At 71.3% G+C, this 56,743-nt stretch carries 50 protein-coding genes, 1 tRNA gene and 2 pseudogenes (1 of these 53 cut by a window edge); 35 read left to right on the top strand and 18 right to left on the bottom strand.

The features are described 5' to 3' along the window. The 5 genes from mgtA to ACZ64A_RS30245 all read left to right on the top strand — a co-directional run. Window positions 1-1,533, top strand: the 3' portion of a protein-coding gene (mgtA, locus tag ACZ64A_RS30265; RefSeq protein ID WP_469814896.1) for a magnesium-translocating P-type ATPase. Its footprint begins 1,269 nt before the window's first position; the window shows 1,533 of its 2,802 coding nt (coding positions 1,270-2,802); its start codon lies off the left edge, out of view; its stop codon occupies window positions 1,531-1,533. Window positions 1,534-1,637: 104 nt separating this feature from the next. Next, window positions 1,638-3,410 carry an LCP family protein gene (locus ACZ64A_RS30260; protein ID WP_469814894.1) on the top strand — a complete coding sequence of 591 codons (1,773 nt, stop codon included), beginning with the start codon at window positions 1,638-1,640 and terminating at the stop codon, window positions 3,408-3,410. A 67-nt stretch (window positions 3,411-3,477) separates the two neighbouring features. Beyond that, window positions 3,478-3,672, top strand: coding sequence for a Sec-independent protein translocase subunit TatA (gene tatA / locus ACZ64A_RS30255; RefSeq protein ID WP_469814892.1), 195 nt, complete (start codon window positions 3,478-3,480; stop codon window positions 3,670-3,672). A gap of 653 nt (window positions 3,673-4,325) precedes the next feature. Continuing rightward, on the top strand, window positions 4,326-5,450 hold the full coding sequence (locus tag ACZ64A_RS30250; protein WP_469814891.1) for a hypothetical protein: 1,125 nt from the start codon (window positions 4,326-4,328) through the stop codon (window positions 5,448-5,450). Between the two features lie 94 nt (window positions 5,451-5,544). Continuing rightward, entirely contained in the window at window positions 5,545-5,880 is a 336-nt protein-coding gene (locus tag ACZ64A_RS30245; protein WP_469814888.1) for a hypothetical protein, read from the top strand. Window positions 5,881-5,941: 61 nt separating this feature from the next. Here the strand turns inward: ACZ64A_RS30245 and ACZ64A_RS30240 are convergent, their stop codons facing one another. Further along, on the bottom strand, window positions 5,942-6,538 hold the full coding sequence (locus ACZ64A_RS30240) for a GNAT family N-acetyltransferase (RefSeq protein ID WP_469814886.1): 597 nt from the start codon (window positions 6,536-6,538) through the stop codon (window positions 5,942-5,944). Next, the gene (locus ACZ64A_RS30235) at window positions 6,535-7,308 is read right to left on the bottom strand and encodes a GntR family transcriptional regulator (protein WP_469814885.1); all 774 of its coding nucleotides are present in this window, start codon (window positions 7,306-7,308) and stop codon (window positions 6,535-6,537) included. The genes ACZ64A_RS30240 and ACZ64A_RS30235 overlap by 4 nt, the downstream gene beginning before the upstream one ends. Window positions 7,309-8,098: 790 nt before the next feature. Here ACZ64A_RS30235 and ACZ64A_RS30230 point away from each other — a divergent pair. From ACZ64A_RS30230 to ACZ64A_RS30175, 12 genes and pseudogenes are all read left to right on the top strand, one after another. After that, entirely contained in the window at window positions 8,099-8,281 is a 183-nt protein-coding gene (locus tag ACZ64A_RS30230) for a hypothetical protein (protein ID WP_469814883.1), read from the top strand. A gap of 96 nt (window positions 8,282-8,377) precedes the next feature. Next, a complete protein-coding gene (locus ACZ64A_RS30225) occupies window positions 8,378-8,638 on the top strand; it encodes a DUF6284 family protein (RefSeq protein WP_469814882.1) in 261 nt (86 codons plus the stop codon). Continuing rightward, window positions 8,635-8,928 (top strand): DUF6303 family protein, encoded by a 294-nt coding sequence (locus ACZ64A_RS30220; RefSeq protein WP_469814881.1) that lies wholly within the window; start codon window positions 8,635-8,637, stop codon window positions 8,926-8,928. The genes ACZ64A_RS30225 and ACZ64A_RS30220 overlap by 4 nt, the downstream gene beginning before the upstream one ends. Next, window positions 8,925-9,932 carry a DUF2637 domain-containing protein gene (locus ACZ64A_RS30215; protein ID WP_469814880.1) on the top strand — a complete coding sequence of 336 codons (1,008 nt, stop codon included), beginning with the start codon at window positions 8,925-8,927 and terminating at the stop codon, window positions 9,930-9,932. The genes ACZ64A_RS30220 and ACZ64A_RS30215 overlap by 4 nt, the downstream gene beginning before the upstream one ends. Next, a complete protein-coding gene (locus ACZ64A_RS30210) occupies window positions 9,932-10,270 on the top strand; it encodes an RRQRL motif-containing zinc-binding protein (protein ID WP_469814879.1) in 339 nt (112 codons plus the stop codon). Before ACZ64A_RS30215 ends, ACZ64A_RS30210 begins: the two co-directional genes overlap by 1 nt. Window positions 10,271-10,345: 75 nt before the next feature. After that, entirely contained in the window at window positions 10,346-11,971 is a 1,626-nt protein-coding gene (locus ACZ64A_RS30205) for a hypothetical protein (protein ID WP_469814878.1), read from the top strand. A gap of 2 nt (window positions 11,972-11,973) precedes the next feature. Further along, window positions 11,974-14,089 (top strand): annotated as a pseudogene (locus ACZ64A_RS30200) (hypothetical protein). A 209-nt stretch (window positions 14,090-14,298) separates the two neighbouring features. Then, window positions 14,299-14,787, top strand: a complete 489-nt coding sequence (locus tag ACZ64A_RS30195; RefSeq protein WP_469814876.1) for a hypothetical protein — start codon at window positions 14,299-14,301, stop codon at window positions 14,785-14,787. An 88-nt stretch (window positions 14,788-14,875) separates the two neighbouring features. After that, the gene (locus ACZ64A_RS30190; RefSeq protein ID WP_469814875.1) at window positions 14,876-15,802 is read left to right on the top strand and encodes a bifunctional DNA primase/polymerase; all 927 of its coding nucleotides are present in this window, start codon (window positions 14,876-14,878) and stop codon (window positions 15,800-15,802) included. A 349-nt stretch (window positions 15,803-16,151) separates the two neighbouring features. Then, the gene (locus ACZ64A_RS30185) at window positions 16,152-17,297 is read left to right on the top strand and encodes a DUF3631 domain-containing protein (protein ID WP_469814874.1); all 1,146 of its coding nucleotides are present in this window, start codon (window positions 16,152-16,154) and stop codon (window positions 17,295-17,297) included. Window positions 17,298-17,475: 178 nt separating this feature from the next. Next, the gene (locus ACZ64A_RS30180; protein WP_469814872.1) at window positions 17,476-17,688 is read left to right on the top strand and encodes a helix-turn-helix domain-containing protein; all 213 of its coding nucleotides are present in this window, start codon (window positions 17,476-17,478) and stop codon (window positions 17,686-17,688) included. Between the two features lie 71 nt (window positions 17,689-17,759). After that, window positions 17,760-18,941 (top strand): site-specific integrase, encoded by a 1,182-nt coding sequence (locus tag ACZ64A_RS30175; protein ID WP_469814870.1) that lies wholly within the window; start codon window positions 17,760-17,762, stop codon window positions 18,939-18,941. Between the two features lie 83 nt (window positions 18,942-19,024). On the opposite strand, the gene ACZ64A_RS30170 is transcribed toward ACZ64A_RS30175, so the two are convergent. The 3 genes from ACZ64A_RS30170 to ACZ64A_RS30160 form a co-directional block, all read right to left on the bottom strand. After that, window positions 19,025-19,098: transfer RNA gene (locus ACZ64A_RS30170), tRNA-Pro, on the bottom strand. A 33-nt stretch (window positions 19,099-19,131) separates the two neighbouring features. Continuing rightward, a complete protein-coding gene (locus ACZ64A_RS30165) occupies window positions 19,132-19,929 on the bottom strand; it encodes a Pr6Pr family membrane protein (protein WP_469814868.1) in 798 nt (265 codons plus the stop codon). Between the two features lie 198 nt (window positions 19,930-20,127). Next, on the bottom strand, window positions 20,128-21,054 hold the full coding sequence (locus tag ACZ64A_RS30160) for a metallophosphoesterase (protein ID WP_469814867.1): 927 nt from the start codon (window positions 21,052-21,054) through the stop codon (window positions 20,128-20,130). A 266-nt stretch (window positions 21,055-21,320) separates the two neighbouring features. Between ACZ64A_RS30160 and ACZ64A_RS30155 the strand changes: the two genes are divergently transcribed. Further along, window positions 21,321-21,785 carry a GatB/YqeY domain-containing protein gene (locus ACZ64A_RS30155; RefSeq protein WP_469814865.1) on the top strand — a complete coding sequence of 155 codons (465 nt, stop codon included), beginning with the start codon at window positions 21,321-21,323 and terminating at the stop codon, window positions 21,783-21,785. Between the two features lie 128 nt (window positions 21,786-21,913). Here the strand turns inward: ACZ64A_RS30155 and ACZ64A_RS30150 are convergent, their stop codons facing one another. Further along, complete coding sequence (locus ACZ64A_RS30150) at window positions 21,914-24,151, bottom strand: transglycosylase domain-containing protein (RefSeq protein WP_469814863.1); 2,238 nt, start codon at window positions 24,149-24,151, stop codon at window positions 21,914-21,916. Window positions 24,152-24,569: 418 nt separating this feature from the next. Here ACZ64A_RS30150 and wblA point away from each other — a divergent pair, with 418 nt between their 5' ends. Beyond that, window positions 24,570-24,899 (top strand): transcriptional regulator WblA, encoded by a 330-nt coding sequence (wblA, locus tag ACZ64A_RS30145; protein WP_361634194.1) that lies wholly within the window; start codon window positions 24,570-24,572, stop codon window positions 24,897-24,899. A gap of 319 nt (window positions 24,900-25,218) precedes the next feature. Here wblA and bagB read toward each other — a convergent pair whose 3' ends face one another. Beyond that, window positions 25,219-26,664, bottom strand: a complete 1,446-nt coding sequence (gene bagB / locus ACZ64A_RS30140) for an ATPase BagB (protein ID WP_469814862.1) — start codon at window positions 26,662-26,664, stop codon at window positions 25,219-25,221. Next, window positions 26,661-27,638, bottom strand: a complete 978-nt coding sequence (gene bagA, locus ACZ64A_RS30135; RefSeq protein ID WP_469814860.1) for an ATPase BagA — start codon at window positions 27,636-27,638, stop codon at window positions 26,661-26,663. The genes bagB and bagA overlap by 4 nt, the downstream gene beginning before the upstream one ends. 153 nt (window positions 27,639-27,791) lie before the next feature. On the opposite strand from bagA, the gene ACZ64A_RS30130 reads away from it, so the two are divergent. The 4 genes from ACZ64A_RS30130 to ACZ64A_RS30115 are packed head-to-tail and all read left to right on the top strand — an operon-like array spanning window position 27,792 to window position 30,182. Next, a complete protein-coding gene (locus ACZ64A_RS30130) occupies window positions 27,792-27,956 on the top strand; it encodes a DUF4177 domain-containing protein (protein WP_136744038.1) in 165 nt (54 codons plus the stop codon). Continuing rightward, window positions 27,953-28,417 carry a RidA family protein gene (locus ACZ64A_RS30125; RefSeq protein WP_469814859.1) on the top strand — a complete coding sequence of 155 codons (465 nt, stop codon included), beginning with the start codon at window positions 27,953-27,955 and terminating at the stop codon, window positions 28,415-28,417. Before ACZ64A_RS30130 ends, ACZ64A_RS30125 begins: the two co-directional genes overlap by 4 nt. A 56-nt stretch (window positions 28,418-28,473) precedes the next feature. Next, window positions 28,474-29,349, top strand: a complete 876-nt coding sequence (locus tag ACZ64A_RS30120; RefSeq protein WP_469814857.1) for an NUDIX hydrolase — start codon at window positions 28,474-28,476, stop codon at window positions 29,347-29,349. Between the two features lie 2 nt (window positions 29,350-29,351). After that, complete coding sequence (locus tag ACZ64A_RS30115; protein ID WP_469814856.1) at window positions 29,352-30,182, top strand: MBL fold metallo-hydrolase; 831 nt, start codon at window positions 29,352-29,354, stop codon at window positions 30,180-30,182. Between the two features lie 97 nt (window positions 30,183-30,279). Here ACZ64A_RS30115 and ACZ64A_RS30110 read toward each other — a convergent pair whose 3' ends face one another. Then, window positions 30,280-30,954, bottom strand: coding sequence for a Crp/Fnr family transcriptional regulator (locus tag ACZ64A_RS30110; protein WP_103781265.1), 675 nt, complete (start codon window positions 30,952-30,954; stop codon window positions 30,280-30,282). Between the two features lie 360 nt (window positions 30,955-31,314). Between ACZ64A_RS30110 and nth the strand changes: the two genes are divergently transcribed. The 3 genes from nth (at window position 31,315) to ACZ64A_RS30095 (ending at window position 34,653) form a co-directional block, all read left to right on the top strand. Further along, entirely contained in the window at window positions 31,315-32,511 is a 1,197-nt protein-coding gene (gene nth, locus ACZ64A_RS30105) for an endonuclease III (RefSeq protein ID WP_469814855.1), read from the top strand. A gap of 151 nt (window positions 32,512-32,662) precedes the next feature. Next, window positions 32,663-33,358 carry an NUDIX hydrolase gene (locus ACZ64A_RS30100; RefSeq protein ID WP_469814854.1) on the top strand — a complete coding sequence of 232 codons (696 nt, stop codon included), beginning with the start codon at window positions 32,663-32,665 and terminating at the stop codon, window positions 33,356-33,358. 95 nt (window positions 33,359-33,453) lie between these two features. Next, a complete protein-coding gene (locus ACZ64A_RS30095; protein ID WP_469814852.1) occupies window positions 33,454-34,653 on the top strand; it encodes a MarP family serine protease in 1,200 nt (399 codons plus the stop codon). 46 nt (window positions 34,654-34,699) lie between these two features. Here the strand turns inward: ACZ64A_RS30095 and ACZ64A_RS30090 are convergent, their stop codons facing one another. From ACZ64A_RS30090 to ACZ64A_RS30065, 6 genes are all read right to left on the bottom strand, one after another. Next, the gene (locus tag ACZ64A_RS30090; protein WP_469814851.1) at window positions 34,700-34,882 is read right to left on the bottom strand and encodes a hypothetical protein; all 183 of its coding nucleotides are present in this window, start codon (window positions 34,880-34,882) and stop codon (window positions 34,700-34,702) included. A 126-nt stretch (window positions 34,883-35,008) separates the two neighbouring features. Next, window positions 35,009-35,968, bottom strand: a complete 960-nt coding sequence (locus ACZ64A_RS30085; RefSeq protein WP_469814849.1) for an alpha/beta fold hydrolase — start codon at window positions 35,966-35,968, stop codon at window positions 35,009-35,011. Then, entirely contained in the window at window positions 35,965-36,480 is a 516-nt protein-coding gene (locus ACZ64A_RS30080; protein WP_469814848.1) for a phage holin family protein, read from the bottom strand. Before ACZ64A_RS30080 ends, ACZ64A_RS30085 begins: the two co-directional genes overlap by 4 nt. Before the next feature lie 235 nt (window positions 36,481-36,715). Then, window positions 36,716-38,188, bottom strand: coding sequence for a Na+/H+ antiporter NhaA (gene nhaA, locus ACZ64A_RS30075; protein ID WP_469814846.1), 1,473 nt, complete (start codon window positions 38,186-38,188; stop codon window positions 36,716-36,718). Between the two features lie 319 nt (window positions 38,189-38,507). Beyond that, complete coding sequence (gene acs, locus ACZ64A_RS30070; RefSeq protein ID WP_469814844.1) at window positions 38,508-40,472, bottom strand: acetate--CoA ligase; 1,965 nt, start codon at window positions 40,470-40,472, stop codon at window positions 38,508-38,510. A gap of 496 nt (window positions 40,473-40,968) precedes the next feature. Continuing rightward, window positions 40,969-43,422, bottom strand: coding sequence for a bifunctional SulP family inorganic anion transporter/carbonic anhydrase (locus ACZ64A_RS30065; protein ID WP_469814842.1), 2,454 nt, complete (start codon window positions 43,420-43,422; stop codon window positions 40,969-40,971). A 342-nt stretch (window positions 43,423-43,764) separates the two neighbouring features. On the opposite strand from ACZ64A_RS30065, the gene ACZ64A_RS30060 reads away from it, so the two are divergent. Continuing rightward, complete coding sequence (locus ACZ64A_RS30060; RefSeq protein ID WP_469814840.1) at window positions 43,765-45,045, top strand: polysaccharide deacetylase family protein; 1,281 nt, start codon at window positions 43,765-43,767, stop codon at window positions 45,043-45,045. 50 nt (window positions 45,046-45,095) lie between these two features. On the opposite strand, the gene ACZ64A_RS30055 is transcribed toward ACZ64A_RS30060, so the two are convergent. Further along, entirely contained in the window at window positions 45,096-46,076 is a 981-nt protein-coding gene (locus tag ACZ64A_RS30055; RefSeq protein WP_469814839.1) for an ATP-binding protein, read from the bottom strand. 101 nt (window positions 46,077-46,177) lie between these two features. On the opposite strand from ACZ64A_RS30055, the gene ACZ64A_RS30050 reads away from it, so the two are divergent. After that, on the top strand, window positions 46,178-47,002 hold the full coding sequence (locus ACZ64A_RS30050; RefSeq protein WP_469814838.1) for a Fic family protein: 825 nt from the start codon (window positions 46,178-46,180) through the stop codon (window positions 47,000-47,002). 382 nt (window positions 47,003-47,384) lie between these two features. Here the strand turns inward: ACZ64A_RS30050 and ACZ64A_RS30045 are convergent, their stop codons facing one another. After that, window positions 47,385-48,218 (bottom strand): HAD family hydrolase, encoded by an 834-nt coding sequence (locus ACZ64A_RS30045; RefSeq protein WP_469814836.1) that lies wholly within the window; start codon window positions 48,216-48,218, stop codon window positions 47,385-47,387. Window positions 48,219-48,789: 571 nt separating this feature from the next. Here ACZ64A_RS30045 and ssd point away from each other — a divergent pair. From ssd to ACZ64A_RS30010, 7 genes and pseudogenes are all read left to right on the top strand, one after another. Further along, window positions 48,790-49,902: a septum site-determining protein Ssd gene (ssd, locus tag ACZ64A_RS30040; RefSeq protein WP_469814834.1), complete on the top strand. Its 1,113-nt coding sequence runs from the start codon at window positions 48,790-48,792 to the stop codon at window positions 49,900-49,902. Beyond that, a complete protein-coding gene (locus ACZ64A_RS30035) occupies window positions 49,899-51,125 on the top strand; it encodes a TadA family conjugal transfer-associated ATPase (RefSeq protein WP_469814833.1) in 1,227 nt (408 codons plus the stop codon). The genes ssd and ACZ64A_RS30035 overlap by 4 nt, the downstream gene beginning before the upstream one ends. Next, complete coding sequence (locus ACZ64A_RS30030) at window positions 51,118-52,053, top strand: type II secretion system F family protein (protein ID WP_469814832.1); 936 nt, start codon at window positions 51,118-51,120, stop codon at window positions 52,051-52,053. The genes ACZ64A_RS30035 and ACZ64A_RS30030 overlap by 8 nt, the downstream gene beginning before the upstream one ends. 63 nt (window positions 52,054-52,116) lie before the next feature. Beyond that, window positions 52,117-52,908 carry a type II secretion system F family protein gene (locus ACZ64A_RS30025; RefSeq protein WP_469814830.1) on the top strand — a complete coding sequence of 264 codons (792 nt, stop codon included), beginning with the start codon at window positions 52,117-52,119 and terminating at the stop codon, window positions 52,906-52,908. A gap of 73 nt (window positions 52,909-52,981) precedes the next feature. After that, window positions 52,982-53,194: a DUF4244 domain-containing protein gene (locus tag ACZ64A_RS30020; RefSeq protein ID WP_469814829.1), complete on the top strand. Its 213-nt coding sequence runs from the start codon at window positions 52,982-52,984 to the stop codon at window positions 53,192-53,194. Between the two features lie 34 nt (window positions 53,195-53,228). After that, window positions 53,229-53,558, top strand: coding sequence for a TadE family type IV pilus minor pilin (locus ACZ64A_RS30015; protein WP_469814828.1), 330 nt, complete (start codon window positions 53,229-53,231; stop codon window positions 53,556-53,558). Further along, window positions 53,555-53,845 (top strand): annotated as a pseudogene (locus ACZ64A_RS30010) (Rv3654c family TadE-like protein); the annotation flags it as partial. The gene ACZ64A_RS30015 and the pseudogene ACZ64A_RS30010, both read left to right, overlap by 4 nt. A gap of 40 nt (window positions 53,846-53,885) precedes the next feature. Here the strand turns inward: ACZ64A_RS30010 and ACZ64A_RS30005 are convergent. Then, window positions 53,886-56,657 (bottom strand): DEAD/DEAH box helicase, encoded by a 2,772-nt coding sequence (locus ACZ64A_RS30005; protein WP_469814826.1) that lies wholly within the window; start codon window positions 56,655-56,657, stop codon window positions 53,886-53,888. Between the last annotated feature and the right edge of the window lie 86 nt (window positions 56,658-56,743).

Genomic DNA, 56,743 nt, shown 5'->3' with positions numbered 1-56,743 from the left:
GCTGCCGACGGCCCGGCGGCGCACGACACCGCACCGGGCACCATGACCAGCGCGGACGACAACGCCCCCGCCCTCACGGCGTACGACGGTGTCGCCGCGCTCCCCTTCGACCCGGTCCGGCGCCTCTCGACAGCCGTCGTGCGCACGCCCGGCCGTCTCGGCACGCACACCCTGGTCGTCAAGGGAGACGTCGTGTCCGTCCTGGAGCGGTGCGCGCTCACCGACGCCGAGCGCGCCCGCGCCCTCGACCTCGCCGCCCGTCACGCCGGTGACGGGCTGCGCGTCCTGGCGGTCGCGACCGCCGAGCGGTCCGCCCGTACCCGCCCCTACACCCCGGCCGACGAACGCGGCCTCGGCTTCCGCGGCCTGGTCACCCTGCGCGACGCGCTCACCCCGAGCGCCGCCGACGCGCTGCGTGACCTGGCCGGCAGCGGCGTCACGGTCAAGATCCTCACCGGCGACCACCCGGCCACCGCCGCCCGCGCCTGCCGCGACCTCGGCGTCCTGGTCACCGAGGACGCCGTCGTCACAGCCGACCGCGTGGACTCCCTCAGCGACGCGAACCTCGCCGGCCTGGCCGGCCGTACGACCGTCTTCGCGCGCTGCACACCCGAGCACAAGGCGCGGATCGCCGGAGCCCTGCGCACCGCCGGGCACACCGTCGGATTCCTCGGCGACGGCGTCAACGACCTGCCCGCGCTGCGCGCCGCCGACGTCGGTATCGCACCGCGCGACGCGGCCGACGTGGCCCGCGAGGCCGCCGACGTCGTCCTCGCCGAGAAGGACCTCACCGCGATCGCGCACGCCATCGCGGCGGGCCGGCGGGCGGGCGGCAACATCGCCACGTATCTGCGGGTCACGCTGTCCTCCAATCTCGGCAACGTGATCGCGATGCTCTCGGCGGGACTGCTGCTGCCCTTCCTGCCGATGCTCCCGGCCCAGGTCCTCGTGCAGAACCTGTTCTTCGACGCCGCCCAGCTCGCCTTCGCCCACGACCGCCCGCACCCGGCCGTGCTGCGCCGGCCGACGGTGCTGCGGCCGCGCGACATGCTGCGCTTCCTCACCGCGTTCGGCGCCCTCAACGCGGTCGCCGACCTCGCCACCTTCGCGGTCCTCGCGCTCACCCTGGACGGGCCGGGCACCGGGGACGACCAGGCCGTGTTCCACTCGGGCTGGTTCACGGAGAACCTCCTCACCCAGGCCCTGGTCATGCTGCTGCTGCGGGGCGGCCGCCGGGCGGCCGGGGCGTACGGCAGCCGGGGCCGGATCCGGCGGCGGCCGGGGCCGGTCGCCTGGGCCGCGTTCGCCCTGGTCGTCGTGGGCCTGGGGCTCCCGCCGTCCCCGCTCGGCCCGGCCCTCGGCCTGCCCGTCCTTCCGGTCGTGTACTACGCCCTGCTCGTCGCCGGCCTGGCCGGGTACGCGGTGTGCCTGCTGGCGGTGAGGGCACGTTACGAAACGGCGCCGCGGCCTGCGGGAGGACGTGGTGTGACGGACGTCGCGGAACCGTGCGCCGCGCAGGTGCCTCCCCAGTAAAGGGTTGGTGGTACCGGGCAGGTGCCGTCCTGCCACGGCTCCATGTTTGTTAGATTGCGCAATCACGCAAGCAACACGCCCGACCGTTTCAGGGAGAGTGGCAGATGAGCGAGCCGTGGAACGGTCCGGGCGGCCAGACCACGCGCCACCGCGGCACCCAGGTGCCCGGCGCGCGCGGGCCCGGGGCGGACGGCGGCCGCACAGCGGGCCCGGACGGCAGGCGCCGTACGGCGGACCGGCCGGCGTCCCGGGGACCGGAGCGCCGGGGTGACGGCACCGGCCCGCACGGACGCTCCCGCCCGCACGGCAGCCCACGGCGGCGGTCCCGGCAGCCGAGCCGGGGCAGGCGGCTGCTGAGGGCCGCCGGCATCTGCCTGTCGTTCCTCGTCCTCGTCACGGCCGGCGTCGGCTGGTGGTTCTACGAGCACCTGAACGGCAACATCAACAGCGTCTCGCTGGACGGCAAGGGCGGCACGGAGACGGCGGACGCCTTCGGCCGCACCCCGATCAACATCCTGGTCATGGGCTCGGACGGCCGGACCAGCGAGGAGGACTGCAAGCTCGGCGGCGGCTGCGCGAAGACCGGGGTGCAGACCGGCAGCAACGCGGATGTGCAGATGGTGGTGCACATATCCGCGGACCGCTCCAACGCAACCGTGATGAGCATCCCGCGCGACACGATGACCCAGGTCCCGGCGTGCAGGAACGCCGAGACCGGCCGCTCGACGCCCGGCTACTACGGCCAGATCAACAGCGCGCTGGAATACGGCCCCGCGTGCCAGGTGGCCACCGTCCACCAGCTCACCGGCATCCCCATCGACCACTTCGTGAAGCTGGACTTCTCCGGCGTGGTGAAGATGTCCGACGCGGTCGGCGGCGTCTCGGTCTGCGTCAGCGACAACGTCTACGACACCTACTCGCATCTGAAGCTGTCGCGGGGCTCCCACACGCTCAAGGGCGTGGCGGCCCTGCAGTTCGTCCGCTCGCGGCACGGCTTCGGCGACGGCAGCGACCTGGGCCGTACCGTCTCCCAGCACATCTTCCTCAGCGCGATGCTGCGGAAGTTCAAGAGCGCGGGCACGCTCACCGACCCCACGGCGGTCTACGGCCTCGCCGACGCCGCGACCAAGGCGCTGACCGTGGACGACGGCCTCGGCAGCGTGCGCAAGCTGGTCGCCCTGGCGACGGACGTGGACAAGGTCCCGACCAAGGCCATGACGTTCACGACGATGCAGACGGCCCCCGACCCGCGCAACCGCGACCGTGTGGTGGTGGGCCCGGGCGCGAGGACCCTGTTCGCGACCATGGCGAACGACCAGTCGCTGTCGGCGCCCCAGGGCGCGAAGCCCTCGACGGCGGCCTCGCCCGCCGGTGACGCGTCCTCCGAGCAGTCCACGCCGCCCGTCCCGGCGTCGCAGATCGCGGTGACGGTGGAGAACGGCACGCCGATCAGCGGCCGGGCCTCCGCGGTGGCGTCGGCGCTGACGGAGCAGGGCTTCAGCCGCAGCGCGGGCACGGCGAACGCCCCGAGCCGCGCCGCGGCGACGACCCTGACCTACGGCTCGGGGCAGAAGGCGCAGGCCGAGACGGTGGCAAAGGCGCTGAACCTGCCCACCTCGCACCTGAAGGAAGGCTCGGGCACGGCCCTGACCCTGGTGATCGGCAGCGACTGGCCGTCCGGCACGAGCTACCCGGCCACCGCGTCCGCCCCTGCGGACACCAAGGCGGCCACGGCCGACGCACACGCCCAGACGGCCGACCAGGCCAAGACGTGCGCCAAGGTCAGCCCCTACAAGACGGTGGAGCTGAACGGCGTACCGATGACTCCGGCGCAGGCGTACGCGGCGGCCCGGTCGAAACCGGACTCGGACGCGTGAACCACCTCACCTACTCGCTTGCGCAACAAGGCAAGTAAGATGGGCCACCCAACTCACGGAGGACCGCATGCTCCGCAACGGCCTTGAGCCCTGGCACCTGCTGATCGTGGCGATCGTCATCATCGTGCTGTTCGGCTCCAAGAAACTGCCGGAAGCCGCCCGCGGCCTGGGCAAGTCCCTGCGCATCCTCAAGAGCGAGGCCAGGGCGATGAAAACGGACGCAGACACCCCGACCCCCCTCACCGAAGCGACCGAACGGTGAGCATCGGCTGAGCGTGGCCGACGGGCCCGTGGATGTCGTGCAGGACGGTACTGGTCACCCCCTGACCGTGGGACCGAACACGACGGGCGGCGCCGGCGCGTGACCACGGCCCGGCCCCGACCGGCGCCGTGGTCATGGGCGGCATCTTTAGCGGGCCTCGGAGCGGTAGTCACGCAGATAGACACGCAAAACGAATCGGACCCACCTAGGAACGTTCCTAGGTGGGTCCGACCTTGTACTTCACTGTCGGGGTGGCGGGATTTGAACCCACGACCTCTTCGTCCCGAACGCGATCAGCGCCGCCGTGACCTTGTATGGGATCTCGCCCGCCTGGTCACTGGCTTGTGGCAGCAGTCCACTAGCGTCCGTATCGATCCGGGAGTGGATGCAGCGGTTGGCCCCCCGTTTGGCCCCCGGTGCCAGCCACCCGCTCGCAGATGAGACGAGAGACGCGGCCACTGACATCGCGCAGCGGGCAGCTATGGGGAAGACCTGGGCTCGCTGGACGAGGGACCTCCTTCAGCATGGGCAGCCGTCGCCGAAGGGGTGCGCCCATCTGAGGGAGTTGTTCGATTGCTTCTGAGGGGGCATCAGGGGAAAATGTTGGACTGAGACACCGGGGGTGCTAGCGCAGTCTCAGTAGGGTGGGGGGTATGGGCGAGAACAGTCGGGCATTTGGATCATGGCGCTTGCGGGGTGGCCGCTACGAGCAGCCTGGCCTGCCTGTCGAGGTCTTGGCCGAGTTCGCCAGATATGAGCGCTTGGTGGTGGATGTCGCCCGGGGGCTCTACAAGCAGCGTCACGCATCACGGCAGCGTGTCCCCAGGGGGTTTGCCTCTTCCTTCTCGCTTCGTCTAGCCGACATTCAGCGAGGTAGTGTGGTCCCGGTCTTGGAGCGGACCGACGTTGAGGCTGACGTGCTATTCGATGATCGCGAAGCGGGGATTTTTGAAGAGGCGCGGATTGTAATTCAGGATGCATTGCGGTCCATTCAGCACGGGTCCGGTATCCCGCGCAACTTTCCGCCGCACGCACTGCGTGAATTCTCCCGCTTCGGGAGGAGTCTGCAGGAGGATGAGGTCATCGAGTTCGATGGCGGCTCGTCGAATACTGTTGTTTACTCGCAATCTGTCCGTCGCCAAATCCATGAGCTAGCGCGTCTCGAAAGGTTCGAGATTGAGACACTAGTCTCAGGGCAAGTAGTCAGTGTTAGCCCGGACAAGGGAGTCTTCGAGTTTCGTCTGACTCGTGGCGATAAGGTTACAGGCCGCTTTTCCTCGGACGATATCGTCCCAGATCTCAAGCAATACCTTGACTTGTCAACAATGGCACCGACTGTTGCCCTCAACGCTGTGGCTATTCAGTCGATTGATGGGCACGTCATCGAAATTCAGGATGTCCTGTCGATTGAGCCGGTTCTTCCGGCGGAGTGGTCGGATCGCCTTTCCGAGTTGCATGATCTTGAAGCTGGCTGGCTGGATGGTGTCGGGCAGCAGGTGAGCCGCAAGGTTCTGCGAGAGGTGGAGTCACTCCTGCTCGAGTTCCTGGACGAGCAAGTGCAGCGTCCCTTTATCTACCCGACGGAGCATGGGGGCGTACAGCTTGAGTGGCCCTACTCGGCCGGCGAGGTGACGCTAACGGTTACGGCAGATGAGAAGGTCGAGGCGTACGCCTTCTCCAAGGAAGACGATCGCGAGAGTGACCGCACTTTCCACTGGCGACAGTTGAGTGAGATTACAGAGTTCGTGATCGGGGGGATCACTGAATATGCCGACTGACGGCCCGAACCTTCGTCCTGGTGAGTCCGAAATAACGGATCAGGAAGAGAGGCTGTGGCGCCAAGTCCATCCGGTCTGGGTCCATGATGGGCGAGTGACCAGCCAACTCTTCAGTCCAACACCTAAGGACTCGGGCGAGCTGTCCGTGACGCGGGCTTCGATCGTTACCGCGGAAGCCGCTCATCAGCATCACACCGAGGTGATGGGCCTTAAGTCAGTTGGCGTTTATTGCGTTGACGTTGCCGAGGTGCAGGACGTCGGTCTCAGCGCCGTTGACGACTCTCAGGTTGACGACGGCGAGCAGCGTCCTCCGGGGCATGCTTTTGTGGACTACAAGGGCGTTCCTAGCCCGAAGCAGCAGAAGCGACGTGCCAGTGTCTTGCGCGATAAGGCCGAGAAGCGCGGTTGGCAGTTCGGGCCGACGGACTGAGAGCCGGGCTAAGCTCGTGGTGCCGCGCTGATCAGCACCACGTGCCTGTTGCTGCCGCTCATCAGGGGCACTGACGATCGACCGGGTGGGCGGTCGCGTCGGGCATTGGCTGTGGTGCCGGAGTTTCATCGGTAAATCCGTGTTCCGCGGGCCGCGCGGCTCGCTGGGCGAGCCATCCGGAGACGCGTGGGCCGCCATTTACCGCAACGCCCTTGAGTACGGTCCGGATGTGCCTGAACCCCTGGCGCAGGTAATACTCCTGAAGCCTCTCGTTCGTCGTCCACGCGTCCAGACGCAGCCACTCGGCGCCGGCGCGATAACCCCGGTCTGCCGCCCAGTCGAGCAGGCGGCCACCCAAATTTCGTCCCGCATGGGTGCGAGCCACAGTGAGCTTGTTGATGAAGAGGGATGGTTGGCCCAACTCTTCCTCAGTCCACAGTCCCGCCTCTGCGTCGGGAGTCAAGGTGATGGTGGCCGCCGTAATGTCTCCGTCCCTCACCATGAAGACGGTGCCCGCCTTGATGGACTCGAGAAGCTTGTCGGCCGGGTACGGTCGCTGCCACTGATCGGTTCCGAGGCGGGACAGCCAAGCTGCTGCCTCTTCCCGAAAGGCCAGCAGCTTGGACAGGTCCTCAGGTTGCGCAGAAGTGATTTTCACTGGGGCTCATTCTCTTGCCGGGCGGACAGGTCGCCGATCTCGTAGTTCATCCGGTTCAGGTCGCCGCGGAAGGTCGTGATGGTGCAGCGGATGGGCCGCTCCGCCGAGTAGCCGGTACGCGTCCAGAGCAGTACCGGAACGCCAGGTCCTGTCTCCAACAGTCGCGCTTCTTCAGGCGTTGGCATGCGGGTTGCGATCTCATCGAAGTAGCCGACTTGTTCAATGCCCCGGCTCGCCAGGTACCTGGTGGTGCCCTCTTCGATGTCGCCGGGCTCTGCCAAGCGGGGCGACTCATCAGCCAACCAGGCTGGGTAGTACGTCGCCTGCGTCGACCACGGCACGTCATCCACGTACCGGTGGCAGAAGCGCAGGACAGTTTTCGAGCCGACTTCTACCCTCAACCGCTGCGCGATGCCGTCAGAGGCAGGAGACACCTCAACGCGAAACGTTTGGTGCGGGCGGCGACCGGCAGCCGTCACGTCGGTGCTGTACGCGTCGCCATTCTGCGGGAACTGCAGGTTCTCGAACTTGGACGCGTTGAGTTCGAAGACCTCGTGAGCCCGGACGTCATAGCCAAGCCCCTGGCTAGACGTGATCAGACCCTCGCTGACCAGCAGGCTAAGGCCGTTCCGCACGGTGTTGCGGGAGGCATCGAAGCGTTGCTGTAGCTCGTTCTCGGACGGCAGCCGCGACCCCGGCGGGAACGTGCCGTTGTCGATTTCTCGTCGCAGGGCGTCAGCGACCTGGCGGTACTTCGGCTGCTTGTTCATGCCCCCATCATGACGCACTCGCGCAACTCGTTGGTACATGTAGCTCCGAATCGCTTGACGACTCACTGTCCGTGGGTGCAGCATCACTGCATCAGCTCGTACCTACAAGCTGAGCAGGAGGTGCAAGACCTCTAAGTCTGCCCTGCTGTGCTGAGAAGCGCCCGAGGAAAAGCCCCGCGGTGGGCGAGTACCGAGGAAGCGCCTGTGGACTTGAAAACTGAACAGTGATCGTGCGGAGCCGACGCGAGAGCGGCGGTCGCGGTAGGTGCCTAGGGCGAGGGCCCGGGGGCAAACCGCTGTGATGGACGCGGCTCTCCCTCTACGCGCTTGGCAGGCGCCACCCGGTGTCGGGTGTGGGGCAGTACAGCGGGGCTCCAATGCACGTGGCGGCAAGAGTGAGACCGCCCCCGTGACGGCCGGGTGAAGCCGTTGGCGGTACGCCAACCTGCACCGACTCGTGCAGACCGCCCTGCTGGTGTCAGAGCAGTGACGATGACGCGCCCGACTCTTCCGGCTCGGGACCGGTCCTGCCGTTGCCACGGCGGACCGGTGAAGCCGTGACCCTGCGATCTGCGGGAGGTCGGTGTGAACCGACGACATACCAAGGCGCCGCCGGCGGGACCGGCCGGCGGCGCCCATTACGCACTTCGGTCCGTCCCTGGCTTCGCAGCGCTGCGCTGCGGCCGGCTGCCTCTCCTGCCCGACCGGGGCCGCGCTTGCCGCGGCAGTCCGTTCGGGCGGGGGTGCGGGGAGCCGCGAGGGGCTTCACAACAAGTCGAGAGGACTGTCGATGGACCGCTTGAAGAAGGCCGCCGCCGACAACCGCGAGGCCGCCGCCGTGCAGCGCGCTCACGGCCGTGAGGACGCGGCCAAGCGTTACGAGGCTCGGGCGGAGGAGCTGGAGTCCGGGAAGGTCACCGACTGCACCGACCAGGTCAGCGGCCTCATCACCTGGGCCTTCCGCCGCCGCTGACCTGCGACCGCAATCCCAAACGGCGCGCGCCCCCCGGAGCGGCAACTCCGGAGGGCGCTGTCGGGCCGTTCAACCTGTCGAGAGGAACCACGACCCATGAGGCACATCGTTGCTGTTCAGGCGCCTGTTACCGCCGCTGATGAGTACGACCGCGAGCCGACGGCCGCGGAGCTGGACGCCGTCGAGGGCGAGATGCCGCTGATCCTCGCGGAGGTCGAGCTGCTGGACGTGCGCATCGCGCTGATGGACCGCACGCCGAGCGAGCTGGACAAGCGGCGCCTGCGCACGGCACTGCACCGGGTACTGAGCGAGCGGGCGGTGCTGGCCAACCGCGCGAGTGCCGGGGAGGCAGCGTGAAGGCGGGGAAGTTCACGGCTCAGATGTCCACGCGCTCGGGCCGCTGGCGCCTGTACGTGGCCCTGCTGAACACGAGTGCACCGTGGCCTGAGCACAACTTCGGCCGTGTCGCTCCCGTGCCAACGCTCACGGAGCGCGCGGAGGCGCTCGGCGCGCTCGGCTTCGAGGTGGCGCAGGGCGCGGGCTGGGAATGGATCGAGGACAGCGAGATGTTCGCCGACCCTTCCTCGCCGGTGCTCCTGATCGCCAGGACGACCGTTCAGCCGACCGGCGATAGGGGCGCGGCGTGAACAGTGTTCAGATCCGTTCAGCGGAGAAGGCGTTGTCGGTGGGCACGTGGCTGATCGTGTGCGGCGCGATGCTGTACTCGATCCTCACCGTCACCCCACTGATGGCCGCACACACCCCTGAGAAGTGGGACTGGACAGCCCCCATCCTGCCCCTAGTGGTGGACGCCGCGGTGGTGATCGTGGTCCGGCTGGACTCGGTGCTCGCCCGCCTGGGCGGGCACGGCGGCGCCTGGCCCATCGCCCTGCGGTGGATGACCGGTGTGATGACCCTGGCCCTCAACACCGCCGACTCCGCGCTGAAGAAAGACCTGGTCGGCGTGGCCGTGCACGCGGTCGCGCCGCTGCTGCTGATCGTCACCGCGGAGACCGGGCTCGCCTACCGCCGCGCCATCACCACCGCCGTCATGGCGCTGGAGGAGCGGCAGCGGGCCGAGCGTGAGCGGGCCGAGCAGGCCGCCCGTGAGCGTGAGGAAGCGGCCCGCCGGCAGGCCCGGGAGGAGCGCGAGCACGCCGCCGCGCTGGCGCGTGAACAGCGTGAACACGAGGCCGCCCTGGCCCGCGAACAGGCCGAGCGGGAGGAACGTGCCCGCCGCGAGGAGATGGAGCGGGAGGCGGCCCGCGAGAAGGCCGAGCGCGAGGAGCGTGAACGCCGTGAACGCGAGCGTGAACAGCGCGAGCGGGAGCGTGAACGCGCTGAACGGGAAGCCGCCCAGCGCCGCGAGCGGGAGGCTGCGGAGCGGGCCGAGCGTGAACGCCGTGAACAGCGCGAGCGCGAGGAGCGGGCGGAGCGTGAACGCGCCGCACTGCTGGAGCGCGGGCCGGCCACCGAGAAGCTCGCCGAGGACGAGGCACGCTCGATCGTGGCCGCCGCGTTCGGTGCGGGGCTGTCGGTGCGCTCGGCTGCGGAGCTGTGCGGCTGGTCGGTCGGCTGGGTCTCCTCCCGCTACGCCGAGCACCGCGACCCGAGCACGGGCGGGGCTGAACTGGCCATCGCGAGCCGCTGATGGCCACCATCCCCGTCTACCTGTGGCGCCTCGCCCCTGACGGACTGGCCACCCGCCGCCAGCTGCGCGCCCACGGCTTGCGGCCCGGCGGGCAGGACGTCGCCGCCCAGCTCGAACGGCCGCGGCGACGGCGCGGCCCGCTGGTCGCCTACCTGTACTCGATCGAGCAGGCCAAGCCCGTACGTCCGATGACGCCCGCGAAGTGGACGGCACTGGAGCGGGCGAACGCCGCCCGCCGCACCTGCCCCGAGTGTCGCCGGGATGCCGGATACGTCATCCCCGCCCAGCTCGGCATGTGCACCACCTGCGCCTTCCCCGAGGAACAGCGCGCCGCCTGAAGCTCATTCGGCAGGCCCGGCCGGCACTTCTCACGGCCCCGGCCGGGCCCTACTCCGCGAAGGAGTGCACTCAGCATGACGGAACTCAGCACCGAGCCGGTAGCCATCGAGGCACCGGCCACACCGCCCCCGCCACCGCCCGAACCGGCACCCGCCCCCACGGCCCCGGCCGTGGAGGACGTTGAGCACACGCCGGGCGGCTGGCCGGTCGTTCCGCTTGCCCTGTCCGGGGCGAACACGACCGTGGGCATGGTCGCCACTGCGTCCCTGGCCGGCGGCCCCATCGCCGCGATGGTCGCCGCCACCGGGGCGGTCGTGCTCGGCACGGTCGCAGCCACCCGCTCCCGCAAGCCCAATAACCGTCGCGACGCCATGCGTGCGGCAGCCCGCGCCGCCGGCCGCGCGGCTGCCCGCACCACCGGCCAGACCCGCAAGAGCGGGAGCGCGGCGGGAGGCGGCAGCCGCGGCGCCACCGGCCGCAGCAACGGCGGCCGGGCCGGTCGCGGTCACGGTGGCCGGTCGGCGGGGCGGCTCGGTGGTGTGCCGGGCCAGCACCGCCGCAACTCGGCACCGGCCGGCCGCAACGGCAGCGTCTCCATCGGCAAGCCCGGCACGAAGCCCAGCCAGGGCGTCGCCAAGCAGGCAGCCGGCGCGGCGGGGAAGGCCGCGGGGCGCCTGGGGCAGGTGAAGGCGCTGCGGTCGGCTCAGCAGGCCGCGGCGGGTTCGCGGGCCGGGCAGCGGGCGCAGACCACTGCGGCTCGCCGCGCGGTCGCCGACGCCCGTCGCCAGGCCAAAGCCGCGGCAGGCGCAAGCCGTCTGAGCAAGCGCAACGGCGGTTCCGGGGGCGGTTCCGGTCGTCTGCTCGGGGGCACTGCTCGCAAGGGCCGCGCCCTACGCGATGCAGCGATCAACAAGCAGCGTGCCAAGCGGGATGCGGTGACCGGTGGCAAGGTCGCCGCGCAGCGCGCCCAGGTGCGCAAGGCACCCGCGCGGAAGGCGGCCCGCAAGGCGCTGCGCCGTTCCGCGGCCCGCTTCCACGGCCGGCGCCTGCTCGCCGCCCTGCTCGCCCTCCCCCTCGGGCTGCTGGGCTGTCTGACCACGCCGCTCGGCCGCAAGCTCAACATCCCCTGGCTGATGCACCCCGGTCGCCGCCTGTACCGGCGGCTCACACAGACGGCTGCCGAGCAGCGCGCCGAGCGGGATGAAGAGATCCGCCAGGAGCAGGCCGAGCAGGAAGCCGCCGCCGACGCACAGGCGGAGCAGGACGGCACGGACGGCATCGCGGACGGCGTCGAGCGGCCCGCGGCCACGGTTCCCACCAGCAGCACACCTGATGAAGGAGAGCAGATGCCCCTCGTTTCCGGGTTCCAGTTCGAAGACCACGCCGTCGACATGCTGGCCGCAGCCAACACCTACGAGCCGGACGGCTGCATGGAGATCCTGCGCATGGTCGAAGGACTGCCGGCCGCACTCGAATGCATCGCGAGCGTGATGAAGATCCTCGCCGAGCGCTCCGACAGCGAGTTCCCGCTGGAGAAGCAGGTCGCCGACGGCTTCAACGACATCTACGGCGCCCTGAAGGCCGCCGTCGCGGTCGCCGAGGACATGGGCCCGATGTTCCGGCAGGTCCACGAGAAGGACATCGCCCGCCACGAAGACCCCCGCAACGGCCACGAAGCCGAGAAGGGCTGGAACGTCTGATCATGGCCACCACCGCCACCGCCAACCAGAACGGCAGTGGTCCGGTGCTGGACTGGGCTGCCGGTCATGGACCCGTGACCGGCGCCCTGTCCGCCACCACCGGAGCCTTCGCCGTCGCCACCACCGGCGCCGCCACCGCCATGCCCCCCGGCTGGGCGCTCGCCGTCGGCGCGGCCGGCGCCCTCGGACACACCGTCGCCGGACTGCGGTGGCGCAACGCCGGCCGCACCCTGGCCACCCGCGCCGCGTCCTGGCTCGTCGGCGCCGGATGGACCACCTGGGCCATCACCCACGGCCCCCTCACCTGGGCCGCCCTCGGCTCCCTGGCCACCATCGGCGTCGGCATCGGCGCCGCCGCCCGCTCCACCGCCCTGTACGAGGAAGCTCGCGAGGAGGAGGCCATCGCGGCGGAGCAACGGCAGATTGCCCGGGAGCTGTCCGCCGAACGTCGGGAGATCGCCGCGGAGTGGATCGACCGCATCCAGCGGGTCTGCTCCATCACCGTGCGCGTGGTCGGCGTGGAGAAGTGGCCGACCGGCACCGGCTACTCCCTGGATGCCGAACTCCCGCCCGGCGGCGCGACCTGGTCCAAGATTGCGGCGGAGTCGGCGCGGCTGTCGGCGGATGCGCGGCTCCCGCACGGTTGCACCGCCACCGCTTCCCCCGGCGTCCACCAGGGCCGCGTCATCATCGACGTCACCACCGCCAACGTTCTGCAGGAAGAGCGGACCTACCCCACCGAGTACGGGCCGCTGTCCGTGCACACCGGCATCCCCTGGGGCTACCGCACTAACGCCGAGGAGATCCGGGCGTACCTGCGCGAGCAGTGCGCGCTGGTCGTCGGTCCCACGGGCTCGGGTAAGACGAACCTCGTCCATCTGATCCTGGCCGGGTTCGCCCGCGCCGAGGACATGCTGACCTGGGTCATCGACCTCAACGCCGGTTCGGCTGGCCTGCCCTGGGTCCTGCCCGCCCTGAACGGCGAGGTCACGACCGAGGACGGCAAGGCGGTGCGGCCGGGTATCGACTGGCTCGCCGGGACCTACGACGAGGCCATGCTGATGCTGGACACGGCGGTGCGGGTGGCCAAGCAGCGAAAGATGGCCTATCAGGACCTGCTCGCCAAGGCCAACACGGACCTGCTCCCGATCAGCGCCCGGATTCCGCAAATCATGCTGGTCATCGATGAGGGTGCCGAGATCCTGGCCAGCCCGGACCGGCAGATCCGCAAGCTGGGCGAGAAGATCCTGGAGGTCATCCGGATCGCCCGTGCCATGGGCGTGCGCACGGTGCTGACCGCGCTCGGGGCGACCGGCACCGTGCTGGGCAACCTGATGATCCGCCGTGAGGCCAAGGTGCGCGTCGCGCTGACCGGCGGTGAGACCGAGGGCATGGACCTGTCCAAGATGTTCCCCGGCTCGCGCGGCCTGCGCGTCGACCAGGCCCCCTACAAGGGCTCTGGATTCATGAGCACCCCGGAGTCATCGGCCGCGCTGTTCAAGGCGTGGCGGATCCTGCCGAACCAGATTCGGGACATCATCGCCGCCACATCCGACCGACACCCGCGCCTGGACGAGATCTCCGCGAAGGCGGCCGGCCCCGGCTACGCCCGACGCTGGGACACCGACCGCACCAACTGGATGCGCGACCACACCCCCAGCCCAACAGCCGTGGACATGGCCCCGGGGGCAGGGGCGGCCGGGGCTGAACATGTCCGCGCTGCGCGGCGAGTCGTCCGGAGAGGGTTCGGCGGAGGACGAGATGCTGCGCCGCTTCCGCGAGCAGATCGACGCCCAGTTCGCCACCACCACCGACCCCCACACCCCCGACCGCCGCGAGCCTCCGGTGGCCGGGCTGAACCTGTCCGCGCTGCGGGGCAAGCCCGACAACCCCGCGCAGGACGCCGCGCTCGCCCTGCTGCTCGCCGCCGGCCCCGACGGGACCGGTGCCTCTGCCATCGCGCGAGCGCTCGCCGACGAGTACGGCACCACCCGTCAGACGGTCGTCGGCTGGCTCAAGGACTGGGCCGAGGACGGCACCGCCGTCCGCGTCGGGGAGGGCACCAAGACCCGGTACGTCCACCGCCGGCACGCCCCCGAACAGCCCTCCGATGGCTGATCGCTTGTCGCTTGTCGGCTCGCCCCGGACAAGGTCCGTCAGCGGCTCTCAAGGGGCCGGAAACGGCTTGTGACCTGCAAGGCGACAAGCGACAAGACAAGACAAGCGACAAGCCAGACGACAAGCCGCACGACAAGCGACACGACAAGCAAGGCACGGGCAGCCACCACCGCCGAGGGGGCTGCCCGCCGCGTTGAAGGGACCACGTTGTGCACCCCTACACCCCGTACGAGATCACCACCGCTACCCCCCTGGCGGCCCGGCCAGTCACCTACGGGCCCGGTTGGCAGGGACTGGTGATGCTGCCCGAGGAGATGCCGCCCGGCGTTCAGATGGTCACCCTGCCCGGCGGCATCCGCACCCTCGCCTACACCCAGCCGCCCACCGCCCCGGCACCGCCCGCGGCGGCGCCGGCCGGGCAGCCGATCCCGGCATGGGCGAAGACCACCGCGCTGCTCGCACCCACCGTCGGGCTCGGCGTGGGCGCCGCGTCCGTCGGACTCTCCTACGCCGCACCGGGATTGATCGCCATGACCCACGCCCTGTGGTCCGCCGCCGCGCTCATCGTCGCCGCGGTCGTCGCCGTCCCCGTCCTGCTGCGCTCGGGGCGGCGCGCGACGGCACCGACGCAGATCACGCAGAACATCACCGCCACCGGCCTGTTCGGCCGGGCCAACGGAACCATCAACCACCACTGACAACGCCAAAGGCGGCCCCCTCGTCTCGCCAAAGTCGCGGGGCCGCCCCTGTCAGCCAGAACCCATCAAGGAACTGGAGACCTCCAGCATGCCCGAACCTGCCGGCATCGTCACGGCCGAACTGACCTGCCTGCCCTTACTCGCCTCCGCCCTCGCCGCCGCCGAGCGCGGCTGGCCCGTGATCCCCCTGCATCCGCGCGCCAAGCGGCCCGCCGGCCACCCCGAACGCGCCTGCCCCGGCACCGGACGCTGCGCCAACGGCCACCGCACCCCGGAACAGCGCGCAACCACCAACCCCGAGCTGATCCATGCCACCTGGGCACAGCGGCCCTACAACGTCGGCATCGCCACCGGCCCGGCCGGGCTGCTCGTCATCGACCTGGACCCGGTCAAGGCAGACGAGCCGAAAGGAGCGCCTGACGGCGCCACTTCCTTGCAGGCGCTCTGCGAGCGCGCCGGGCAGGCGCTCCCCGACACCTACCGGGTGCGGACCGCGCGCGGTGAGCACCTCTACTTCACCGCCCCCGCCGGGCTACGGCTGAAGTGCAGCGTCGACCGCCTCGGGCCGCACATCGACACCCGCGCCTGGGGCGGCTACGTCGTCGCCCCCGGCAGCACCACCCCCGACGGCACCTACGAGGTCGCCCACGACGGCCCTGTTGCCGAACTGCCCGCCTGGCTCACGACGTTGCTCACGGAGCCCGAGCGGCCCGCTGCGGTGCCGGTACGGGTGCACGACGGCACCCGCGCCGCTCGGGTGGCGCTGGAGCGCGAGTGCGCCGTCATCGCCGCGGCGACCGAGGGCGGGCCGATGGGCCGCAACGCAACGCTGTACCGCAGCGCCTGCAAGGTGGGGCGCTTCGTGGCGTGGGGCGACATCCCCCGGCACGTGGTGGAGGAGGCAATCCAGGGGGCGGGGGAGTCCACCGGTCTGCCGCCGGCCGAGTGCCGCGCCACCATCCGCAGCGCCCTGGACTGGATCACCGCCCACGCCACCCCACGGGAGGCAGCGTGACGGCCCCGACTCCCCCCGCCCTGGATTGCCCCACAACAGCCCCCACCGGCCCGGCCGCCGCCCCACAGGCTGTGGACGCGGCTGCCGTGGGCGAGCCGAAAGGCGCCGCCCGTCAGGGCGTCCGAACTGCTTGTGGTCCTGACCCGCGGCGTGGTGACGGCCGATACCCCGTCGCGTGGCTGCACATCGCCGCACCACGCGGAGCCACCCCCACCGCCACCTCCCGCTGTGCGTGCGGACGCGACCGCAGCGCCATCGGCCACCGCCGGGTGCTCGCCCTGATCAACGACCACACCGCCCACCGCGACACCTGCCCCCTGCGCAACCCCCAGGAAGGAAGGGCCGCCGCATGACCGACCCCATCGACGGCGCCGCACTGCTGAACGAGGTGGAAGCCTTCCACCGCCGCTTCAACGTCTTCCCCACCGAGGCCGCCTACGTCGCCGTCGCACTGTGGGATGCGCACGCCCACCTGCTCGACTGCTTCGACTCCACCCCCCGCATCGCCTTCCTGTCCCCCGAGCCGGGATCGGGCAAGACGCGGGCGCTGGAGATCGTAGAGACGCTGGTCCCGCAGCCGATGACGGCGGTGAACGCCTCCGCGGCCGCGCTGTTCCGGTCCGTGTCCAGCGGCAACGGCAAGCCGACGATCCTGTTTGACGAGATCGACACCGTCTTCGGGCCGAAGGCGGGGGACAACGAGGAGCTGCGCGGGTTCCTCAACGCCGGTCACCGCCGGACCGGGGTGACCTACCGGTGCATCGGTGACGGCGGGCAGCAGACCGTGCAAGCCTTCCCGTCGTACTGCGCGGTCGCTATGGGTGGTCTCGGCTCGTTGCCGGACACGATCCTGTCCCGCTCGGTCATCATCCGCATGCGTCGGCGGGCCAGGAACGAGAAGGTGGAGCCCTTCCGGGCCCGCGTCCACGAGGCCGAGGGCCACAAGCTCCGTGACCGGCTCGCCGTGTGGGCCGAGCAGGCCCGCGAACGCGTGCTGGGAGCGTGGCCGGAGATGCCGGACGGGGTGACCGACCGGCCGGCGGACGTGTGGGAACCCCTGCTCGCCATCGCCGACGCGGCCGGCGGCCATTGGCCCGAGCGGGCCCGCGCCGCCTGCGTGACGCTCGTGACCGCGTCCAAGGCCAACGACAAAGGCAGCCTCGGGGTCCGGCTGCTGACCGACCTGCGGGACCACGTCCTCGTGGGCATCGACCGCCTGCCCACCATCGCCATCCTGGACCGGCTCAACGCCCTGGACGACGCCCCGTGGGCCGACCTGAACGGCAAGCCGCTCGACAACCGCCGCCTGTCCCGGATGCTCGCCGAGTACATGACCGCGGAAAACGAGCCGATCACCTCCCGCAACATCAAGACCGCCGGGAGCGTCCTGAAGGGCTACTACGCCGCCGATCTACACGACGCGTGGGCCCGCTACTGCCCCCCACCCGCGGAAAGTCCGCTACGTCCGCTACCCGACCTGGCAAACGCCGTCTGACCAGCAACAACGGGGTAGCGGCAAGCACCACCGCGAGCCGCTACCCCGCCGCTACCTATCCGCTACCGCTACCCCTTCCCGCTACCTCGAACAGGCCCCTGACCTGCGAGGTAGCGGCGGTAGCGGAAGTAGCGGACTTTCAGAGGGGTCCCGGACACCAGTCGAGGAGTAAGCCCGGATGAGCATCACCCTTGCCCCTCCCGCTGAGCGGGTTCTTTACCGACCGGAGGAGGCCGCAGCGGCTTTGGGAATCGGCCGCTCGCTGGTCTACGAAGAGATCCGCCTTGGCCGTCTTCAGACCGTGCGGATCGGCCGTCGGCGTCTCATCCCGCCTGAGTACATCGCGCAGTACGTCGAACTGCTCAAGCGCGAGGCAGAGACGGCCGCCTGATTCACCGTCGTTCGTCCGTATCGACCGGGCCGCGCCATCGGGCGCGGCCCGCTCTCTTGGAGCACACAAACATGACCGAAGCCCCGAAGCGGGTCCGCAGGGCTGGCCACGGCGAAGACACGATCTACTGGGATGCTGCGAAGAACCGCTTCGTAGGAGCCGTGTCCCTCGGGTACGCCCCGAACGGCAAGCGCCGCCGGCCGAAGGTGTACGGCAAGACCAAGACCGAGGTCCGCCAGAAGATCCGGGACCTGAAGAAGGAAGTGCAGTCGGGCGTGAAGACGCCGGCCAACTACACCGTTTCCGACGCGGTGAACGACTGGCTTGAGCGCGGCCTGAAGGGGCGCGACGAGAAGGGGACCATCGGAAAGAACCGTTCGATGGCGAACAAGCATCTGCTCCCGTACATCGGTAAAGCCAAGCTGAAAGACCTCAGCGCGGATGACGTCGACGATTGGCTGGACGGCCGGGCCGAATTCTTGGCGACGCGCAGTCTCCGCGACCTGCTCGCCATCCTGCGCCGCTCCATCGAGCACGCTCAGCGCAGGGACAAGGCCGCGCGGAACGTCGCCCTGCTCGTCTCCGCTCCGGAAGGACGGCCGGGGCGTCCAAGTAAGGCCTTGAATCTGAAGCAGGCGGAGGCTGTGCTCGCCGCGGCGCGCCCCTCGCGGTTGTATGCCTATCTCGTGCTCTCACTCCTGAGCGGTGTACGCACGGAGGAAGCGCGGCCCCTCACCTGGGATCACGTCTTCCTGGAGACCGAGGACGGCACCCCGCCTCACGTCGCTGTGTGGCGGTCTGTGCGCAAGCACGGCGAGACCAAGACTAGGAAGAGCCGACGGACCATCGCGCTGCCGCAGCAGGTGGTCGACGTACTCAAAGAACACAAGCGGTGGCAGAAGCAGGAGAGGGCATCGCGAGGGATGGAGTGGAGCCCGGCCGGCCGTGTCTTCACGACGCGGTCCGGCGAACCGTTGGACGCTGCCAACGTGCGGCGGGACTTCAAGGCCATCGTGAAGAAGGCGGGGCTAGCGCCTGAGTGGACGCCGCGCGAGCTGCGGCACAGCTTCGTCTCGCTGCTCTCGGATCATGGCATCCCGCTGGAGCGCATCGCGCAGCTTGTCGGGCACAGCAGTCAGGCGACAACGGAGGCCGTCTACCGGAAGCAGCTCCGGCCGGTCATCACCGAGGGTGCGGAAGCCATGGACGTGATCTTTGCTCAGCGCAGTCCGGTGACCGCCTACGGGGCTTGATCAAAACCCTTTGGCCCCCTGTTTGGCCCCCCAAGCACGACAGAGAGCACATACGGAGATCCGTATGTGCTCTCTGACCAGCGTCGGGGTGGCGGGATTTGAACCCACGACCTCTTCGTCCCGAACGAAGCGCGCTGCCAAGCTGCGCTACACCCCGATGTCGCTGCTTCTCGCGGCGACGTCGTTTACTTTAGCCCACCGGCGGCTGGAGACGAAATCCGGTTCCGGAGCGTGGGCGCGGGTGGCGTCGCAGCGGGTTGGGGCGGAGGTGGTCCAGGACCACGAGGGCGATCCCCAGGGCGTAGAAGGACAGGCCCAGCAGCAGTGCGTTCGCCAGGACGCTCTTGTAGCCGTGCTGCTCCACGTCGAGGAACGGGTAGAGGTAGCGGGCCGGCGTCCCGGGCAGCAGGAACTCCGCGCGGACCAGGGAGAAGACCAGGTAGGCCAGGGGGTAGACGAGCCACGTCGCCGCCTGGCGCAGGTGCAGGTGGCCCGGGGTGGTGAGCAGCAGCCAGTCGAGGACCGCGGCTGCCGGGGCCACCGTGTGCAGGAGCTGGTTCGCCACCGCCTGCCAGCCGGTCGGGGCGCCGGCGCCGGCCATGGAGAACGGGCTCGCCGTGTTCGCCAGGAGCAGGTGGTAGACGAGGGCCGTGATCACGACGTACAGCAACGTGGCGCCGGTCAGGGTCGCGGGCAGGGGGCGGCGGGCCGTCCAGGCGCGGCGGGCCGAGAAGAGGCAGACGACGGCGAGCAGGACGCTGCTCTGGATCGTGAAGTAGGACAGGACCCGTGCGGGGCTGCCGAGGAGGAGGTAGAGCGTCACTCCCGCCGTGGCGAGCAGGGCGATCAGTACGCGGTACGCCGCCGTGAGCGGGCGGCGGATCGGGGGGACCACCGCCGCGGCGGGGACCGGTGAGGGCAGTACGGCGGGGTGGGTTCCCGGGATCGCTGGCAGGTCCGGGATGTCCCTGGGTATGGGGGCGGTCATGCTCCCCAAGCTAGGCGGAAAGGGGCAAGGTGGGCCTTTCGGGCTAGGCCGTTCGGGGTGGTCCGCCCACTGGTGGTGCGCCCGGGCCCCGGGGTATTCCGTGTCGCTTCGGCGGACCGCCGGTGCCCTGGCCCGCCAGGGCAGCCAGGCCCGCCAAGGCCAGCCTGGTCCCCAGCCCGTCTCAGTCGGACCCCTCCGTCAGTCCTTCCCCACCAGCGTCAGCAGCGTCGCCTCCGGGGGGCAGGCGAAGCGGACCGGGGTGTAGCGGTTCGTGCCGCAGCCAGCGGAGACGTGGAGATAGGCGGTGCGGCCCTCCGCGGTGTGCGTGGACAGGCCCTTCACGCGGTCCGTGTCCAGGTCGCAGTTGGTGACCAGGGCGCCGTAGAACGGGATGCACAGCTGGCCGCCGTGCGTGTGGCCGGCCAGGATCAGCGGGTAGTCGTCCGCCGTGAAGGAGTCCAGCACCCGCAGGTAGGGCGCGTGGACCACGCCCATCGAGAAGTCGGCCGAGCCCGAGGGGCCGCCGGCGACCCGGGCGTAGCGGTCCCGCTTGATGTGCGGGTCGTCCAGACCCGTCATCTCCACGGACACCCCGTCGATCTTCAGCATCCCGCGTGTGTTCGTCAGGTTCAGCCAGCCGGCCGCGTCGAAGGCGTCACGGAGGTCCTCCCACGGGTTGTGGACCACGCCGACGGCGGGCGGGTTGCCGTTCAGACCGTGCTTGCCGTGGACCTTCTCGACCAGGTAGCGGGCGGGGTTGCGCAGGCGGGGGCCGTAGTAGTCGTTGGAGCCGAAGACGTACGCCCCCGGGAAGTCCATCAGCGGGCCGAGCGCGTCCAGCGCCTCGGGCACGCCCTCCGGGTCGGAGAGGTTGTCGCCCGTGTTGATCACGAAGTCGGGGCGCAGGCCGGCCAGGGAGCGCAGCCAGCGCTGCTTCTTGCGCTGGCCGGAGACCATGTGGATGTCCGAGACCTGCAGCACGCGCAGGGGGCGCATCCCGGACGGCAGGACCGGGATCGTCACCCGTCGCAGACGGAAGGAGCGGGCCTCGAAGCCCGCCGCGTACACCAGACCGGCGGCGCCAGCCGCCGCGATTCCCAGGGGGACCTTGTATCGCGCGCGCATACGGACATCGTGTCAGATGCGCTCACCCGGCCGCGCAGGCCTGTGGACGACCGACCGCCTGTGGACGACCGACCGTCTGTGGACGACCGACCGTCTGTGGACGACCGACCGTCTGTGGACAGACCGACCCCCCCGTGGACAGTCCCCCGTGGACAGTCCCCCGTGGGCGGACCGCCTCCCTGTGGACGGACCAGGCTCCGCACCCCGGCGACCTCCTCGATTAATCAGCAGGCGTCGCGCCGGTCGCACCTGCGACAATCACCCCCATGACCACGCTCAAGTCGAAGCTGCAGGAAGACCTCAACGCCGCGATCAAGGAGCGCGACGAGCTCCGCTCCTCGACGCTCCGGCTGACGCTCACCGCGATCACCAAGGAGGAGGTCGCGGGCAAGGAGAAGCGCGAGCTCTCCGACGACGAGGTGCAGAAGGTGATCACCCGCGAGGCGAAGAAGCGGCGGGAGGCCGCCGAGGCCTTCGCCCAGGGCGGCCGCGCTGAGCAGGCCGAGCGGGAGAAGGCGGAGGGCGAGGTCCTCGCCGCCTACCTGCCCAAGCAGCTGTCCGACGACGAGCTGGACGCGATCGTCTCCCAGGCCGTGACGGAGGCCCGGGCCGCCGGTGCCGAGGGCCCGCGCGCCATGGGTGCCGTCATGAAGATCGTGAACCCGAAGGTGGCCGGCCAGGCCGAGGGCGGCCGCGTCGCCGCCGCGGTCAAGAAGCACCTCGCCGGCTGAAGCAGCACCTCGCCGGCTGACACCGGCTACCGGCTACCGGCTGCCGGCCGTCCGGCCGATACGACGGCGGGGCGCCCCTTGCGCAAGGGGCGCCCCGCCGTCGTATCACCGCCTCCGGCGGGAGGGTGTCACCCGTGTCCGCCGTGGCCGCGGCCGTTGTTGCCGCCGTTGCCCTGGCCCTGGAACAAGCCGTCCGGGAGGGTGAAGGACGGCAGCGGGAAGGGGAGGCCGCCGTTGCCCTGGCCGCCGCCGTTGTTGCCGTCGTCACGGCCGTTGCCGTCGCCCTTGTCCGCGGGCTTGTCGCCGCCCGGGATGTTGACCAGCGTGAAGTCGGGGGCGGGCCTGCCCTGCAGCGCCCCGGACATCATGTCCTTCCAGATCGGGCCCGGGACCTCGCCGCCGTAGACCTTGTCGTGCCAGACGCCGCCGATGGAGATCTGCTGCATCTTGCGCTTGTGCGCCGGGTCGCCGACCCACACCGCGCCCGCCATGTTCGGCGTGTAGCCCACGAACCAGGCCGCGAACCGCTCGTCCGTCGTACCCGTCTTGCCCGCGCTGGGGCGGTTGTCCAGGCCCGCCTGCTTGCCGGTGCCGTCCTCGACGACGCCGCGCAGCAGCGTGTTGACGGTGTCGGCGGTCTTCTCGGACATCGCCCGCGAGCAGGTCGACTTCGGCACCGGGAGCGACTTCGTCTGGTCGCCGACCCGCTGGGTGATCGACTCGATGGCGACCGGGGTGCAGTACATGCCGCGCGAGGCGAAGGTCGCGTAGGCGTTCGCCATGGTCAGCGGGGACACCTCCTGGGTGCCCAGCGCGATGGAGGGGCGCTCCTCCAGCTTCTTGCCGTCGGCCCGCTGGACGCCCATCTTCTGCGCCATCTCGGTGACCGGGCAGATGCCGATCTCACTGATCATCTGCACGAAGTAGGTGTTGACGGACTTCGCCGTCGCCTCCTTCATCGCGTACGGGCCGGACTCCGACTTGTTCTCGTTGGTGAGCGGCACGCCGCTCTCGTCCCACTTCCTGCCGTCGCAGGCCGCGACCGGGTGCGGGTAGTCCATCGAGTACGGCGCGGAGTACGACTTCGTGGCGGGCATGCCGCCCTCCAGGGCCGCGGCCGCCACGATCGGCTTGAACGTCGAACCGGACTGGTAGCCCGCGCCGCCGCCCATCTTCTGGTTGACCGAGAGGTTGATCTGCGTCTCGTTCTTTCCGAAGCCGTACGGCCGTGACTGGCCCATCGCGAGGATCTTGCCGGTGCCGGGCTGGACGACGGTCGCGGCGGTGGCCACGTCGTCGCTCTTGTTCACGTGCCGGCGCACCGAGTCCTGCAGCGACTCCTGGGCCTGCGGGTCGAGCGTGGTGCGGATGGTCAGGCCGCCCTGGTTCCAGACCTTCGCCCGCTCCGTGCGCGTCTTGCCGAAGGCCGGGTCGGTCAGGAAGACCTCGCGGACGTAGTCGCAGAAGAAGCCGGCGCCCTTGACCGCCGTGATGCAGCCGTTCTTGGGCTGGCTGACCTTCAGGCCGAGCGGGGCCGCCTTGGCGCGGTCCGCCTCGGCCCGGGAGACGTCGCCGACCTCGGCCATGCGCTGCAGCACGATGTTGCGCCGCTTGGTGGCCTCCGCCTCGTCGTTCACCGGGTCGTAGCGGCTCGGCGACTGGACGATGCCGGCCAGCAGGGCGGACTCCTGGAGGTTCAGGTCCTTGGCGGGCTTGGAGAAGTAACGCTGGGAGGCGGCCTCGACGCCATAGGCCTGCTCCCCGAAGAACGTGATGTTCAGGTAGTTCTCGAGGATCTTCTTCTTGCCCAGCTCCTCCTCGACCTGGATCGCGAACTTCAGTTCCTTGATCTTGCGGCCGAGGGTCTGCTGGGTGGCCTCCGCGACCTTCGTCGGGTCGTCGCCGGCCTCCTCCACGAAGACGTTCTTCACGTACTGCTGGGTGAGCGTGGACGCGCCCTGGGCGACGCCGCCGCTCTGCGCGTTCTTGTTCAGCGCGCGCAGCACGCCCTTCAGGTCGATCGCGCCGTGCTGGTAGAAGCGCGAGTCCTCGATCGCGACGATCGCCTTCTGCATGTACGGCGAGATGTCCTTCAGGGCCACCACCGTGCGGTCACGGGAGTAGACCTGGGCGATCTGGCCGCCGTCGGCGTCGAGGATGGCGGTGCGCTGGCTCAGCGGCGGGGTCTTCAGGCTGACGGGGAGGTCGTCGAAACTCTCCACCGAGCCCTTGGCGGCCAGGCCCAGCACGCCGACGGCGGGCAGCGCGATACCGGCCAGCACCGCTCCCGCGAGCACACTGACCCCGACGAACTTGGCGGCCTGCTGCGTGGGCGACAGACCACCGCCCGAGCGCTTCTTTGGCATGAGGGCAGCCTACGTTCTCATTCGCCGGACACGCGTATATGCCTTGGCCTAAGCTGCTCTCAACTGTCACAGCAGTGCGGCCATGTATCAATACGTCCGGCGACCCCGCATCGTTCCGGAGGCCTGCTGCCCGCAGATGTTGACTGCGGTGGCGGCGTGTCCGAATCCGCCTTGTGTGTCATACGGCGTCCGTTGTGGCGCGCCGGAACTGTCCCGCCTTGCCGGGAGAGTCGCGTATGTCGCCAGCTCACTCGCCCGGGTGATCTGCCGCTTCCCCATAGTCCGTTCGGGCCATTCAAGATTGGGCCCGCTGGGGGTGTTGCGCTGTGCCCACCTTCCGTAACGTCCTCAACTGGCGGCGGTGAATATGCCGCTGCCGCCGTGGGGGAGCCTCGATTCGGGAGAGGACGGCGCCGGTATGGGCTGGGTAACCGACTGGAGTGCGCAGGCGGCCTGCCGCACTACCGATCCGGATGAACTGTTCGTTCAGGGAGCAGCGCAGAACAGGGCCAAGGCGGTGTGCACCGGATGCCCGGTACGCACCGAATGCCTGGCCGACGCGCTCGACAACCGCGTCGAGTTCGGCGTGTGGGGAGGCATGACGGAGCGGGAACGCCGCGCTCTGCTGCGCCGGCGACCGACCGTCACCTCTTGGCGCCGGCTGCTGGAAACCGCGCGCACGGAGTACGAACGCGGCGCGGGCATCCTCCCGCTCGACGACGAGCAGGTGTACGCGGCGGTGAGCTGACGGGTCCGCGCGCGGCAGGGTACGGCGTCCTCGGCCGGCGGTGAGCATGCTCTCGCCGTCCGCGCTGACGCCGCGCCGGTACGCCGACGTGCGGCCGGTCGGTCGCCCCGTGGCGAGGTCGCCCCGTGGCGATCCCGGCCGGTCGCAGCGTCACGCCGGCTCCGGACCGTCGGCGCACACGCCGACTCCGGTTGTCGTCGCGCTACGGCAGCTACGCAGCTATGGCCGCTCCCACCGTCAGAGCCGCTCGGCCGCTCCCGCTGCCAGAGCCGCTCGGCCGCCACGGCAGCTACAGCCGCCCGGTGGCCAGAGCCGCCGCTTACGGCAGCTCCGGCCGGTTGGCCGCGAGCTTTGTGCCGATGTCCCGTAGCCCCGCGAGGTCGTGCACGTCGCCGGGCAGCGCGGCCACTTCGGTCACCGCCACCTCGGGGTGGCGCGCGGTGAAACGGTCGCGTGTGCGCTGCTCGCGGGAGAGCAGCTGCATCCGTTCCGCGTGCAGTCGCAGCAGGCCCGCGGCGAGCTGGTCGACATTCCGGGCGCCGTCCTCGGCGGGCGGGGGAGCCTCGTCCTCGGTGCCGTCAGGGTTCTCGGTGGCCTCGGCGTGCGCGGTGCCGTCGGAGTTCTCGGTGTCTTCGGAGTTCTCGGGGCTTTCGGCGCTTCTCGATGCAGAACTTCCGTACGTGTCGGGAGAGTTACGAAGTCCAGCTTTCCCGCCCCCCTGATCCACAATGCGGGCTTCCTCAAGATTTTCCGCGGCGGCAAGCGCCCGCTCGGCCGAGAGCTGGGCGGCGCCGCTGCCGTGGACGCGGTTGAGCACCAGCCCGGCGAGCGGCATCTTCTCCGCCGCCAGCCGCTGCACGAAGTACGCCGCCTCACGCAACGCGTCCCGCTCCGGGGCCGCGACCACCAGGAACGCCGTCCCGGGCGCCTGCAGCAGCTTGTACGTCGCGTCCGCGCGCGTGCGGAAGCCGCCGAACGTCGTGTCCATGGCCGCCACGAACGTCTGGACGTCCTTGAGCAGCTGACCGCCGAGCAGCTTGCCGAGCGTGCCGGTCATCATCGACATGCCGACGTTGAGGAACTTCATCCCGGCCCGGCCGCCCAGCTTCGCCGGCGCCGTCAGCAGCCGGATCAGCCGGCCGTCCAGGAACGAGCCCAGCCGCTTGGGCGCGTCCAGGAAGTCCAGCGCGGAGCGGGACGGAGGGGTGTCGACCACGATCAGGTCCCACTCGTTCCGCGCCCGCAGCTGGCCCAGCTTCTCCATCGCCATGTACTCCTGCGTGCCGGCGAAGCCCGCGGAGAGCGACTGGTAGAAGGGGTTGCCCAGGATCACGGCCGCCCGCTCGCCGTCCGCGTGCGCCTCGACGATCTCGTCGAAGGTGCGCTTCATGTCGAGCATCATCGCGTGCAGCTCGCCACCGGCGGAGTCCTCGATGCCCTTGACCCGGCGTGGGACGTTGTCGAGCGAGTCGATGCCCATCGACTGCGCCAGCCGCTTGGCGGGGTCGATGGTGAGCACGACCACCTTGCGTCCGCGCTCGGCGGCGCGCAGACCGAGGGCCGCCGCGGTCGTCGTCTTCCCGACGCCGCCCGAGCCGCAGCACACCACGATGCGCGTCTTCGGATCGTCGAGGATCGGGTCGATGTCGAGCACACGCGCCGGTGAGAGCCCACGGGCCCCGTCCGCCGCGCGGGCGCCGTCCGAGGCGCGGGCCGCCTCCGCCGCGCGGGCCTCCTCAGAGGCGTGGGCCGGGTCCGGGCTCATGCGATCCCCTGCTTCCGCAGTTCGGTGGCGAGTTCGTACAGGCCCGCCAGGTCCATGCCCTCGGCGAGCAGCGGCAGTTCGTGCAGCGGCAGGCCCAGCTCGGCCAGCACGGCCCGCTGCTCCTGCTCCAGCGCGTGCCGTTCGGCGTACTCCTCGGCCTGCTCCAGCAGCGGGTCCACCAGCCGCTCGGCGTGCCCGCCGCGGCGCGCCCCGCCGAGGCCGGCCGCGGACAGCGACTGCGCGAGGGCCGCGCGCGGCGTGGTCCGCACGAGGTCCAGTTCGTCCCCGTCCAGCAGCCCGGGCCGCACCATGTTCACGATGATCCGGCCCACCGGCAGCCGCGCCGACCGCAACTCGGCGATGCCGTCCGCGGTCTCCTGGACCGGCATCTCCTCCAGCAGCGTGACCAGGTGCACGGCGGTCTCCGCCGACTTCAGCACCCGCATCACGGCCTGTGCCTGATTGTGTATCGGGCCGATCTTCGCGAGCCCGGCGACCTCGTCGTTGACGTTCAGGAACCGGGTGATGCGGCCGGTGGGCGGCGCGTCCATCACGACGTAGTCGTAGACGAACCGTCCGGACCGGTCCTTGCGGCGCACCGCCTCGCACGCCTTGCCGGTCAGGAGCACGTCCCTGAGACCGGGCGCGATGGTGGTCGCGAAGTCGATCGCGCCGAGCTTTTTCAGGGCGCGGCCGGCGCTGCCCAGCTTGTAGAACATCTGGAGGTAGTCCAGCAGCGCCAGTTCGGGGTCGATGGCGAGGGCGAACACCTCCCCGCCCCCGGGGGCTACGGCGATCTTGCGTTCCTCATACGGCAACGCCTCCGTCTCGAAGAGCTGCGCGATGCCCTGCCGGCCCTCGACCTCGACGAGAAGCGTCCGCTTCCCCTCCGTCGCGAGGGCCAGCGCGAGGGCGGCGGCGACCGTCGTCTTTCCGGTCCCGCCCTTGCCGCTGACGACCTGGAGCCTGCTCACGTCTTCGAGCGTAACCAGTCCGCGTCCGGGTCAACCCGCAGGCTGTGGACAACGGGGTGGCGGAGGGCGGTCCGGCCTGTGGAAAACCGGGGCCGTGAGGCGTCCTGGGGGCAGGTCAAAGGGGCCGCACGGTGCAGCGGCTACAGTCCCCCCATGACCAAGAAGTGGGAATACGCCACCGTGCCGCTGCTCGTCCACGCCACGAAGCAGATCCTGGACACCTGGGGCGAGGACGGCTGGGAGCTCGTGCAGGTCGTACCCGGCCCGAACAACCCCGAGCAGCTGGTGGCCTACCTGAAGCGGGAGAAGCAGGCATGAGCGCCGTCGAGGAGAAGCTCGCCGAGCTGGGGCTGACGCTGCCGGAGGTCGCGGCGCCGCTCGCGGCCTACCAGCCGGCCGTGCAGTCCGGGCCGTACGTGTACACCGCGGGTCAGCTGCCCCTGGTCGAGGGCAAGCTGCCCGTCACCGGCAAGGTCGGCGCCGAGGTCACCCCGGAGGAGGCCAAGGACCTGGCGCGCACGTGCGCCCTCAACGCCCTGGCCGCCGTGAAGTCGGTCGCGGGCGACCTGGACCGCATCGCGCGCGTGGTGAAGGTCGTCGGCTTCGTCGCCTCGGCGTCCGACTTCACCGGTCAGCCCGGTGTGGTCAACGGCGCGAGCGAACTGCTCGGCGAGGTCCTCGGCGAGAAGGGCGTGCACGCGCGCAGCGCGGTCGGCGTCGCGGTGCTGCCGCTGGATGCGCCGGTCGAGGTCGAGATCCAGGTCGAGCTGGCCCCCTGAGCCACCGCTCCGGATCACCTCTCGAACATTCGCTCACCACGGGATAGCCTCCGGCCATGGCGAATGGGCAGTGGTTTCCCCCGGACTGGCCGGACCGCATCCGCGCGCTCGCGGACGGCACCCTCACTCCGGTCGCGCCCAAGCGCGCGGCGACCGTCATGCTGCTGAGGGACGCCGACGGCGGCCCGGCCGTCCACATGCTGCGCAGACGCGCCTCCATGGCCTTCGCCGGGGGCGCGTACGCCTATCCCGGCGGCGGCGTCGACCCGCGTGACGACGATGCCCTGGTCCGCTGGGCGGGCCCCACGCGCGCGTGGTGGGCCGAGCGGCTCGGGGTGGACGACGAACGTGCGGCCCAGGCGATCGTCTGCGCCGCCGTGCGCGAGACGTACGAGGAGGCCGGCGTCCTGCTGGCGGGACCCACGCCCGAGTCGGTCGTCGGTGACACCACGGGCGAGGACTGGGAGGCCGACCGGGCCGCCCTGGTCGCCCGTGAGCTGTCCTTCGCCGAGTTCCTGGACCGCCGCGATCTGGTGTTGCGCTCCGATCTGCTGGGCGCCTGGACCCGCTGGATCACCCCCGCGTTCGAACCCCGCCGCTACGACACGTTCTTCTTCGTCGCCGCCCTGCCCGAGGGGCAGCGCACCCGCAACGCCTCCACGGAGGCCGACCGAACGGTGTGGATCCGCCCGGCCGACGCGGCGGCGGCGTACGACAAGGGCGAGCTGCTGATGATGCCGCCCACCATCGCGACCCTGCGTCAGCTGGCGCCGTACGCGAGTGCCGCCGAGGCGCTGGCCGCCGCTCCCGGCCGTGATCTGACGCCCGTGCTGGCCGAGGCCCGGCTGGAGGACGGCGAGGTCGTGCTGACCTGGCCGGGCCACGACGAGTTCACCAAGCACGTCCCGACGCTTCCGACCGGTGGAGCCTGAGCATGACCGACGCCAGCACCCTTCCCGGCCAGCCGCGTGACGTGGTCCGCACCGGCCCGGCGACACCGCGCGCGGTCAACGTCCTCGCGCCCAACGCCTCCGCGATGACCCTGGACGGCACCAACACCTGGATCGTCTCCGAGCCCGACTCCGAGCTGGCCGTCGTCATCGACCCCGGCCCGCTGCACGAGGGCCACCTGAGGGCGGTCGTCGACACCGCCGAGCAGGCCGGCAAGCGCGTCGCCCTCACCCTGCTCACCCACGGCCACCCGGACCACGCCGAGGGCGCCGCCCGCTTCGCCGAGATCACCGGCACGCGCGTGCGGGCCCTCGACCCGGCGCTGCGGCTCGGCGACGAGGGCCTGGCCGCCGGGAACGTGATCAGCGTCGGCGGGCTGGAGCTGCGTGTCGTCCCCACGCCCGGGCACACCGCGGACTCCCTGTGCTTCCACCTGCCGGCCGACCGGGCGGTCCTCACCGGCGATACGATCCTCGGCCGCGGTACGACGATGGTCGCGCACCCCGACGGGCGCCTCGGCGACTACCTGGACTCGCTGCGCCGGCTGCGCTCACTGACCGTCGACGACGGCGTGCACACCGTCCTGCCCGGCCACGGGCCGGTCCTGGAGGACGCCCAGGGCGCCGTCGAGTTCTACCTCGCCCACCGCGCCCACCGACTCGCCCAGGTCGAGACGGCCGTCGAGGACGGCTACCGGACGCCCGAGCAGGTCGTCGCCCACGTGTACGCCGATGTCGACCGCTCGCTGTGGCCCGCGGCGGAACTGTCGGTCCGGGCCCAGCTGGACTACCTCAGCGAGCACGGGCTGATCTAGGACGGGCTGAGCCGGCCCACGCGCGCGTGTCCCTGCGGGCAGGGCGCGCGAGAGCCGTTCCCTTACCGTGCCCGGGGTGGGCCGACCCGGCTCGGCGTCAGCGCGAACGCTTCGCGAGGCGCTCCACGTCCAGCAGGATCACGGCGCGCGCCTCCAGGCGCAGCCAGCCGCGCTGGGCGAAGTCGGCGAGCGCCTTGTTCACCGTCTCGCGGGACGCGCCGACGAGCTGGGCCAGCTCCTCCTGCGTGAGGTCGTGGACGACGTGGATGCCCTCCTCCGACTGCACGCCGAAGCGGCGGGACAGGTCCAGCAGGGCACGCGCGACACGGCCGGGCACGTCGGAGAAGACCAGGTCGGACATGGCGTCGTTGGTCTTGCGCAGGCGCCGGGCGACGGCACGCAGCAGCGCGGAGGCGACCTCGGGGCGGGCGTTCAGCCAGGGCTGGAGGTCGCCGTGGCCCAGGCCCAGCAGCTTGACCTCGGTCAGCGCCGTCGCCGTCGCCGTACGGGGGCCCGGGTCGAACAGGGACAGCTCACCGATCAGCTCGCCGGGGCCGACCACCGCGAGCATGTTCTCGCGCCCGTCGGGGGACGTGCGGTGCAGCTTCACCTTGCCCTCGGTGACGACGTACAGCCGGTCACCGGGGTCACCCTCGTGGAACAGGGAGTCGCCGCGTGCGAGGGTCACCTCCGTCATGGAGGCGCGGAGCTCCGCGGCCTGCTCGTCGTCGAGCGCCGCGAAGAGCGGGTTGCGCCGCAGAACGTCGTCCACGAGTTCTCTCCTATTCGACCTGCTCAGGGGATCTTGTTCCCCCGGTGTACCAGGGGTCCGTGGTGCCCATTTTGCCGGACGGTCCAAACAGTGTGATCTGTCACAAGGATGCCGTACACCTGTCCCGGGGTACGCGGCAGGGGGCCAATTGGACGCCGATCTTCGCGGTCCGGGACGGATGTCGGTACCGGGCTCTAGGCTGGCCGAGTGTCCAAATCGCCGGTGAGAGCACAGGCCAAGGGGGCTGAGCGGGTGGTTGTACGTCGTGATTCCGCTGTGGGCGAACAAGGCTCCGGCGGTGCTGAAAATGCGACAAACGCCACACCCGGCGCGGCGGGGGAGAAGACCGACAGGAAGGACGTGAGGAAGACGGCAGCGGGAGAGAAGGCGGCGAAGCAGCCCGCGGCGGCGAAGGGACCCTCGGCGGCGGACGCACCCGCGGCGGCCGAGGGGCCGGCCAAGAAGGCGGCGCCCGCCAAGAAGACGGCTGCCGCCAAGAAGACGGCTGCCGCCAAGGGGACGGCTGCCACCACGAAGGCCGCCGTGAAGAAGACAGCGCCCGCGAAGAAGGCAGCGCCTGCGAAGGCGCCCGCGAAGAAGGTGCCCGCCGCGAAGAAGACCTCCGGCGCGGAGAAGCCCGCCGCAAAGAAGGCCGCTGCCACGAAGGCCGCCGTCAAGAAGGCCCCCGCGCTGAAGAAGGCGATCGTCGCCCCCAAGAAGGCCACCGCGGCCGTCAAGGGCGTCCCTCCGGCGCAGACGATCACGGAGAGCACGCCGTCGGGCGAGTCCCGTACCGCCCTCGTCCGTCGCGCTCGCCGGATCAACCGCGAGCTCGCCGAGGTCTTCCCCTACGCCCACCCCGAACTGGACTTCACCAACCCCTTCCAGCTGCTGGTCGCGACCGTGCTGTCCGCCCAGACCACCGACCTGAGGGTCAATCAGACGACCCCGGCGCTCTTCGCCAAGTACCCGACCCCCGAGGACCTCGCCGCGGCCAACCCCGAGGAGGTCGAGGAGATCCTGCGCCCCTGCGGGTTCTTCCGGGCCAAGACCAAGTCGGTGATAGGGCTGTCGAAGGCGCTGACGGAGGACTTCGGCGGCGAGGTGCCCGGCAGGCTCGAGGACCTCGTCAAGCTGCCCGGCGTCGGCCGCAAGACCGCGTTCGTCGTGCTGGGGAACGCGTTCGGCCGGCCCGGCATCACCGTGGACACGCACTTCCAGCGGCTCGTGCGGCGCTGGAAGTGGACGGAGGAGACAGACCCGGACAAGATCGAGGCCGCGATCGGCGCGCTCTTCCCCAAGAGCGAGTGGACGGACCTGTCGCACCACGTGATCTGGCACGGCCGGCGTATCTGCCACGCCCGCAAGCCCGCCTGCGGCGCCTGCCCCATCGCCCCGCTCTGCCCGGCGTACGGCGAGGGCGAGACGGACCCGGAGAAGGCGAAGAAGCTGCTGAAGTACGAGAAGGGCGGCTTCCCCGGCCAGCGGCTCAACCCGCCGCAGGCCTACCTCGACGCGGGCGGCAGGCCGGCCCCGCCGCTGGGGGCCGGGAGCTGAGTATCCCGATGACGCAACAGTCCCAGTACCGGACGGAACAGTCCCGGTACCGGACGGAACAGTCCCGGTACCGGACGGAACAGACTCCGCACCCGACGGAACGATCTCGGTGTCGCCGGACGTTGGACTGGGCAGGACGACGGGGGTGGCGATGACGCGTGCGAGCAACACACAGGGCGGCCCGGTGACGCTGAGCAAGGACGGGCTGCCGGACTGGCTGGACCCGGTGGTGCGCGCCGCCGAGACGGTCGAACCGCTGCAGCTCAGCCGCTTCCTGCCGCCCGAGGACGGCGCGGGGCGCCAGTCGGCCGTGCTGATCCTGTTCGGCGAGGGTGAGCGGGGCCCCGAGCTGCTGCTGATGGAGCGCGCCGGGTCGCTGAGGTCGCATGCCGGTCAGCCGTCCTTCCCGGGCGGCGCCCTCGATCCCGAGGACGGCGACCCCGCCGGGGACGGGCCGCTGCGGGCCGCGCTGCGCGAGGCCGAGGAGGAGACCGGCCTCGACCCGCGCGGGGTGCAGCTCTTCGGCGTGCTGCCGAAGCTGTACATCCCGGTCAGCTCTTTCGTGGTCACGCCGGTCCTGGGCTGGTGGCGCGAGCCCAGCCCGGTCGGCGTGGTCGACCCCGCGGAGACCGCCCGGGTCTTCACCGTGCCCGTGGCGGATCTCACGGACCCCACCCACCGCGCGACCACCGTCCACCCCAGCGGCCACAGAGGTCCCGCGTTCCTGGTCGAATCGGCGCTGGTGTGGGGCTTCACGGCCGGCGTCATCGACCGTCTGCTGCATTACTCCGGCTGGGAGATCCCCTGGGACCGCGACCGCCTGGTCCCGCTCGACTGGCGCGCATGACAGGGTGTCCGACGTGGCTGCGTTTCCCGGGGCCGACCCCCGGGCCCCCGGCCGACCTGTGGTGAGCGCGAAAAGATGAGGCGAGGCGCGAAGCGGTGAACGTGCTGGACATCCTGTTGCTGGTCGCGGCCGTCTGGTTCGCGGTCGTCGGCTACCGCCAGGGCTTCGTCGTCGGCATCCTGTCGGTGATCGGCTTCCTGGGCGGCGGTCTCGTCGCCGTGTACACGCTGCCGGTCATCTGGGCCGCGCTGACCGACCACGCCGAGGTCAGCACCACGGCAGCCGTCGTCGCGATCGTCGTGGTCATCGTCTGCGCCTCCGTCGGACAGGCCCTGACCACCCACCTGGGCAACAAGCTGCGCCGGTACATCACCTGGTCCCCGGCCCGCGCCCTGGACGCCACCGGCGGCGCGCTCGTCAACGTCGTGGCGATGCTGCTGGTGGCGTGGCTGATCGGCTCGGCGCTCGCGCAGACCACCCTGCCCACGCTGGGCCGGGAGGTGCGGGGCTCCAAGGTGCTGCTGGGTGTGTCGGAGGCGATGCCCGCGCAGGCCGACACCTGGTTCAAGGACTTCACCTCGGTCCTCGCGCAAAACGGCTTCCCGCAGGTCTTCAGCCCGTTCTCCAACGAGCCGATCAAGGAGGTCCAGCCGCCCGACCCCGCGCTCGCGAGGAGTCCCGTCGCGGTACGCGCCCGCAAGTCCATCGTGAAGGTGATGGGCACCGCGCAGGGCTGCGGCAAAGTCCTGGAGGGCACCGGCTTCGTCTTCGGCCAGCGCCGCGTGATGACCAACGCGCACGTGGTCGGCGGCGTGGACGAGCCCACCGTGCAGATAGGCGGCGAGGGCCGCAAGTACGACGCCACGGTCGTCCTCTACGACTGGCGGCGCGACATCGCCGTACTCGATGTGCCGGATCTGGACGCGCCCGCGCTGCGGTTCTCCTCGCAGGACGCCGCCAGCGGGGACGGCGCGATCGTCGCAGGCTTCCCGGAGAACGGCTCCTACGACGTGCGCGCCGCCCGGGTCCGCGGGCGGATCACGGCCAACGGCCCGGACATCTACCACCGCGGCACCGTCAGCCGTGACGTGTACTCGCTGTACGCGACCGTCCGCCAGGGCAACTCCGGAGGCCCGCTGCTCACGCCCGAGGGACGGGTCTACGGCGTGGTCTTCGCGAAGTCCCTGGACGACGCCCAGACCGGTTACGCGCTCAGCCTGGACGAGATCAAGGACGACATCGCCAAGGGGCGTCAGGCGAACCAGCAGGTCGACAGCGACAGTTGCGCGCTCTGAGGGGTCCGTGCGCGGTGTGACGCCGTAGCCCCGGCGGGCGGCCGGATCAGTCGCGCGTGGGACGCAGTCGCATGGTCACCCAGCGGGCGCGGCGGCGCAGGATGCGCGGAATGCCCACGCGGGGGTCGTTCCCCGTCAGCTGCGGAGTGCCGCCCCTTTGGTGGGAGCTCAGAGTGCTTCCCGAGCGGCGGTTGCGTGCTACGTCACTGTAGTCGTGCGTCCAGCCCATACCCGGACGTGTGCCCCCTCCCAAGGTCGATAACCGCCTCACGGCCCCTCAATTGGCCTATGCGGGCGGCAAGTGGCCGTTCGAAGTACAGGAGTTCGCCACCGGATACCGGGCGCGATCATTGCGTCACCGATCGGGTTCGGGATCCTTCAGCCAGTTGACCAGTTCGGTGGAGAATGCGACCGGATCCTCCTCATGCGGGAAGTGTCCGAGTCCGTCGAACAGACGCCAGCGGTACGGCGCTTCGACATACTCGCCGGAGCCGGCGGCGCTGCGGGTGCGCATCACCGGGTCGAGCGAGCCGTGCAGGTGCAGCGTCGGCACGCGCACGGGCCGCTTCATCCGCCGGTAGAACTGGACGCCGTCCGGACGGCCCAGCGAGCGCACGAGCCAGCGGTAGGGCTCCACCGAGCAGTGCGCCGTGGAGGGGATGCACATCGCGCGCTGGTACGTCTCCACCGCCTCGTCCTCCGGCAGGCGCGGCCCGGACCAGTCCCGGATCAGCCGTCCGACCAGAGCGCCGTCGTCGGCGGTGAGCTGCCGTTCGGGGATCCACGGCCGCTGGAAGCCCCAGATGTGCGAGCCGGCCCGGGACTGCCGGACGTCGGCGAGCATGGCCGAGCGCCAGCGCCGTGGATGCGGCATGGACGCGACCACGAGCCGTCGGACCAGCTTCGGGCGCATCACGGCCGCCGTCCAGGCGAGGTAGCCGCCCAGGTCGTGGCCGACCAGCGCGGCGTCCGGCTCGCCCAGGGAGCGGATCACGCCGGTGATGTCGAGTGCGAGGTTGGCCGGGTCGTAGCCACGGGGCGTGCGGTCGCTGCCGCCGACGCCGCGCAGGTCCATGGCGACGGCCCGGTACCCGGCGTCGGCCAGCGCGGTCAGCTGGTGCCGCCAGGTCCACCAGAACTGCGGGAAGCCGTGCACCAGCATGACCAGCGGGCCGTCGCCGAGTTCCGCGATGTGGAAACGCGCGCCGTTGGCGGCGACGTCCCGGTGCTTCACTCGTCTGCCGCCGGGGATGCCGATGCGTACGTCCGAGGCGGCCGGCTGCGGCTGGGCCGAGGGGGTGGCGGGGTCCGTCATGAGGACGAGCGTGCCACAGCCTCGATGGCCTCGGGCTTGCGGTCCTCCAGCGCCGGCACCTCGGGGCGCGGGTGCGGCTTGGCGTTCTGCAGGACGCCCGCCGTCTCCTTCATGGACGCGGCGACCTTCTGCGGGCCCTTGCTCTTCTTCGCCTTCTTGGCGAAGACGACGCCGATCAGCGCGAGCAGCCCCGCGATCAGGACGTTGGCGGCGAAGGACAGCAGGAAGCACCAGCCGAGGTTCCAGCCGTCCTGACCGTTGTGGCCGCCGGTCCAGGCGTGGATGCCGTAGGCGAGGGCGAAGTTCAGCATCGGCAGTGAGAACACGAGCACCGCGCCGGCCACGCTGAACGCGCCGCCGCTCACCGCGCCCTTCTTGACGTCCTGCTTGAGCTGCGCCTTCGCCAGCGCGATCTCGTCGTGCACCAGCGCCGACATCTCGGTCGTCGCGGAGGCGAACAGCTGGCCGATGCTGCGTTCGGCACCGACCGGGCTGCCGTCGGGTGCGCTCATCGCGGTCTCCCTCTCTCGCGTTCGGGTCCGTATCCGCCTGACGTGTCCGCGGACTGCGTCGGTTCCCGTCTTTTGTACCGTCCCGTCAGATCATGCCGGACGGTCGTCCTCCTCGCCTTCCCCGCCCGCCACTTCGCCTACCGCGCGCCGCGCGACACGCTCCCCACCGGCGGTACGGCGGTCCCGCGCGGGGGGCTGGTTCACGGGGGTACGGCGGTCCCTTGGCCGGGCCGCTTCACCGCGTACGGCGGTCCCGGGCGGGCCCTCCCCCGGCCGTACGGGGATCCTCCGTGTGCTCCTCGCCGGGCCGGCCCCCGGCGGTGCCGCTCCGCTCCGCGGCCTTCTCCTCGGCGGTCCGGCGGTGTTCCGCGGCCTTGCGCTCGTAGAGGGCGGCCATGCGCAGGTGGTACTCCGGGTCGTCCTCCTCGTAGATGTCCGGGATGCCGTCGAGGTCCTCGTCGCGCTCCTCGACCTCGACCAGCCGCCGGTACCTGGCGTTGCGGATCTTCAACAGCACCGTCGCCGCGGCCGCCGCGATCACCGAACCGGTCAGTACGGCGGCCTTCACCTCGTCCGTGAGAAGCGCGTCGCTTGCGAAGGCCAGCTCCCCGATCAGCAGCGAGACCGTGAAGCCGATCCCGGCGAGCGACGCCACCGCGAAGACGTCCGCCCAGGCCAGGTCGTCGCTGAGGGAGGCCCGGGTGAACCGGGCGGTCAGCCAGGTGCCGCCGAAGATGCCGATCGTCTTGCCGACGACCAGCCCGAGGACGACGCCGAGGGTCTCCGGCTTGGTGAAGACGTCACCGAGCGCCTGCGGGGTGATCGACACTCCGGCGCTGAACAGGGCGAAGAGCGGCACCGCGAGGGCCGCCGACAGCGGCCGCACCCGGTGCTCGATCTGCTCGCCGGGCGAGTGCCGCTCGCCGTCACGGGTGGTGCAGCGCAGCATCAGGCCCATCGCGACGCCGGCGATGGTGGCGTGGATGCCGCTGTTGTACATCAGCCCCCAGATCACCACCGCGAGCGGCACGTACACGTACCAGCCGCGCACGCCCCGGCGCAGCAGCAGCCAGAAGACGGCGAGACCGACGACCGCGCCGCCGAGCGCGGCGAAGTCGATCCGGTCGGTGAAGAAGACCGCGATGATCAGGATCGCGAAGAGGTCGTCGACGACGGCGAGGGTGAGCAGGAAGGCGCGCAGCGCACTCGGCAGCGAGGTGCCGATGACGGCGAGCACGGCGAGGGCGAACGCGATGTCGGTGGCGGTCGGCACCGCCCAGCCGCCGAACGAGCCGCCACCGGTGAGGTTGCTGATCACGTAGACGAGCGCGGGCACGGCCATGCCGCACAGGGCAGCGGCGACGGGCAGTGCGGCTGCTTTCGGGTCGCGCAGATCGCCGGCGACCAGCTCGCGCTTGAGCTCGATCCCGGCGACGAAGAAGAAGACCGCCAGCAGCCCGTCGGCGGCCCAGTGCGCCACGGACAGGTCCAGCCCGAGCGCCGACGGGCCGAAGCGGAAGTGACTGACGCTGTGGTAGCTGTCCTGCAGAGCCGGGATGTTCGCCCAGACCAACGCGGTGATCGCGGCGAGGAGGAGCAGGACTCCGCCGACGGTCTCGGTGCGCAGCGCGTCCGCGACGAAGGTCCGCTCCGGCAGCGACATCCGGCCGAGGACCTTGCGGGCGGTGGCGGGGCGGGGCGCGGTCACGGGGGGACCTCCGGTCGGTGGGCAGGGCTGAACGCATGCCGACCAGACTTCCCGGCGCACCTTGGTGATCCTGATGCGGATCGTGGCGTCAGTGACACTTGTCCGTGACGCTTTGTTTAGTTTACCTAAGCGGCGATCCGAAGGCATCCGGAACCGAAGCACCCCCCGGGTACGGGGGCGGGTGGGTACGGCACGGGCACCCAGCGCGCTGCTCTCCGGGTGCCCGTGTCCTCGGCCGGTCAGTCCTGCGGCCGGTCAGTCCTCCGACCGGTCAGTCCTGCGACCGGTCCCGCATTCCGTCCCGCGTATCGTCCCGCGGTCAGTCCTCGCTCGGGGCCTGCGGCAGCTTCGCCTGGATCAGGTCCATGACCGTGGAGTCCGTGAGGGTGGTGACGTCACCGAGCTGCCGGTTCTCCGCCACGTCCCGCAGCAGCCGGCGCATGATCTTCCCGGAGCGGGTCTTGGGCAGCTCCGCCACCGGAAGGATGCGCTGGGGCTTGGCGATCGGGCCGAGCGTGGCGCCGACGTGGGCCCGCAGCTCGTCGACCAGGCTGTCGTTCTCGGACGCCGTCCCGCGCAGGATCACGAAGGCGACGATCGCCTGCCCGGTCGTCTCGTCGGCGGCGCCGACGACGGCCGCCTCGGCCACCGCCGGGTGAGAGACCAGCGCGGACTCCACCTCGGTGGTGGAGATGTTGTGGCCGGAGACCAGCATGACGTCGTCCACCCGGCCCAGCAGCCAGATGTCGCCGTCGTCGTCCTTCTTCGCGCCGTCACCGGCGAAGTACTTGCCCTCGAAGCGCGACCAGTAGGTGTCGATGAACCGCTGGTCGTCGCCCCAGATCGTGCGCAGCATCGACGGCCACGGCTCGGTGAGCACCAGATAGCCGCCGCCGCCGTTCGGCACCTCGTTCGCCTCGTCGTCGACGACGGTCGCGCTGATGCCGGGCAGCGGGGTCTGCGCGGAACCGGGCTTGGCGGCGGTGACGCCGGGCAGCGGCGAGATCATCATCGCGCCGGTCTCGGTCTGCCACCAGGTGTCCACGACCGGGGTGGCGTCCGCGCCGATGTTCTTGCGGTACCAGATCCACGCCTCGGGGTTGATCGGCTCGCCCACCGAGCCCAGCACGCGCAGGCTGGACAGGTCGAACTTCGCGGGGATGTCGTCGCCCCACTTCATGAACGTACGGATCGCCGTCGGGGCGGTGTACAGGATCGTGACCTTGTACTTCTGCACGATCTCCCAGAACCGGCCCTGATGCGGGGTGTCCGGCGTGCCCTCGTACATCACCTGCGTCGCGCCGTTGGCCAGAGGGCCGTAGACGATGTACGAGTGGCCGGTGACCCAGCCGACGTCGGCGGTGCACCAGTAGACGTCCGTCTCCGGCTTGAGGTCGAAGACCGCCCAGTGCGTGTACGCGGTCTGGGTGAGGTAGCCGCCGGAGGTGTGCAGGATGCCCTTCGGCTTCCCCGTCGTACCGGACGTGTACAGGATGAACAGCGGGTGCTCGGCGTCGAACGCCTCCGGCGTGTGCTCGGTGCTCTGCCGGTCCACCACCTCGTGCCACCACACGTCCCGGCCCTCGGCCCAGGCGACGTCCTGGCCCGTACGGCGGACGACGACCACGTGGTCGACGTTGTCCACGCGGCCGACCGCCTCGTCCACGGCGGGTTTGAGCGCGGACGGCTTGCCGCGCCGGTAGCCGCCGTCGGAGGTGATGACCACGCGCGCGTCCGCGTCCTGGATGCGCGTCGCGAGCGCGTCGGCGGAGAAGCCGCCGAAGACCACCGAGTGCGCGGCGCCGATCCGGGCGCAGGCGAGCATGGCGATCGCCGTCTCCGGGATCATCGGCATGTAGATCGCGACCCGGTCGCCCTTGCGCACGCCCAGCTCCAGCAGGGCGTTGGCGGCCTTGGAGACCTCGTCCTTGAGCTCGGCGTAGGTGATCGCGCGGCTGTCGCCGGGCTCGCCCTCGAAGTGGATGGCGACCCGGTCGCCGTTGCCGGCCTCGACATGGCGGTCGACGCAGTTGTACGCGACGTTGAGCTGCCCGTCCTTGAACCACTTCGCGAACGGCGGGTTCGACCAGTCCAGCGTCTCGGTCGGCTCCTTGGCCCAGCTCAGCCGACGGGCCTGCTCCGCCCAGAAGCCGAGCCGGTCGGCCTTGGCCTGCTCATACGCCTCGGCCGTGACGTTGGCGTGCGCGGCGAGCTCGGCAGGCGGCGAGAAGCGACGCTCCTCCTTGAGGAGGTTCGAGAGGGAAGGACTTTCGTTGGTTGCCATCCGAACACCGTCCAAAGTGGTTTAGACCAATCAACGCCCTTGATTCTCCGAGGGGTCGACGGGGCTGGTCAACCCCTTCCGGCATCCTGTCACCCGTTCACGCCCGGGTCACGGGCCACGGCCCTCGGAGGTTCTCCCCCCGAGGGTCGCGCCTACCCACGGCATTCTGCTCGCAACCGAGCGCGGCCGGCCCGTTGACGCATGCGATCCATACGCCGATACGGGCTTCCGCCGAGCTGTCGGATCTGCTCCGACGCAGACCCGGCGCCGGGGCCGCCGGGCTCGGGGCGACCGAGACGGGCCCGCCTGAGACGGGGTCACCGGGGGGCGGACGGCCGCCCCCTGACGGCCTCACCGCGTCCGACGCGCCCGCGCCGGACTCACCGCGTCCGACGCGCCCGCGTCGACCTCACCGCGTCCGACGCGCCCGCGTCGGCCTCACCCCGTCCGGCTCACCCGCGTCGGCCTCACCCCGACGGGCTGACCAGGGACGGCCTCACCCCGGCACCCCGGCCGCCGCGACCCGCTCGAATCGCTGCCCCGTCTCCTCCCCGACATCCGCCCCGGTGAGCAGGTACGCCTGTGCCTCGCCCACGTCGAAGTACATTCCGTGCAGCTCCAGGGTCCCTTCCCGCAGCGCCCGGGCCACGGACGTGTGGGAGCGCAGGTGCTCCAACTGCTGCATGACGTTGGCCAGGCACAGCCGCTCCAGCTGGTCGGCGGGCAGCCGGCCGGCCAGCCGTGGCCGGGGCCGGCCGTCGTCGGCCACCCGCTCCAGGCTCGGCAGCCCGTGCCGCAGCCACCGCTTCAGCGGCGTCTGCGCGGCCCCCGGCTCGCTGCCGAGCAGTGCCTGCATGGCGCCGCAGCCGGAGTGCCCGCACACGGTCACCGACCGGACCTTCAGCACCTCCACCGCGTACTCGATGGCCGCCGCCACCGAGTCGTCCCCACCCTCCGCGCCCGGCGGCGGCACGAGGTTGCCGACGTTGCGCACCACGAACAGGTCACCCGGACCACTGGAAGTGATCATCGACGTGACCAGGCGCGAGTCGGCGCAGGTGAGGAAGAGCTGCGACGGCCGCTGCCCCTCCCGCGCCAGCCGCGCCAGCTCCTCCCGGACCAGTGGCGCGGTGTTGCGCTGGAAGGCGCTGATCCCGTGGCTGAGCTGGTAGGCATCGCCCGGCCCGGAGGCGCGGGTTCCGTCCGCGGGCGCCACGGTGACCGGTGCGTCGCCCGACTGCTCCGCGCCAGGCGTCTCGCTCGGCGGCACGGTGAGCGGCACCGCGCACTGATGGTTGCGCCACGGTGTCCAGGGCCGGCAGCGGCAGCCCGTGGCTGTTGCTGCCGTACCGCCGGGCGTCTGTCTGGTGCCGGCCGCCATCGCGGTGACGGCCTCGGGGGCCTGGGGGACGCCGGGGCGGCGGCCGGTCACCTCGACGGTGCCGCCCTGGGCGGTGTGTGTCTTCTGCCAGTCCTGCAGGGACTCGTACGCGGCGTGGTCCATGAAGGAGCCGTCGAGCTCCACGACGACTTCGGCACCTTGAGGGACGAGATGCAGGGCCCGGCTGAGCCGTGGTACCGCGAGGAACGTCAACTGCCCCCGGACGCGTACGTGATGGACTCCCTTCCTCTCGTCGTGCGTGATGCGGGTGTGGGCGAGGCGGTTCAGGGCGACGGCGACGGCCACGGCGATCCCCAGCGCCACGCCCTGGAGGACGCCGAGGAGCACCACGCCGAGGGTGGTGACGGCGTACACCACCGCTTCCCGGTGCCGGGTCACCGTGCGGATGTGGTGCAGGGACACCATCTGGATGCCGACGGCCATCACCAGGGCGGCGAGCGAGGCGAGCGGGATCAGCTCCAGGATCGGGACCATCAGCAGCGCGGCGACCACTACGAGAACGCCGTGCAGCATCGTGGAGTTCCGGCTCTCGGCACCCGCGCGCACATTCGCCGTGCTGCGCACGGCCACCCCGGCGACAGGCAGGCCGCCGAGCGCCCCGGAGACGATGTTCGCGGCGCCCTGCCCGAGCAGTTCGCGGTCCAGGTCCGAGCGGTGGACGCGGGGGCCGGGCCCGGGGCGGGAGGCGACCAGCTTGTCCACGGCGACCGCGCCGAGCAGCGACTGCACGCTGCACACGAGGGTGATGGTGAGCACGGCGGCGATCAGGCCGGGCACCGGGCCCTCGGGCAGCACCGGCAGGGCATGACTGCGCCAGGACGGCAGGTCGACTCTGGGCAGGGTGAGCCCGCCGAGGGCGGCGGCCGCGGTGCCGGCGGCGACCGCGACGAGGGGCGCGGGGAGCGTGCGCAGCAGGCGTCCGGTCCGGCCGGGCAGCCGTGGCCACAGCAGCAGTACCGCCAGGGTCAGCACGCTCACGGTCACGGCGGCGGGCTGAAGTCCGGCCAACTGTGCGGGCAGGGACCGGAGGTTGGCGAGGACCGAGCTCTGCGGGCTGCCGCCGAGAACGATGTGCAGCTGGGCGACGGCGATGGTGACGCCGATGCCGGCGAGCATGCCGTGCACGATGGCGGGGCTCACGGCCAGGGCGGAGCGGGCCACCCGCAGGCAGCCGAGGCCGAGTTGAGCCGCTCCGGCGAGGACGGTGATGGCGCAGGTCGCCCGCCAGCCGTAGTGGTGGATGAGGTCGGCGGTGACGACGGTGAGACCGGCGGCGGGGCCGCTGACCTGAAGCGGGGACCCGCCCAGGCGGCCGGCGACGAGACCGCCCACGGCGGCGGCGACCAGACCGGCCTGCAAGGGCGCGCCGGTGGCGAGGGCGATGCCGAGCGACAGGGGCAGTGCGATGAGGAACACCGCGATGGATGCGGACACATCCGCCCCGGCGAGCGGGAAACGGCGGCGCGGGGCGGGCGGCGGGCTGTGCGGCGGGTGGACGCGCTCGGTGCGCGCCGTGTGGTCCGCTCGGGCTGGGGTGCAGGCTGACATGTTCCCGTCTCCTTCGGGGCAGCGCGGTCGCGGAGCCGGCATGCGGTCGAGCGCGGAGCCGGTCGCGGCCGTGGGTCACGAGTGCAGCGGCGGGATGTACCAACAACGAGTAAATGAATCGTAATGCAAAGTAAAGAACAAGCATGGGTATTCGGCGCAAATGGGCCAAGAATTCACTCTCCGGGGGGAAGTGAGCTTTTCATCGGCTTGTCGTACTAATTCCGTCTCGGCCCCGTGCGACCTTGACGGCGCGTCGGCTGAGCCCGGCCCGGGCCTCGGCCGCGCACCGTCAAGACGCCCTCATCGGCGTTGGCCTGAGAGAAGGAAGAAGGTGGGCGGAAGATGGCCGCCACCCAGAGGATCGCCGCAGGCGCCGTTGCCGCCGCGGCCGTTGCCGCATCGCTGGCCGGTTGCACGATGGGAACCGGTGGGTCCAGCGGGGAGCACGCAGGGGCCTCCGGCCCGCAGAAGAACAAGCCCGCCGCCGCCCCCAAGGGCACGGTCCGGCTCATCGGCGACGGCTCCACCGCCTACACCGGGGCGCAGCCCCATCTGCCCAGGCCCGAGCGGCTGAAGCCGGGGCAGAAGCCTCCGCAGTTCGTGGTGTTCTCCTGGGACGGCGCCGGTGAGGACAGCCAGAAGCTCTTCTCACACTTCCGCGAAGTCGCCCGGGCCAACCACGCCACGATGACGTTCTTCCTCAGCGGCGTGTACATGCTGCCCGAGGACAAGCGTGACCTGTACCGGCCCCCGCAGCACTCACCGGGCCGCTCCGACATCGGCTTCAACGACAACCAGGGAATCGCCGACACCGTCAAGCAGTTGCGCCTGGCCTGGCTGGAGGGCAACGAGATCGGCACTCACTTCAACGGCCACTTCTGCGGCAAGGACGGCGGAGTGGGCGAGTGGTCGGTCGACGAGTGGAAGGACGAGATCGCCCAGGCCAAGCAGTTCGTGAAGTCCTGGAAGACCAACACGGGGATGACGAAGGCGGCGCCGCTGCCCTTCGACTACGACAAGGAGCTGATCGGCGCCCGCACCCCGTGCCTGGAGGGCCAGAAGAACTTCATGAAGGCCGCCCGTGAACTGGGCTTCCGCTACGACACCAGCGGCGTGAACAACCAGGTCTGGCCCGGCAAGAAGGAGGGCCTGTGGGACCTGTCCATGCAGCTGGTGCCCTTCCCCGGCCACTCCTACGAGCAGCTGACCATGGACTACAACTTCATGGTCAACCAGTCCGGCACCCAGACCCAGGGCGACCCGAGCATGTACGACCGTTGGGGCGACCAGATGCGCGACGGCCTGCTCAAGGGCTTCGAGCGCGCCTACGACGGCAACCGCGCTCCTCTGATCATCGGTAACCACTTCGAGTCCTGGAACGGCCGCACCTACATGCGCGCCGTCGAGGACGTCGTCAAGGAGGTCTGCAACAAGCCCGACGTGCGCTGCGTGTCCTTCCATCAGCTCGCCGACTGGCTGGACGCCCAGGACCCGCAGACCCTGGCCAAGCTGCGCAGCCTGGAGGTCGGCGAGGCCCCGAAGCAGGGCTGGGCGTCCTTCCTCAGCGGCCGCCCGGCACCGGCGCCCAAGGGGGTCCCCGGGGCGCCGGCGGCCAAGTCGTAGCCGGAGCGCATACGCCAAGCGTGCGGCTGTGTGAGGGCCCTCGGGCTTGCTCACACAGCCGCGGCGATCTCCTCGCCGAGCACGAAACCGGGGTCGATCTGCGCCGCCAGGTCGGCCCCGGTGCGCGCGTTGCCCCAGGACTGAGCGTTCTTCAGATGGAAGTGCACCATCTGCCGGGTGTAGCGCGCCCAGTCGCGCTGCGCGTAGGTCGCGTCGGCGGCCGACTGCAACTGGTGCAGCGCGCGACGGTTGGCGTCCTCCAGGAGGTCGAACCGCGGCGGACGGCCCTTCTCCATGGCACGCACCCAGTCCGAGTGCCCCACCGTCACGAGCAGGTCGTCGCCGGCCTCGGCGCGCAGGAAGTCGACGTCGTCCTGGCCCTGCACCTTGTTGCCGACGACCTTCAGCGCGACGCCGAAGTCGCGGGCGTACTCCTTGTACTGGCGGTAGACGGAGACCCCCTTCCTGGTGGGCTCGGCGACGAGGAACGTCATGTCGAAGCGGGTGAACATGCCGGAGGCGAAGGAGTCCGAGCCCGCCGTCATGTCCACCACGACGTACTCGCCGGGCCCGTCCACCAGGTGGTTCAGGCACAGCTCCACCGCTCCCGTCTTGGAGTGGTAGCAGGCGACCCCCAGGTCGGCGTCCGTGAAAGGGCCGGTGACCATCAAACGCACGGCGCCGCCGTCGAGTTCCACCGGCCGGGCGCAGGTGTCGTAGACCGGGTTGTCCTCCCGCACCCGCAGCAGCCGGGAGCCCTCACCCGGCGGCGTCGTCTTGATCATGGTCTCGGCGGAGGCGATCCGGGGGTTGCCGCCGCGCAGGTACTCCTTGATGAGCGGCAGGTGCTCGCCCATGGCCGGCAGCGCCGCGGCCTCCGTCTCGTCGAGGCCGAGAGCGGCTCCGAGATGCTGGTTGATGTCGGCGTCGACGGCGATGACCGGCGCACCCGTGGCCGCGAGGTGGCGGATGAAGAGGGAGGAGAGGGTGGTCTTGCCGCTGCCGCCCTTCCCGACGAAAGCAATTTTCATGTTCACCAAGCGTAGTGGCTTCATGGCTGTGCGTGGCCGTCCTGCGTGAAGAAGACCACTCCTTCGTGGGGCGCGGGGTCCGGGTGCGTACTGTCGTACCCATGAGTACGACAGGCGCGACCGCCGATCCTCTCGCCGCCCTGGGCGACCTGCCCGGCGTGCCCGAGTCCGTGGAATCCGTACGCAAGGCCGTGGACCGGGTCTACGGCCACCGGATCATGCGCCGCCGCGGTCCCGCGATCACCTCCGAGGCGGCGCTGCGCGGCGCCCGCGGCTCCGCCGCGCTGTCCGGCGCCGACTGGGCGCTGGAGGAGGTGCGCCGGCGTACCGACTTCGGTGGTGACGACGAGGCACGCGTGGTGGGCGCGGCGTTGCGGCTGACCGCCGAGGCGGGGCAGCTGCTGTCGATCTGGCGGCAGTCGCCGCTGCGGGTGCTGGCCCGGCTGCACCTGGTGGCGGCCGCCAGTGACGACGACCGGGTCGGACGGCCGCGGCAGGCCGGCGAGGACGTCGACGAGCCGCTGGTGGAGCTGGCGCTGCCGGGCGCGGCCGAGGTGTCGGGGCGTCTGGAGGGGCTCGCCGACCTGATCATCAAGGGCAGTTCCGCGCCCGCTCTGGTGACGGCGGCCGTCGTGCACGGCGAGCTGCTCGCACTGCGGCCGTTCACCTCCCACAACGGCCTGATCGCGCGTACGGCCGAGCGGATCGTGCTGATCGGCAGCGGTCTGGATCCCAAGGCGATCTGCCCGGCCGAGGTGGGCCATGCCGAACTGGGCCGAGCGGCCTACCTCGCGGCGCTCGACGGGTACGTCTCCGGCACGCCCGACGGCGTGGCGGCGTGGATCGCGCACTGCGGCCGCGCGGTGGAGCTGGGCGCCCGCGAGTCGACGGCGGTGTGTGAGGCGCTGCAGCGCGGAGCGGCCTGACGGCCGAGAGGCCAGGTGCCCGGCAGGGCGCCGAAAGGGGTTGCGGCGGTACGAGGAACTCGTACCGCCGCTGGCATGTTCACCCGGTTACCATGCGTCCTCGATATGTGCCCATCAGGCCGGGGACTTTGCCCGTCACCTGGTGCGGCTGGCCCGTAATCGACGGGTCGACGTCGCGTGGGTGCTGGATGTCCATGCTCGGTCCGTGGGGCCAAAATGCGTCGTAAAGGTGATCCTCTCGGATGTCCTTTGGTCTCGCGGGCCGTTGAGTCCTTTTTACTCCAGACCGGGAGCAAACGAAACCCCTGCCTGCACTTTTTACTTTTGGTCTCAAACAGTATGTAAACGGACGCCGTGTACTCGAAATCCGGACTGGCCCAGGTCAGGCCGTGCCCGGGCGGCGCCTGCTCGCGTACCAGACGAGGCCCGCCGTGGCCGCCGCGGCACCTATGGCCGCGGCCACCACCAGAGCCGGCCGCGGCGGGACCGAGAGCCCCGGGATGCGCTGCTTGAGACGCACCGGGCGGTGGAAGTCCAGGACCGGCCATCCGCGCGAGAGGGCCTCGCGGCGCAGGGCGCGGTCCGGGTTGACGGCGTGCGGATGGCCTACGGCCTCCAGCATCGGCAGGTCGGTCGCCGAGTCGCTGTAGGCGTAGCAGCGGGTCAGGTCGTAGCCCTCGGACGCGGCGAGTTCCCTGACCGCCTCCGCCTTCGTCGGGCCGTAGGCGTAGTACTCCACCTCGCCCGTGAAGCAGCCGTCGTCACCGACGACCATGCGCGTGGCGACCACGCGGTCCGCCCCGAGCAGCTCACCGATCGGCTCGACCACCTCCGCGCCGGAGGTGGAGACGATCACGACGTCGCGGCCGGCGGTGTGGTGCTGCTCGATGAGGGAGGCAGCCTCGTCGTAGATGATCGGGTCGATCAGGTCGTGCAGCGTCTCGGCGACGAGCTCCTTGACCTGCCGCACGTTCCAGCCGCGGCACAGCGCGGACAGGTACGCGCGCATGCGCTCCATCTGGTCGTGGTCGGCGCCGCCGGCCAGGAACACGAACTGGGCATATGCGGTCCGCAAGACGGCGCGGCGGTTGATCAGTCCGCCCTGGTAGAACGACTTGCTGAAGGTGAGCGTGCTCGACTTCGCAATGACCGTCTTGTCCAGGTCAAAGAAGGCCGCTGTGCGGGGCAAGGAGTGGTTTTCCACGCCCCAGAGCATAGGGGCAGCCCATTCGGCGTAAGGTGGGGCGTGTGGGTTTGCCTGAGAGGCCTCTCGGGTACACCATGGAAGTCACGGATCGTTCGCGACCGTGCTAACCCGGTCCGACTCCTCCCCCCCCGAGTCGGCCGTGGAGACGACCCCCGCTCTCCCCCCCGGCGGGGGTCGTCGCATGTCCGGGTGGGTTTCTCCCTTTTCTGTGTGACTGTCCTGCGTCGACGTGGGCGGATGCAGGGACGATCTGTCATGCCCATGGCTGTTTACTGTGGGTAGCCCCCGGGCTGCGCTGTGGAAAGTCGCACAGGCGCCGGACAAGGGTCACCGGTATGGGTGACGGCGATATTCACAACCCCTGAGCCGTCCACAGTTATCCACCAAGATCCACACGATTTCCGACTTCGCTGCACCGTGATTCCAGCGCCTCCGCTCACGCCGAGTTCGTGGCCGGTTCCCATTGGCGGATGCGTATGGCCGGTTTCCGTCGGCCGTTCATATGGAGACCGCATGCCGGTTCTTCACACGTTCGGGAATCGCGGGGCCCGAGAGCCCACGCGCCATGCAGTGAAGGGGGATGGAAACCGTGGCCGGAACCGTCACACACGACCCGCCGCCCGCCACCTCGGGACGCCAGGGCCGACCGCTCATCGTCACCGAGGACGCCGAGCTCCTCGACGACCTGCTGCGCCTGTGCGCGGCCGCGGGCGCCACACCGGAAGTGCACCACGGGGTGCCGGAACCACGCGGCAGCTGGGAGGCCGCCCCGCTCGTCCTGGTCGGCGACGACGCCACCGGCCGGGTGCGCGCCGCCACCCGCCGCCGCGGCGTGGTCCTCGTCGGACGCGACCAGGACGACCCGGGGGTGTGGAAACGAGCCGTCGAGATCGGCGCCGACCACGTCCTGATGCTGCCCGACGGCGAACAGTGGCTGGTGGACCGGATCGCCGACGTCGCCGAAGGCGTCGGCCGGCCCGCCCTCACCGTCGGCGTGATCGGAGGGCGCGGCGGCGCGGGAGCCTCCACACTCGCCTGCGCGCTCGCCGTCACCTCAGCCCGTGAGGGCCTGCGCACCCTCCTGGTCGACGCCGATCCACTGGGCGGCGGCCTCGACGTCCTCCTCGGCGGGGAGAGCACCGAGGGCCTGCGCTGGCCGGCGTTCGCCGCCTCACGCGGCCGGGTCGGCGGTGGCGCCCTGGAGGAGTCACTGCCCGAACTGCACGCCTTGCGCGTGCTCAGCTGGGACCGCGGCGACTGCGTCGCCGTTCCCCCGCAGGCCGTGCGCGCCGTGCTCGCCGCCGCCCGCCGCCGGGGCGGCACGGTCGTCGTCGACCTGCCGCGCCGCCTCGACGACGGTGTCGCCGAAATCCTCGCCCAGCTCGACATCGGCGTGCTCGTCGTCCCCGCCGAACTGCGGGCCGTCGCCGCCGCCGGACGGATCGCGTCCGCCGTCGGCATGGTCCTGAAGGACCTGCGGGTCGCCGTCCGCGGCCCCTACGCACCCGGCCTCGACGACCGCGAGGTGGCACGGCTGCTCCAGCTGCCCCTCGCCGGTGAAGTGCCCCTGGAATCGGCCCTGCTGCGCCCCGGCGAGGGCAAAGCGCCGCCGGGCGCGGCGGCACGCGGCCCACTGGCCCGGTTCTGCACCCGGTTCTGGGAGCGCGCCCTCATCGAAGCGGGTGCGGCATGAACGGCCTGGATACGACGACCGGAACGGAACTCCTGGACGGCGTGCGCCGGCGACTGGCCGCCAGCGGGGCCGAGCCCACCCCCGCGCGCGTGGCGCAGGCGCTGCGCGAACAGGGCCGCGTCCTCGGCGACGCGGAAGTCCTCGGCGCGGCCGAGCGGCTGCGCTCGGAACTGGTCGGCGCCGGGCCACTGGAACCCCTGCTCGCCGACCCGACCGTGAGCGATGTCCTGGTGTCGGCGCCGGACCGGGTCTGGGTGGACCGCGGCACCGGCCTGGAGCTGACCGACGTCACCTTCCCCGACCCGGCCGCCGTACGACGTCTCGCGCAGCGCCTCGCCGCCGTGGCCGGCCGGCGCCTGGACGACGCCCGCCCCTGGGCGGACGCCCGGCTGCCCGACGGCACCCGGCTGCACGCGGTGCTGCCCCCGGTCGCCGTCGGCTGCACCTGCCTGTCCCTGCGTGTCGTACGGCCGCGCGCCTTCACCCTCGGTGAACTGGTCGCGGCGGGCACCGTGCCGCCCGGCGGGGACCGGGTGCTGCGCGCCCTGCTGGCGGCCCGGCTGTCCTTCCTGATCAGCGGCGGCACCGGTACCGGCAAGACGACCTTGCTGAGCGCGCTGCTCGGTCTCGTCGGGGCGGACGAGCGCATCGTCCTCGCCGAGGACTCCGCCGAACTGCGCCCGGACCACCCGCATGTCGTACGCCTGGAGGCCAGACCCGCCAACCAGGAGGGCGCCGGGCTGGTCACCCTCGAGGACCTGGTGCGGCAGGCGCTGCGGATGCGGCCCGACCGGCTGGTCGTCGGCGAGGTGCGCGGGGCGGAGGTCGTGCACCTGCTGGCCGCCCTCAACACGGGCCATGAAGGAGGCTCGGGGACCGTCCACGCCAACGCGGCCGCGGACGTCCCGGCCCGCCTGGAGGCGCTCGGTACGGCGGCCGGACTCGACCGGGCCGCCCTGCACAGCCAGGTGGCGGCCGCCCTGTCGGTCGTCCTGCACCTGGCACGCGACCGGGCCGGCCTGCGCCGGATCGCCGAGGTGCACGTTCTGGAGCGGGACCCGTCCGGCCTGGTGCGGACCGTGCCGGCCCTGCGCTGGAGCCGGGAGGCGTTCATGCGCGAACGCGGCTGGGAGCGGCTGCGGGGACTGCTCGGGAGCCACGGGGACGCCTTTGACGAGGGCCCGGACGCGACCGGCAGCCGGGGAGGTGACGCGGATGGGTGAGACGCCGTGGGGTGTGGTGCAGGCGTCCTGGGCCGCCGCCACGGCCTGTCTGGCCATGGCGGCCTGGCTGGTCGGCGGTGACCACTTCGGGGCCCGGAGGGCACGGCTGGTGCTCGCGGGCGGGGGTGTGGTGACCATGGGAGGAGCAGTGACCGCCGGGGGATGGGTGCCCGCCGGGGGATCGGTGGCCGTGGCGCCGCTCGCCTGGCCCGATCTCGTCCAGGAGCTACGTCGGCTGCGTGGGCGGTGGCGCCCCGAGTGGTGGGCGGCGGTCGCCGGAGCGCTGCTGGGCCTGCTGGGCGGTTCGCTGCTGCCGCTCGCCGCGGGGGCGGCGGGGGTGCCGTTGCTGCGGCGGGCGCGGCTGGCCGCGCAGGCGCGGTGCATGCGGGAAGAGCAGCGGGACGCCGTCATCGCGCTGTGTGCGGAGCTCGCCGGCGAGGTGCGTGCCGGCCGTCAGCCGGGTCAGGCGCTGCTGAGCGCGTCACGCGAGTCCGGTGGTCTCGGGGACGGCCGGGCCGCGGTTCTGGCGGCGGCCCGCTTCGGCGGGGACGTGCCGGGCGCGCTGGCGACGGCGGCCCGGCAGCCGGGCGCCGACGGGCTGCTCGGGCTCGCCGCCTGCTGGCGGGTGGCCTTGGACCAGGGGGCGGGTCTCGCGGCCGGACTGGACCGCCTCCAGGCGGGTCTACGGGCCGAACGCGACCAGCGCGCCGATCTGCGTGCGCAGTTGGCGGGCGCCCGCTCCACCGCCGTGCTGCTCGCCGCTCTGCCGGCCCTCGGCCTGGCCCTGGGCACCGCGCTCGGCGCCGATCCGCTGCGGGTGCTGCTGCACACCGGCGCGGGCCTCGGCTGCCTGCTCGTCGGCGGGCTGCTGGAGGCGGCGGGCGTGTGGTGGGCGCTGCGGATCGTGGGGGCGGCGGAGTCGGTGTGAGCCGCCGTGAGGAGCAGCTGTGAGGCATGGGAGTGCGAGTGGGGCCGAGAGGAGTGGGGCGTGGTGAGCACGGAGGTTGTCCACAGGCTGGGGGCGGTGTTGGCCCTGGTGCTGGGTCTCGTGGGAGCGGGGCGGTGGCTGGAGCGGGTGCGGCGCGAGCGTCGGGTGCGCAGGCGATTGACCGGGTTGCTGGCCCGTGAGGCGGCGCCGGTGGGCGGCCGGACACGGCCGGACCGTGCGTGGGGGCGTCTGCTGCCCTTGGTGGCCGTGGCAGGAGCGGGATGGGCCGTCGTCGGCGGGATCACCGGAGTCGTCGTCGGCGTGGCCGCCGCGGCCGGGCTGGGGTACTGGCGCCACCGGCAGTCGAGGGCCGCTCCCGGCCCAGGTCTCACGGCGGGGGAACTACGGGATGCCGGGCGCCGACTGCCCCTCGCCGCCGACCTGCTGGCCGCCTGCATCACGGCGGGCGCCGGCCCGGTGGACGCGGCTCATGCCGTCGGTGAAGCACTGGGCGGCCCGCTCGGACAGGCTCTGGCGCGCGGGGCGGCGGAAGTGCGGCTCGGCGGCGAACCGGCCGACGCCTGGCGGCGATTGGCCGCGCTGCCCGGGGCCGCGGCGCTGGCCCGGCTGCTGGAGCGGGCCGATGAAAGCGGGTTGCCGGCGGCGGAGCCCGTCGCGCGGCTCGCCGCGGACGCCCGGGCCGACTGGACGCGCACGGCGACGGAACGGGCCAGACGGGCGGCGGTGATGGTGACCGCTCCGGTGGGGCTGTGCTTCCTGCCCGCGTTCATCGTGATCGGCGTCCTGCCCGTGGTGATCGGACTCGCGGGCGGCCTGCTGGAAGGGGGTGGCTGAGGGCGGAACGGACCGGGTGGACGGACGGCGCAGAACGGATCGACGAACGGAACGGAACCTCACGGGGGTTGAGATGTACAAGGCAGTGAAGGCACGGCTGCGGGTACTGCTGGGCAGGGCTCGGGCGATGGGGCGGAGGGACGCCGGAATGGTCACCTCCGAATACGCGGTCGGCGTGGTCGCGGCGGTGGCGTTCGCCACCGTGCTCTACAAACTGGCGACGAGCGAGGCGGTCTCCGCGCAGCTTCAGGCCCTGATGAATCGAGCGCTCGGTGCGGCGGTGTGAACGGCGGCGGGTGTCAGGCGGGGACAGGGGGTTCGTGACGGCGGAGACGGCTGTGGCCCTGCCGGTGCTGGTCCTCTTCGCCACCGCCCTGGTGTGGGGGCTGCTCGTGGTCGCGGCGCAGGTCCAGTGCGTGGACGCGGCGCGGACCGGAGCGCGAGCGGCCGCCCGCCAGGACCCGGACGAGGAGGTGATCCGGGTGGCGCGGGACACGGCTCCGCGTGGCGCCCGGATCACCGTCGGCCGGGAGGGCGACCAGGTGCGGGTGGTCGTCACGGCCAAGCCCGCCCTGCTGCACGGACTGTCCTTCGAACTGCACGAGGAGGCGGTGGCGTTGGCGGAGGAGACGGTGGGGGTGCAGCGGTGAGCCGGCGGGCGGGGGAGTGGCGCCCTCCAGGCTCGGACCGCGGCTCGGCGACCGTGTGGAGCGTCGGTGTGGTCGCCGTGCTGTGCGTGGTGTTCGCGGCCGTGCTGGCGCTCGGGCAGGCCGTCGTGGCCCGGCACCGCGCGGCCGGCGGCGCGGACCTCGCGGCGCTCGCGGCGGCGGACCACTCGGCCGAGGGCGCCACGGCGGCCTGCGCCCGGGCGGCCGGTGTCGCGCGGGCGCAGGGTGCCCGGCTGGTGCGGTGCACGCTCGTCGGCGAGACCTCGGACGTGACGGCTGGGTCGGGCCGGGCGCCGTTCGCCGCCGAGATCAGGGCGAGAGCGGGCCCGGCGGCGCGGACACCGACGGACCCTCTGCCGAGCCCGGCGGAACTTCCCCGCCCGGGCTCTCCGCCGGCCACTCCACCGGGCCCTCCTCCGGCGGCTCCCCTGGGCTCTCCTCGCGCGGCTCCCCTGGCGTCTCCGCCGGTTGCTCCACCGGCTCCACCGGGTCCTCCCCCCGCGGCTCCACCGACTCCTCCACCCGCAGCTCCACCGGGCTCTCCCCCGGCGACTCGCCCGGCTCGCCCGGCTCCTCAAGGTCTCCCTGCGGTGTCTCCCTCGGCGTCCCGTCCGGCACGGCTTCCGGTTTCTCCTCCGGTGCGCCGCGCAGGAGCGTCGTGAGCAGGCGGATGGCGCCCCGTTTGTGCAGCGGATCGTTGCCGTTGCCGCATTTGGGCGACTGGATGCAGGACGGGCAGCCGGCCTCGCACTCGCAGGAGGCGATGGCCTCGCGGGTGGCGGCGAGCCAGGCGCGGGCGGTGTGGAAGGCGCGTTCCGCGAAGCCGGCGCCGCCGGGGTGGCCGTCGTAGACGAAGACCGTCGGCAGGAGCGTGTCGGGGTGCAGCGGTACCGAGACTCCGCCGATGTCCCAGCGGTCGCAGGTCGCGAACAGCGGCAGCATGCCGATGGAGGCGTGTTCGGCGGCGTGCAGGGAGCCGCCGAGGATCTCCGGGGTGATCCGGGCGGCGTCCAGCTGGTCCTCGGTGACCGTCCACCACACGGCGCGGGTGCGCAGCGTCCGCGGGGGCAGGTCGAGTTTCGTCTCGCCGAGCACTTCACCGGTGATGAGCCGGCGGCGCAGGAAGGAGACCACTTGGTTGGTGACTTCCACCGATCCGTAGCACAGGCGGCCCTCGCCCCAGGGGATCTCGGTGTCCGTCTCCAGGACGGAGATCGCGGTGGTGTCGCGGGCGACCGTCGAATACGGCGGGCTGGCCTGTTCCACCAGGGCGACCGAGTCCTCCAGGTCCAGGGAGCGCACGAGGTAGGTGCGGCCCTGGTGGAGGTGGACGGCGCCCTCGTGGACGGTGCCGTGCGCGGCGGCCTCGTCGACGGTGCCGAGGAGGCGGCCCGTACCGGTCTCGACGACCTGGACGGGGCGGCCGCCGGCCCCGCGGATGTCGGTGAGGTCGGCGGCCCGTTCGCGGCGGGTCCAGTGCCAGGCCTTCGTCCGCCGGCGCAGCAGCCTGGCGGCCTCCAGCTGGGGAAGCACGTCGGCGCAGGACGGGCCGAACAGTTTCAGGTCGTCCTCGACCAGCGGCAGTTCCGCCGCGGCGGCGCACAGGTGCGGGGCGAGCACGTACGGGTTGTCGGGGTCGAGGACCGTGGATTCCACCGGTCGGTCGAACAGGGCCTCGGGATGGTGGACGAGGAAGGTGTCCAGTGGGTCGTCACGGGCGATCAGCACCGCGAGGGCGCCCTGACCGGAGCGGCCCGCCCGGCCGGCCTGCTGCCACAGGGACGCACGCGTGCCGGGGTAGCCGGCGATGAGGACCGCGTCCAGGCCGGAGACGTCCACACCGAGCTCGAGGGCGGTCGTCGCGGCGAGGCCGAGCAGTTCGCCGGAGTGCAGGGCGCGCTCCAGGGCGCGGCGTTCCTCGGGCAGATAGCCGCCGCGGTAGGCGGCGACACGCCGGGCGAGCGAGCGGTCCACTTCGGCGAGCCGTTCCTGGGTGATCACCGAGATCAGCTCGGCGCCACGCCGGGAGCGTACGAAGGCCACCGTGCGGATCCCCTGCACGGCGAGGTCGGTGAGCAGATCGGCCGTCTCGGCGGTGGCGGTACGCCGAACGGGTGCACCTTTCTCGCCTTGCATCTCGGTGAGCGGGGGCTCCCAGAGAGCGAACACCAGTTCTCCGCGCGGGGAGGCGTCGTCGGCCACCTCGACGACCGGCAGGCCCGTCAGCCGCTGAGCGGCCACGGCGGGCTCGGCGGCGGTCGCGGAGGCCATCAGGAACACCGGGGAGGACCCGTAGCGGGCGCACAGCCGGCGCAGTCGGCGCAGCACCTGGGCGACGTGCGAGCCGAAGACGCCCCGGTAGGTGTGGCACTCGTCGATGACGACGTAGCGCAGGGACTTCAGGAAGGAGGCCCAGCGCGGGTGGGAGGGCAGGATCCCGCGGTGCAGCATGTCGGGATTGGTCAGCACGTAGTTGCCGTACTGGCGGATCCACTCGCGTTCCTCGAACGGCGTGTCGCCGTCGTAGACGGCAGGTCGCACGGCGTGTCCGAGCGGCTGTGAAAGATTCTTCACGGACCGGCACTGGTCCGCCGCAAGCGCCTTGGTCGGGGACAGGTACAGGGCGGTGGCGCCGCGGCCGTTCGGGGCCTCGGAGCCGTCCAGCAGGGCGGAGAGAACGGGGACCAGGTAGGCCAGGGACTTGCCGGAGGCGGTGCCGGTGGCGACCACCACCGAGTCGCCGTCCAGGGCGTGCTCGGCGGCCTCGGCCTGGTGGGCCCACGGATGCTCGATCCCGCAGGCCCGCACGGCCGAGATCACCTCCGCGCGGATCCGGTCGGGCCAGACGGCATGGCGACCCGCGCGCGGGGGCAAGTGCTCCGTATGAGTGATGCGCGACGCCCGGTTCGGGCCCGAGGCGAGTCTGCCCAGGACAGCACCCGGCGCCGGGCGGGACACGGGTTCCGGGGCGGGTAGATCGGATCGGTGATTCTTGGCCATCGGCACCGAGTGTGTCACTGGCGTGACGGACAATGGAGTCAAGGCGTCGTGCACGCCTGCCGGTAAGTGATTGAATGCCATCGCGGCTGGCGAACCGTCCTTGGGGCTGCAAGCCGAGGTGTCCCGAGGGACGACCGCTCGATAGCAAGGTGCTGGAGGATCCGTGG

The sequence above is a fragment of the Streptomyces sp. NPDC104814 genome (assembly GCF_055583185.1).
The sequence above is the reverse complement of the archived record's forward strand: the minus strand, read 5'-3'. Positions and strand labels throughout refer to the sequence as shown.

Bases quoted from the DNA above. Each gene is read 5' to 3' on its own strand.
- ACZ64A_RS30090 (WP_469814851.1), bottom strand. From the start codon at position 34,882: ATGGGCTGGACGCACGACTACAGTGACGTAGCACGCAACCGCCGCTCG.
- ACZ64A_RS30030 (WP_469814832.1), top strand. From the start codon at position 51,118: ATGGGTGAGACGCCGTGGGGTGTGGTGCAGGCGTCCTGGGCCGCCGCC.
- ACZ64A_RS30045 (WP_469814836.1), bottom strand. From the start codon at position 48,218: ATGCTCTGGGGCGTGGAAAACCACTCCTTGCCCCGCACAGCGGCCTTC.
- ACZ64A_RS30225 (WP_469814882.1), top strand. From the start codon at position 8,378: ATGAGGCACATCGTTGCTGTTCAGGCGCCTGTTACCGCCGCTGATGAG.
- ACZ64A_RS30035 (WP_469814833.1), top strand. From the start codon at position 49,899: ATGAACGGCCTGGATACGACGACCGGAACGGAACTCCTGGACGGCGTG.
- ACZ64A_RS30120 (WP_469814857.1), top strand. From the start codon at position 28,474: ATGGCGAATGGGCAGTGGTTTCCCCCGGACTGGCCGGACCGCATCCGC.
- ACZ64A_RS30005 (WP_469814826.1), bottom strand. From the start codon at position 56,657: ATGGCATTCAATCACTTACCGGCAGGCGTGCACGACGCCTTGACTCCA.
- ACZ64A_RS30180 (WP_469814872.1), top strand. From the start codon at position 17,476: ATGAGCATCACCCTTGCCCCTCCCGCTGAGCGGGTTCTTTACCGACCG.
- ACZ64A_RS30155 (WP_469814865.1), top strand. From the start codon at position 21,321: ATGACCACGCTCAAGTCGAAGCTGCAGGAAGACCTCAACGCCGCGATC.
- ACZ64A_RS30175 (WP_469814870.1), top strand. From the start codon at position 17,760: ATGACCGAAGCCCCGAAGCGGGTCCGCAGGGCTGGCCACGGCGAAGAC.
- tatA (WP_469814892.1), top strand. From the start codon at position 3,478: ATGCTCCGCAACGGCCTTGAGCCCTGGCACCTGCTGATCGTGGCGATC.
- ACZ64A_RS30260 (WP_469814894.1), top strand. From the start codon at position 1,638: ATGAGCGAGCCGTGGAACGGTCCGGGCGGCCAGACCACGCGCCACCGC.
- ACZ64A_RS30150 (WP_469814863.1), bottom strand. From the start codon at position 24,151: ATGCCAAAGAAGCGCTCGGGCGGTGGTCTGTCGCCCACGCAGCAGGCC.
- acs (WP_469814844.1), bottom strand. From the start codon at position 40,472: ATGGCAACCAACGAAAGTCCTTCCCTCTCGAACCTCCTCAAGGAGGAG.
- wblA (WP_361634194.1), top strand. From the start codon at position 24,570: ATGGGCTGGGTAACCGACTGGAGTGCGCAGGCGGCCTGCCGCACTACC.
- ACZ64A_RS30020 (WP_469814829.1), top strand. From the start codon at position 52,982: ATGTACAAGGCAGTGAAGGCACGGCTGCGGGTACTGCTGGGCAGGGCT.
- ACZ64A_RS30210 (WP_469814879.1), top strand. From the start codon at position 9,932: ATGGCCACCATCCCCGTCTACCTGTGGCGCCTCGCCCCTGACGGACTG.
- ACZ64A_RS30130 (WP_136744038.1), top strand. From the start codon at position 27,792: ATGACCAAGAAGTGGGAATACGCCACCGTGCCGCTGCTCGTCCACGCC.
- ACZ64A_RS30235 (WP_469814885.1), bottom strand. From the start codon at position 7,308: ATGAACAAGCAGCCGAAGTACCGCCAGGTCGCTGACGCCCTGCGACGA.
- ACZ64A_RS30115 (WP_469814856.1), top strand. From the start codon at position 29,352: ATGACCGACGCCAGCACCCTTCCCGGCCAGCCGCGTGACGTGGTCCGC.
- ACZ64A_RS30205 (WP_469814878.1), top strand. From the start codon at position 10,346: ATGACGGAACTCAGCACCGAGCCGGTAGCCATCGAGGCACCGGCCACA.
- ACZ64A_RS30230 (WP_469814883.1), top strand. From the start codon at position 8,099: ATGGACCGCTTGAAGAAGGCCGCCGCCGACAACCGCGAGGCCGCCGCC.
- ssd (WP_469814834.1), top strand. From the start codon at position 48,790: ATGGAAACCGTGGCCGGAACCGTCACACACGACCCGCCGCCCGCCACC.
- ACZ64A_RS30060 (WP_469814840.1), top strand. From the start codon at position 43,765: ATGGCCGCCACCCAGAGGATCGCCGCAGGCGCCGTTGCCGCCGCGGCC.
- ACZ64A_RS30080 (WP_469814848.1), bottom strand. From the start codon at position 36,480: ATGAGCGCACCCGACGGCAGCCCGGTCGGTGCCGAACGCAGCATCGGC.
- ACZ64A_RS30125 (WP_469814859.1), top strand. From the start codon at position 27,953: ATGAGCGCCGTCGAGGAGAAGCTCGCCGAGCTGGGGCTGACGCTGCCG.
- ACZ64A_RS30250 (WP_469814891.1), top strand. From the start codon at position 4,326: ATGGGCGAGAACAGTCGGGCATTTGGATCATGGCGCTTGCGGGGTGGC.
- ACZ64A_RS30100 (WP_469814854.1), top strand. From the start codon at position 32,663: ATGACGCGTGCGAGCAACACACAGGGCGGCCCGGTGACGCTGAGCAAG.
- bagB (WP_469814862.1), bottom strand. From the start codon at position 26,664: ATGAGCCCGGACCCGGCCCACGCCTCTGAGGAGGCCCGCGCGGCGGAG.
- ACZ64A_RS30190 (WP_469814875.1), top strand. From the start codon at position 14,876: ATGCCCGAACCTGCCGGCATCGTCACGGCCGAACTGACCTGCCTGCCC.
- ACZ64A_RS30160 (WP_469814867.1), bottom strand. From the start codon at position 21,054: ATGCGCGCGCGATACAAGGTCCCCCTGGGAATCGCGGCGGCTGGCGCC.
- ACZ64A_RS30085 (WP_469814849.1), bottom strand. From the start codon at position 35,968: ATGACGGACCCCGCCACCCCCTCGGCCCAGCCGCAGCCGGCCGCCTCG.
- ACZ64A_RS30165 (WP_469814868.1), bottom strand. From the start codon at position 19,929: ATGACCGCCCCCATACCCAGGGACATCCCGGACCTGCCAGCGATCCCG.
- ACZ64A_RS30185 (WP_469814874.1), top strand. From the start codon at position 16,152: ATGACCGACCCCATCGACGGCGCCGCACTGCTGAACGAGGTGGAAGCC.
- ACZ64A_RS30055 (WP_469814839.1), bottom strand. From the start codon at position 46,076: ATGAAAATTGCTTTCGTCGGGAAGGGCGGCAGCGGCAAGACCACCCTC.
- ACZ64A_RS30065 (WP_469814842.1), bottom strand. From the start codon at position 43,422: ATGTCAGCCTGCACCCCAGCCCGAGCGGACCACACGGCGCGCACCGAG.
- ACZ64A_RS30050 (WP_469814838.1), top strand. From the start codon at position 46,178: ATGAGTACGACAGGCGCGACCGCCGATCCTCTCGCCGCCCTGGGCGAC.